The sequence below is a fragment of the Aliterella atlantica CENA595 genome (assembly GCF_000952155.1).
Taxonomy (GTDB): Bacteria; Cyanobacteriota; Cyanobacteriia; order Cyanobacteriales; family Chroococcidiopsidaceae; genus Aliterella; species Aliterella atlantica.
The window spans coordinates 57,672-115,342 of record NZ_JYON01000001.1; the positions used below are offsets into that span (position 1 = coordinate 57,672).

General features: G+C 42.1%; 55 protein-coding genes, 2 tRNA genes and 1 pseudogene (2 of these 58 cut by a window edge). 24 read left to right on the plus strand and 34 right to left on the minus strand.

All coding sequences use genetic code 11. The features are described from left to right. The 3 genes from crtO to UH38_RS00300 form a co-directional block, all read right to left on the minus strand. On the minus strand, window positions 1–955 hold the 5' portion of the coding sequence (gene crtO, locus UH38_RS00290) for a beta-carotene ketolase CrtO (protein WP_045053009.1). It extends 740 nt beyond the left edge of the window; the window shows 955 of its 1,695 coding nt (coding positions 1–955); it begins with the start codon at window positions 953–955; the stop codon falls past the left edge of the window. A gap of 104 nt (window positions 956–1,059) precedes the next feature. Further along, a complete protein-coding gene (locus UH38_RS00295) occupies window positions 1,060–1,797 on the minus strand; it encodes an LmeA family phospholipid-binding protein (protein ID WP_045052614.1) in 738 nt (245 codons plus the stop codon). Window positions 1,798–1,968: 171 nt separating this feature from the next. After that, window positions 1,969–2,235: a hypothetical protein gene (locus UH38_RS00300; RefSeq protein WP_045052615.1), complete on the minus strand. Its 267-nt coding sequence runs from the start codon at window positions 2,233–2,235 to the stop codon at window positions 1,969–1,971. Window positions 2,236–2,519: 284 nt separating this feature from the next. On the opposite strand from UH38_RS00300, the gene UH38_RS00305 reads away from it, so the two are divergent. The 4 genes from UH38_RS00305 to UH38_RS00320 all read left to right on the plus strand — a co-directional run bounded on the left by UH38_RS00305 (window position 2,520) and on the right by UH38_RS00320 (window position 6,363). Further along, window positions 2,520–4,733 (plus strand): phosphoketolase family protein, encoded by a 2,214-nt coding sequence (locus UH38_RS00305; protein WP_045052616.1) that lies wholly within the window; start codon window positions 2,520–2,522, stop codon window positions 4,731–4,733. A gap of 84 nt (window positions 4,734–4,817) precedes the next feature. Continuing rightward, window positions 4,818–5,354 (plus strand): pentapeptide repeat-containing protein, encoded by a 537-nt coding sequence (locus tag UH38_RS00310; RefSeq protein ID WP_052672201.1) that lies wholly within the window; start codon window positions 4,818–4,820, stop codon window positions 5,352–5,354. Between the two features lie 272 nt (window positions 5,355–5,626). After that, window positions 5,627–6,040, plus strand: a complete 414-nt coding sequence (locus tag UH38_RS00315) for an element excision factor XisH family protein (protein ID WP_045052617.1) — start codon at window positions 5,627–5,629, stop codon at window positions 6,038–6,040. Next, entirely contained in the window at window positions 6,028–6,363 is a 336-nt protein-coding gene (locus tag UH38_RS00320; RefSeq protein WP_045052618.1) for a XisI protein, read from the plus strand. The genes UH38_RS00315 and UH38_RS00320 overlap by 13 nt, the downstream gene beginning before the upstream one ends. Window positions 6,364–6,425: 62 nt before the next feature. Here UH38_RS00320 and UH38_RS25190 read toward each other — a convergent pair. Next, window positions 6,426–6,622, minus strand: a pseudogene (locus UH38_RS25190) (IS701 family transposase); the annotation flags it as partial. Window positions 6,623–6,748: 126 nt separating this feature from the next. On the opposite strand from UH38_RS25190, the gene UH38_RS00325 reads away from it, so the two are divergent. Further along, window positions 6,749–7,561 (plus strand): TlyA family RNA methyltransferase, encoded by an 813-nt coding sequence (locus UH38_RS00325; RefSeq protein ID WP_045052619.1) that lies wholly within the window; start codon window positions 6,749–6,751, stop codon window positions 7,559–7,561. Between the two features lie 202 nt (window positions 7,562–7,763). Here the strand turns inward: UH38_RS00325 and UH38_RS00330 are convergent, their stop codons facing one another. Continuing rightward, window positions 7,764–9,131 (minus strand): GTP-binding protein, encoded by a 1,368-nt coding sequence (locus UH38_RS00330; RefSeq protein WP_235354979.1) that lies wholly within the window; start codon window positions 9,129–9,131, stop codon window positions 7,764–7,766. Between the two features lie 209 nt (window positions 9,132–9,340). Continuing rightward, window positions 9,341–9,748 (minus strand): hypothetical protein, encoded by a 408-nt coding sequence (locus tag UH38_RS00335; protein ID WP_045052620.1) that lies wholly within the window; start codon window positions 9,746–9,748, stop codon window positions 9,341–9,343. A gap of 187 nt (window positions 9,749–9,935) precedes the next feature. Between UH38_RS00335 and UH38_RS00340 the strand changes: the two genes are divergently transcribed. Both UH38_RS00340 and UH38_RS00345 read left to right on the plus strand, forming a co-directional pair. Beyond that, on the plus strand, window positions 9,936–11,705 hold the full coding sequence (locus tag UH38_RS00340; protein WP_045052621.1) for a S8 family peptidase: 1,770 nt from the start codon (window positions 9,936–9,938) through the stop codon (window positions 11,703–11,705). Then, window positions 11,702–11,935 carry a DUF5818 domain-containing protein gene (locus tag UH38_RS00345; RefSeq protein WP_045052622.1) on the plus strand — a complete coding sequence of 78 codons (234 nt, stop codon included), beginning with the start codon at window positions 11,702–11,704 and terminating at the stop codon, window positions 11,933–11,935. Before UH38_RS00340 ends, UH38_RS00345 begins: the two co-directional genes overlap by 4 nt. Here UH38_RS00345 and UH38_RS00350 read toward each other — a convergent pair. From UH38_RS00350 to UH38_RS00385, 8 genes are all read right to left on the minus strand, one after another. Next, a complete protein-coding gene (locus tag UH38_RS00350; protein ID WP_045052623.1) occupies window positions 11,922–12,251 on the minus strand; it encodes a hypothetical protein in 330 nt (109 codons plus the stop codon). The genes UH38_RS00345 and UH38_RS00350 overlap by 14 nt on opposite strands. A 58-nt stretch (window positions 12,252–12,309) precedes the next feature. Continuing rightward, complete coding sequence (locus UH38_RS00355; protein ID WP_045052624.1) at window positions 12,310–13,026, minus strand: rhomboid family intramembrane serine protease; 717 nt, start codon at window positions 13,024–13,026, stop codon at window positions 12,310–12,312. A gap of 188 nt (window positions 13,027–13,214) precedes the next feature. Next, entirely contained in the window at window positions 13,215–13,472 is a 258-nt protein-coding gene (locus UH38_RS00360) for a hypothetical protein (protein ID WP_045052625.1), read from the minus strand. 88 nt (window positions 13,473–13,560) lie between these two features. Further along, on the minus strand, window positions 13,561–15,003 hold the full coding sequence (locus tag UH38_RS00365; RefSeq protein ID WP_045052626.1) for an APC family permease: 1,443 nt from the start codon (window positions 15,001–15,003) through the stop codon (window positions 13,561–13,563). Window positions 15,004–15,093: 90 nt separating this feature from the next. After that, a complete protein-coding gene (locus tag UH38_RS00370) occupies window positions 15,094–17,046 on the minus strand; it encodes a primary-amine oxidase (RefSeq protein ID WP_045052627.1) in 1,953 nt (650 codons plus the stop codon). Window positions 17,047–17,301: 255 nt separating this feature from the next. Beyond that, the gene (locus UH38_RS00375; RefSeq protein ID WP_045052628.1) at window positions 17,302–18,489 is read right to left on the minus strand and encodes a M20 family metallopeptidase; all 1,188 of its coding nucleotides are present in this window, start codon (window positions 18,487–18,489) and stop codon (window positions 17,302–17,304) included. Between the two features lie 81 nt (window positions 18,490–18,570). Continuing rightward, a complete protein-coding gene (locus tag UH38_RS00380) occupies window positions 18,571–19,029 on the minus strand; it encodes a DUF732 domain-containing protein (RefSeq protein ID WP_045052629.1) in 459 nt (152 codons plus the stop codon). 83 nt (window positions 19,030–19,112) lie between these two features. Further along, entirely contained in the window at window positions 19,113–19,598 is a 486-nt protein-coding gene (locus UH38_RS00385; protein WP_045052630.1) for a pentapeptide repeat-containing protein, read from the minus strand. 157 nt (window positions 19,599–19,755) lie between these two features. Between UH38_RS00385 and UH38_RS00390 the strand changes: the two genes are divergently transcribed. Further along, window positions 19,756–20,049 carry an urease subunit beta gene (locus tag UH38_RS00390; protein ID WP_045053012.1) on the plus strand — a complete coding sequence of 98 codons (294 nt, stop codon included), beginning with the start codon at window positions 19,756–19,758 and terminating at the stop codon, window positions 20,047–20,049. A gap of 513 nt (window positions 20,050–20,562) precedes the next feature. On the opposite strand, the gene UH38_RS00395 is transcribed toward UH38_RS00390, so the two are convergent. The 5 genes from UH38_RS00395 to UH38_RS00410 form a co-directional block, all read right to left on the minus strand. Beyond that, complete coding sequence (locus UH38_RS00395) at window positions 20,563–20,922, minus strand: hypothetical protein (protein ID WP_045052631.1); 360 nt, start codon at window positions 20,920–20,922, stop codon at window positions 20,563–20,565. Between the two features lie 253 nt (window positions 20,923–21,175). After that, window positions 21,176–21,319: a hypothetical protein gene (locus tag UH38_RS26585; RefSeq protein ID WP_160295915.1), complete on the minus strand. Its 144-nt coding sequence runs from the start codon at window positions 21,317–21,319 to the stop codon at window positions 21,176–21,178. 101 nt (window positions 21,320–21,420) lie between these two features. Next, window positions 21,421–23,775, minus strand: a complete 2,355-nt coding sequence (locus tag UH38_RS00400; protein ID WP_045052632.1) for a hybrid sensor histidine kinase/response regulator — start codon at window positions 23,773–23,775, stop codon at window positions 21,421–21,423. Window positions 23,776–23,801: 26 nt separating this feature from the next. After that, window positions 23,802–24,251 (minus strand): response regulator, encoded by a 450-nt coding sequence (locus UH38_RS00405; protein WP_045052633.1) that lies wholly within the window; start codon window positions 24,249–24,251, stop codon window positions 23,802–23,804. Then, window positions 24,248–25,672: a sensor histidine kinase gene (locus UH38_RS00410; RefSeq protein WP_045052634.1), complete on the minus strand. Its 1,425-nt coding sequence runs from the start codon at window positions 25,670–25,672 to the stop codon at window positions 24,248–24,250. Before UH38_RS00410 ends, UH38_RS00405 begins: the two co-directional genes overlap by 4 nt. Before the next feature lie 192 nt (window positions 25,673–25,864). On the opposite strand from UH38_RS00410, the gene ureC reads away from it, so the two are divergent. Beyond that, window positions 25,865–27,562, plus strand: coding sequence for an urease subunit alpha (gene ureC / locus UH38_RS00415; protein ID WP_045052635.1), 1,698 nt, complete (start codon window positions 25,865–25,867; stop codon window positions 27,560–27,562). Here the strand turns inward: ureC and UH38_RS00420 are convergent. Next, a complete protein-coding gene (locus UH38_RS00420; protein WP_144405599.1) occupies window positions 27,559–28,005 on the minus strand; it encodes a hypothetical protein in 447 nt (148 codons plus the stop codon). The two genes, ureC and UH38_RS00420, sit on opposite strands and share 4 nt — an antisense overlap. A gap of 355 nt (window positions 28,006–28,360) precedes the next feature. On the opposite strand from UH38_RS00420, the gene UH38_RS00425 reads away from it, so the two are divergent. Beyond that, window positions 28,361–29,506, plus strand: coding sequence for a sensor histidine kinase (locus tag UH38_RS00425; protein WP_045052637.1), 1,146 nt, complete (start codon window positions 28,361–28,363; stop codon window positions 29,504–29,506). A 254-nt stretch (window positions 29,507–29,760) separates the two neighbouring features. Then, on the plus strand, window positions 29,761–31,158 hold the full coding sequence (locus tag UH38_RS00430; RefSeq protein WP_045052638.1) for an aldehyde dehydrogenase: 1,398 nt from the start codon (window positions 29,761–29,763) through the stop codon (window positions 31,156–31,158). 46 nt (window positions 31,159–31,204) lie between these two features. On the opposite strand, the gene frr is transcribed toward UH38_RS00430, so the two are convergent. The 4 genes from frr to murA all read right to left on the minus strand — a co-directional run bounded on the left by frr (window position 31,205) and on the right by murA (window position 35,196). After that, the gene (gene frr, locus UH38_RS00435; protein WP_045052639.1) at window positions 31,205–31,753 is read right to left on the minus strand and encodes a ribosome recycling factor; all 549 of its coding nucleotides are present in this window, start codon (window positions 31,751–31,753) and stop codon (window positions 31,205–31,207) included. Then, the gene (gene pyrH / locus UH38_RS00440; protein WP_045052640.1) at window positions 31,740–32,468 is read right to left on the minus strand and encodes a UMP kinase; all 729 of its coding nucleotides are present in this window, start codon (window positions 32,466–32,468) and stop codon (window positions 31,740–31,742) included. The genes frr and pyrH overlap by 14 nt, the downstream gene beginning before the upstream one ends. A gap of 305 nt (window positions 32,469–32,773) precedes the next feature. Then, entirely contained in the window at window positions 32,774–33,667 is an 894-nt protein-coding gene (gene speB / locus UH38_RS00445) for an agmatinase (protein ID WP_235354983.1), read from the minus strand. Window positions 33,668–33,798: 131 nt separating this feature from the next. Beyond that, the gene (gene murA, locus UH38_RS00450; RefSeq protein WP_082065266.1) at window positions 33,799–35,196 is read right to left on the minus strand and encodes a UDP-N-acetylglucosamine 1-carboxyvinyltransferase; all 1,398 of its coding nucleotides are present in this window, start codon (window positions 35,194–35,196) and stop codon (window positions 33,799–33,801) included. A 362-nt stretch (window positions 35,197–35,558) separates the two neighbouring features. Here murA and UH38_RS00455 point away from each other — a divergent pair. Continuing rightward, a tRNA-Leu gene (locus UH38_RS00455) sits at window positions 35,559–35,640 on the plus strand. A gap of 93 nt (window positions 35,641–35,733) precedes the next feature. Continuing rightward, window positions 35,734–36,510: a TrmH family RNA methyltransferase gene (locus tag UH38_RS00460; protein ID WP_045052643.1), complete on the plus strand. Its 777-nt coding sequence runs from the start codon at window positions 35,734–35,736 to the stop codon at window positions 36,508–36,510. Between the two features lie 116 nt (window positions 36,511–36,626). Here the strand turns inward: UH38_RS00460 and UH38_RS00465 are convergent, their stop codons facing one another. Further along, entirely contained in the window at window positions 36,627–37,037 is a 411-nt protein-coding gene (locus tag UH38_RS00465; protein ID WP_045052644.1) for an acyl-CoA thioesterase, read from the minus strand. Window positions 37,038–37,353: 316 nt separating this feature from the next. Here UH38_RS00465 and UH38_RS00470 point away from each other — a divergent pair, with 316 nt between their 5' ends. The 6 genes from UH38_RS00470 to UH38_RS00495 all read left to right on the plus strand — a co-directional run bounded on the left by UH38_RS00470 (window position 37,354) and on the right by UH38_RS00495 (window position 42,542). Beyond that, complete coding sequence (locus UH38_RS00470) at window positions 37,354–37,656, plus strand: HU family DNA-binding protein (RefSeq protein ID WP_268748856.1); 303 nt, start codon at window positions 37,354–37,356, stop codon at window positions 37,654–37,656. 26 nt (window positions 37,657–37,682) lie between these two features. After that, the gene (cobD, locus tag UH38_RS00475; RefSeq protein ID WP_045052646.1) at window positions 37,683–38,738 is read left to right on the plus strand and encodes a threonine-phosphate decarboxylase CobD; all 1,056 of its coding nucleotides are present in this window, start codon (window positions 37,683–37,685) and stop codon (window positions 38,736–38,738) included. 177 nt (window positions 38,739–38,915) lie between these two features. After that, the gene (locus tag UH38_RS00480) at window positions 38,916–40,271 is read left to right on the plus strand and encodes a dihydrolipoyl dehydrogenase family protein (protein ID WP_045052647.1); all 1,356 of its coding nucleotides are present in this window, start codon (window positions 38,916–38,918) and stop codon (window positions 40,269–40,271) included. A 354-nt stretch (window positions 40,272–40,625) separates the two neighbouring features. After that, window positions 40,626–41,105 carry a DUF4383 domain-containing protein gene (locus UH38_RS00485; protein WP_045052648.1) on the plus strand — a complete coding sequence of 160 codons (480 nt, stop codon included), beginning with the start codon at window positions 40,626–40,628 and terminating at the stop codon, window positions 41,103–41,105. A gap of 370 nt (window positions 41,106–41,475) precedes the next feature. Beyond that, a complete protein-coding gene (locus UH38_RS00490; RefSeq protein WP_045052649.1) occupies window positions 41,476–41,763 on the plus strand; it encodes a hypothetical protein in 288 nt (95 codons plus the stop codon). A gap of 428 nt (window positions 41,764–42,191) precedes the next feature. Further along, on the plus strand, window positions 42,192–42,542 hold the full coding sequence (locus UH38_RS00495; RefSeq protein ID WP_045052650.1) for a hypothetical protein: 351 nt from the start codon (window positions 42,192–42,194) through the stop codon (window positions 42,540–42,542). Between the two features lie 97 nt (window positions 42,543–42,639). Here UH38_RS00495 and UH38_RS00500 read toward each other — a convergent pair whose 3' ends face one another. Continuing rightward, the gene (locus UH38_RS00500) at window positions 42,640–44,328 is read right to left on the minus strand and encodes a DUF3685 domain-containing protein (RefSeq protein ID WP_045052651.1); all 1,689 of its coding nucleotides are present in this window, start codon (window positions 44,326–44,328) and stop codon (window positions 42,640–42,642) included. A gap of 90 nt (window positions 44,329–44,418) precedes the next feature. Next, a complete protein-coding gene (locus UH38_RS00505; protein WP_045052652.1) occupies window positions 44,419–44,865 on the minus strand; it encodes a Fur family transcriptional regulator in 447 nt (148 codons plus the stop codon). A 252-nt stretch (window positions 44,866–45,117) separates the two neighbouring features. Between UH38_RS00505 and UH38_RS25195 the strand changes: the two genes are divergently transcribed. Together UH38_RS25195 and UH38_RS00510 are read left to right on the plus strand one after the other, a co-directional pair. After that, entirely contained in the window at window positions 45,118–45,993 is an 876-nt protein-coding gene (locus UH38_RS25195) for a M48 family metallopeptidase (RefSeq protein WP_072044858.1), read from the plus strand. Beyond that, window positions 45,972–46,053: transfer RNA gene (locus tag UH38_RS00510), tRNA-Leu, on the plus strand. Before UH38_RS25195 ends, UH38_RS00510 begins: the two co-directional genes overlap by 22 nt. Window positions 46,054–46,313: 260 nt before the next feature. On the opposite strand, the gene UH38_RS00520 is transcribed toward UH38_RS00510, so the two are convergent. Next, complete coding sequence (locus tag UH38_RS00520) at window positions 46,314–46,631, minus strand: hypothetical protein (protein WP_052672203.1); 318 nt, start codon at window positions 46,629–46,631, stop codon at window positions 46,314–46,316. Window positions 46,632–46,738: 107 nt separating this feature from the next. Next, window positions 46,739–47,248 carry an allophycocyanin subunit beta gene (gene apcB / locus UH38_RS00525; protein ID WP_045052653.1) on the minus strand — a complete coding sequence of 170 codons (510 nt, stop codon included), beginning with the start codon at window positions 47,246–47,248 and terminating at the stop codon, window positions 46,739–46,741. A 368-nt stretch (window positions 47,249–47,616) separates the two neighbouring features. Between apcB and glnA the strand changes: the two genes are divergently transcribed. Next, window positions 47,617–49,038: a type I glutamate--ammonia ligase gene (glnA, locus tag UH38_RS00530; protein WP_045052654.1), complete on the plus strand. Its 1,422-nt coding sequence runs from the start codon at window positions 47,617–47,619 to the stop codon at window positions 49,036–49,038. A gap of 96 nt (window positions 49,039–49,134) precedes the next feature. On the opposite strand, the gene UH38_RS00535 is transcribed toward glnA, so the two are convergent. After that, window positions 49,135–49,860, minus strand: a complete 726-nt coding sequence (locus UH38_RS00535; RefSeq protein WP_045052655.1) for a glycoside hydrolase family 24 protein — start codon at window positions 49,858–49,860, stop codon at window positions 49,135–49,137. A 32-nt stretch (window positions 49,861–49,892) separates the two neighbouring features. After that, on the minus strand, window positions 49,893–50,552 hold the full coding sequence (locus tag UH38_RS00540; protein ID WP_045052656.1) for an NAD(P)H-binding protein: 660 nt from the start codon (window positions 50,550–50,552) through the stop codon (window positions 49,893–49,895). 182 nt (window positions 50,553–50,734) lie between these two features. On the opposite strand from UH38_RS00540, the gene UH38_RS00545 reads away from it, so the two are divergent. Beyond that, a complete protein-coding gene (locus UH38_RS00545; protein ID WP_045052657.1) occupies window positions 50,735–51,352 on the plus strand; it encodes a DUF1997 domain-containing protein in 618 nt (205 codons plus the stop codon). A 64-nt stretch (window positions 51,353–51,416) separates the two neighbouring features. Here UH38_RS00545 and UH38_RS00550 read toward each other — a convergent pair whose 3' ends face one another. Then, window positions 51,417–51,887 carry a DUF4079 domain-containing protein gene (locus UH38_RS00550; protein ID WP_045052658.1) on the minus strand — a complete coding sequence of 157 codons (471 nt, stop codon included), beginning with the start codon at window positions 51,885–51,887 and terminating at the stop codon, window positions 51,417–51,419. A gap of 284 nt (window positions 51,888–52,171) precedes the next feature. On the opposite strand from UH38_RS00550, the gene UH38_RS00555 reads away from it, so the two are divergent. Continuing rightward, the gene (locus UH38_RS00555; RefSeq protein ID WP_045052659.1) at window positions 52,172–53,641 is read left to right on the plus strand and encodes an ankyrin repeat domain-containing protein; all 1,470 of its coding nucleotides are present in this window, start codon (window positions 52,172–52,174) and stop codon (window positions 53,639–53,641) included. Between the two features lie 217 nt (window positions 53,642–53,858). Here the strand turns inward: UH38_RS00555 and UH38_RS00560 are convergent, their stop codons facing one another. Beyond that, a complete protein-coding gene (locus tag UH38_RS00560; protein WP_045052660.1) occupies window positions 53,859–54,953 on the minus strand; it encodes a hybrid sensor histidine kinase/response regulator in 1,095 nt (364 codons plus the stop codon). Continuing rightward, window positions 54,931–57,671, minus strand: partial view of a PAS domain S-box protein gene (locus tag UH38_RS24570; protein WP_052672204.1) — the 3' portion only. 46 nt of this gene lie beyond the right edge of the window; 2,741 of the gene's 2,787 nt are visible here — the last part of the coding sequence; the start codon falls outside the window, past its right edge; its stop codon occupies window positions 54,931–54,933. Before UH38_RS24570 ends, UH38_RS00560 begins: the two co-directional genes overlap by 23 nt.

Below are 57,671 nucleotides of genomic sequence, written 5' to 3' on the forward strand. Positions count from 1 at the left end.
AATTTGGATCGGCACTATCTACATCGCTAGCATCTACAAGTTGCAAAAATACGCGCCTAGCATCGATATTGGAAATTACACCTTTATTGGCGCGATATTCCGTACCTCCAGCTACCCGCACGCCGACAGCTTTGCCATCATCAATTAAAACTTGCTCTACGTGTTGGTCGGTAAGAACTACACCACCTTTACTTTTAACTAAGTTTAATAAAGCTTGGACGAGCGCACCCGTACCACCGCGAGGTCTTGCCATTCCTGGATCGTGACGCATTGCCATCATGATTGCACCTACAGCATTTGTTTTCTGGGAAGGCGGCGCACCTAGTTCAGCACAAAGTCTTGCTAGGGGTGCTTTGAGAAATTCGCTATCAAACCACTCGTTGAGGATATCTTCGCCGCTAGTAAGCATGGTGCGAATGAAATCTAGGGTTTTAGATGGCGAACCGATCACGGAAAACAAGTCTTTGAGCTTTTTGATGTCGTAGTTACCAGCAATATCAATAATTGACTTGGGTGGAGCGTTGAACATAGGAATCATGGCTCCTAACGCTCTTTGCCAATATTCTGTATAGTCGCGGTATTTTTTGGCATCGCGATCGCTATACCGAGCAATTTCCGCGCAAGTTTTTTCTAATGACTTATGTCCTAAAAAGTATTTACCGTCTGGGTGCGGGCAAAATACGACTGGATCGCACTCTAGATATTCCAAGCCGTACTTCTCTAGTTCTAATTCTTGAACTACTGGTCCTAAATGGATAAATTCATGATCTATAGCGCAGAGGTTGAATTTAAATCCTGGTGCTTCTTTAGGCAGCGATTCTTCTGTAGTGGCTGCACCACCTGGAACTGAACGTTTTTCCAGTAGGAGAACGCTATACCCAGCTTTAAGTAAATAAGCAGCACATACTAAGCCATTATGTCCTGCTCCAATAATAACAACATCATACGCTTGCATATCGGCGACTCCAGTATTCATATTTACAGATCGTAGGGAGAAGTCACGCAATATACAATCAATCGGCAGTTAGAAAAGTGAAGGGAGGAGGGAGACAAGGGGGACTACAGGGGGATCTCTTTGACGCGGGCTTCTGTGTATAGCGTTATTTTTCCGGTTTGGACTTCCATTTCTTTGATGCCGATCGCCATTTTGCCGATTTCAAAGTAGGACAACTGGGTGATTTCTTTCATTTTGCCTAACAATGCTACTGCAAATTCTAGGGAAATGCTCTGTCCGTTTTTGCATTGGAAGCTTTCTACTAATACTGGCTGCTTGCTGGTACGCGGACGTACTACAGCACTAAAATCTAATTGCCGAGAATTACCTGCTGTTTGCACTAAGGCTTTGCCGCTAAATATCATCTTGTCGTCGTCTGGTAGCAACAACTCCATTTGCTGCATTTTTAAGCTTTGGATTTGACCTTCAACATTCAAATCTATTGCTTGCATTTGGTTTTGTACGTAGTCTGAGTTTAGTGCGCGATTGATATCTTGTTCTGTGACGACTAATTTAGCGATCGCATCTACTGGATGTTTCAGTTCGATTTGTCCCAACAATACGCTTAGAGGATCGATATCGATATTATCTAAGTGCAGTTCCATTTCCTGCACTCTGATATCTTTTTCCATAACTAATCCTTGCCCAGAAATATTTATAGCATCTGCTTGTCCCTGGACAACTTTGAATAAATCTGTTTTGACATCGACATCGATTTGTTCGGCTGCATCTAGTTTACTTGCTAGTCCAATTTCTGCTGCTTTGGCGATCGCTTGTTCGTCTAGCCGTTGCTGTTCTGACATAATAGTAGTCTGTTTGAGTTTGTTCTCCTACTGCCTAATCTAGATGCTGCAACTTCGTAATATCTCTGCTAGACGGTGGAGATACCTTAAACTTGGACTGGAAATGATTAGCCCACCATCAGAATCGGGGCTTGCGTTCGCTTTGCGAACAATAAAACTAGAGAACTGTCATTAGTATTTACGTCTTACCTCTTTAATCCGCGAATTACGAATTAGAGCGCAGCTTCCCAGTGAATAATCGCCTACTAAGGGATGTATCATTTGATTCTCTATGTCAAAATCAAATAAATTCGGATCGGCTGTTAATATTTGCTGGATTGCTTGAGAATGACTAAATAATACAAAAGGTCGAAGACCACTTGATTTGGAAATAAAGATATCTCCATATTGTTTGGCATATTCTTCTAGGCGTTGGGTGGGACGGGCGATCGCTTCCATTTATTTAAATAATGGAAGTGCTGTTGGACCTTTGAGTGTTGTTACTGGCATTTAGATAGTTGTTAATATTGTGCTTTTTTCCTTCTAGATGCTGTTTGTTTTGACAAGGCGCGAAGAACGCCAAGGAAGAAGGTTTTTTGGTGATTATGAATAATTTTTGGGGCTTGTATTGTTTGTTTAATTAGGGTAATGAACGGGAAAAGGAAATGTGAAGTGTTTAAGGTTCGCTCCAAATGTAAAATAACTTAAACTAGGTAGTTACTCCGAAATAGAGGAAGATCGGTATGACGGCATCAACAGAAGCAACAAAGCTATCCATTCCAGATTTTTGTCAAGGAATCCAGTATTTTGGAGAAGAATTACCGAAATTTGCCGATTATGGCAAACAAGCAGCGATCGCTCCAGGAGAATTAGCTATTACCGATCCTCACTCTCCTGCTGCTGTATTTCAAACTTTGCTGGCTGCTGATGCTTTGCGATATCTGACTTTGCAAATTACTGCAAGTAAAGCTTCAGGACATCCAGGCGGGTTTGCCAGTCAAGCAGAGGCTTATGCTGCTTTGGTAATGCTAGGACATAAAAATATTATTACGGAAGTAGGACATCACGCACCTGGTTTTTATAGCGCTATGTTCATAGATCGATCGCTGGAAGATATGGGAATTGTTAACGTGCAACAATTGCGCGATCGCTATCGGGAACAACACGGGCTTTTAGGACACTTATCGGGCTTTATTCCTGGTATTCTCGCTCCTGCTGGTCCTTTGGGTCAAGGGCAGCATTTTGCCATGTCAGCAGCTAAGTTACACCGCGATAAGTTGTTTCCTTTTACTGTTGGCGATGGTGGTTTGGGCGAACCTTATATCGTCAGTTCGATGGCGCACTTCCATACTGCTTATCCTGATGTGACAAACTTCTTACCTGTTCTGGTGTGGAATGGTTTTAGTCAAGAACATCACAGTATGGTGTCTACTAAGTCTGATGCAGAGATGATTGCATACTGGCAAGGTAATGGTTTTGAGGAAGTAGTTTTAGTTAACGCTAAGGCTTTTGACGATAAAAATCAACCAGGCGATTATGTTGATAGCACTGCATTCTCGTTTGATAAGCGTTTAGAATTTACTCAAGCTGTACTTGCAGCCGCAGATAAAGCAGCATCGTCAGCGCTAGGCGGCAAGTTGACGGTATTGATTATCAAGCAGCTAAAAGGTGCAGGCGTACACGCTAGAGGGGCAAAATCTCACAACCTCTATGCCATGCATACTTTGGATAATGCAGACATCGTTAATGCCCTAAAAACACGCGCTCTCACGCCCCAAGCTTGGGAGTTGGTGCGAACAAACTTTGAACGCTCTGGAGGCGGTGCAGCGGGGCGAACAGCAGTTACAGAAACGATTTTAGCCCTGCCAGAGTTGGGCGAATTAGGTTTAGAAGAATACCCTGTAGGTGGAGAGCCTAAAGTCGCTACAACTGCAATGGGTAAATTGGTAGGTAAAGTAGGACAAAGCGATCGCAATTTCATCGTCACTAATGCTGATGGTAATGAAGCATCAGGAATTGCCAATATCAACCAAGCGCTAAAAATTATCCACCCCACACCAGACGATTTATACAATCAAAATCCCTCTGGGCAAGTTTACGAACCTTTAAGCGAAGATGCTTGTGCTGGTTTGGCGGTAGGTTTATCTTTGATGGGTAGTAGAACTTTGTGGTGTTCTTACGAATCTTTTGCGATCAACGGTTTGCCAATTATGCAGACTGTTACGCAAGCGATGGCAGAATTGCGCCGTCCTACACCTTCTGTTATTACTTTATTTACAGCCGGAGCTTTGGAACAAGGGCGCAACGGTTGGACTCACCAACGTCCTGAAATTGAAGCTTATTTTGCAGCGATGATGCGAAACGGCAATGTATTTCCGGTATTTCCTCCCGATGCTAATAGCATTCAAACTTGTTACGAGTGGGCGCTAACTACTCAAAATAAGGGAATTGTAATTACTGCTAGCAAGTCGCCTTTACCAATTCGCTTGACATTTGAGCAAAGTCGCAAGGCAATTAAAGATGGTGCGATCGCCTTACAGGAAATTAAGGGTAGTAAAACTGTTGTCTTTGCTGTAGTTGGCGATATGGTGTTGATGCCAGTATTTGAGGCTGCAACTTACTTAGAAGCGCAAGAGGTGGGTGTGAAGATTGTTTCTGTTGTCAATCCTCGTCGCTTATATCGTCCTAGCGATGTTGCGTGGGATAGTTGCAGCGAACCAGATGGTGAGTTTTTGGATGATGCTGGATTTGAAGCGTTGTTTGGCGGTGATGCATTAATTGGCGTAACCGCAGGTGCAAGCGGAATGTTAGAACCAATTATGCTCAGAAGCAATGCTAAACGCGATACTTTTGCTTGGAAGCGAGGAGAAACAACTGCAAGTCCCGCCCAGTTGATGGCATTAAATGGTTTAACTGCGGAGAACTTAGTTAAACGCGCTATGGAATTGATTGGCTAGTAGATTGTAGGGTGCGTTTTCAAAACGCACCCTACGAGAGTAGCGATCGTACTAGATTTGTGTTAGTTAATTGGAGTCTGAGTCATGGTTTGGGAAATTACTACCCACGAATTGCTGGCTCGGTACAGAAACGGGGAGCGAAATTTTGCTGGGGTTGATATCTTGAAAGCCTATCGTCTGGATGGAAGTGACATTATATATGTTCCAGGGTTGGAAGGCGCTTATCTCTCTGGTATTAACCTGCGTGGAGCCAATTTGGAGGATGTTAGTTTTGAAGGAGCCACTTTGGATGAGGCTGATTTGGCTGGGGCTTATTTCCTCGGTAGTTGTTCGCGAAAAGCTGATTTGAGGAATGCTAATTTGAATTTTTCCAATTTGTCTTGTGCCGACTGTAGAGAAGCTAATTTTGGAAAAGCCAGGTTGGAACGTGTTAATGTTGGAAATGCCAATTTCACCAAAGCAATCGATCCTTTGTTTGGACATAGCATTTTGGCTGGTGCCAATTTCAAAGATTCTACTCTTAGAAAAGACCTGATCTGTCGTGAAGGTAATTTTATTTGGGATACTATCATGCCAGATGGAACTGTTGAAAGAGACACCGACTTCAACTGTGCTTGCTAGTGATTCATTTTAGTGAAAATGTCTGCAATATTTTGGTTTTCAATTGCATTTTGAATACCCATGAGAATCTTGGAGAAGAAATTATATCAAGTCAAGCTTTCTAAGTTTCCGATCTCGAGCGTAGAATTGCGCCAGTTATAATCTGGAGCTTTGCCAACATACCCACTAATTTGACCAGTAGATTGTAGGGTGCGTTGATGTGCAAAGTACGTACGAGGGTGGCGATCGCACTATAATGATGTTAGCTGCTAATTGCAATTTTAATTTATAGTATGGCTCGCGATCTATTCCATAATATTGTTAGGACAGCATTAGAAAAAGATGGTTGGACAATTACTGACGATCCTTTAAGTATCCGTTGTGGAGGGGTTGATATTCAGATTGATTTAGGTCTTGAGAAGCTTTTAGCAGCAGAAAAAGGCACAAATAAAATAGCCGTTGAGATTAAAAACTTTGTGAGCGCGTCAAAGATTTCTGAATTTCATACAGCACTTGGACAGTTCATTAATTATCGTACAGCACTACGTATAGAAGAGCCTACAAGAGTTTTATATTTAGCAGTTCCTTCAGCAATTTATAGTGATTTTTTTAGTTTACCGTTTACTCAAACTGTAGTAGACGAAAATTGTCTAAAAATTATTGTTTACGATCTCGATAAGGAGGAGATTGTCGAATGGATAAACTAACTGAATATCGCCAAAAAATTCAGCAAATATTAGTTAAGTATTCCCAGTACAAGCCAAGTTATGGCGAAGTTGAGATTGAAGAGATTTTTGATGTCGAACGCGATCGCTATCAACTTATTAGTGTAGGTTGGAACAAGCAAAAGCGAGTTTACGGTTCTATGATGCATTTGGATATCAAAAATAAAAAAATCTGGATTCAGCAAAATACAACAGAAGTCGATATCGCTACAGAATTAGTTGAGATGGGAGTACCAAAACAAGACATAGTTATCGGTTTTCATACTCCCAAAATGCGCCAACTAACAGATTTTGCCGTATGTTAGTAGATTGTCAGGTGCGTTGATGTGCAACGCACCCTACGAGAGTAGCGATCGCATTGAGGAGCGTGGTGTAATTGGTGGTATGTAACCTCTACAGCATTAGAAGCCATTTGAGACAGGTTTTTTCTCTCACTTTCACCTCATAATCCCCCTAGATAGTGTCTGAACTCTTTTTTTGAGACTTATGAGTAAACACATCATCAAATCTTTGACACCATGCTTTAAAAGATGGTGGCATTGCTGCGGGGGCGATCTCTTTCATAACTCAAACAAGATTGCTATAGCTTACAAGCTGAAAATGCTAGCAGACAAGTCTTGTAGTATATTATATGCGCTACCTATTTTCCCAGTATCCCCAAAACTCATTTAGTTTCAGATTGATAAAGCATTGCCTAAACAACGACTAGACACCCTACTGGTAGAACTTGAATTGTGCTCGTCTCGCGCTTTATCGCAGCGCCTCATTCAGGCGGGAGAAGTTAGTGTAAATGGGCAAATTGTAGACAAAGTTGGTACGGAAGTTGAGACAACAGCGCAGATTCAAATTAAAGCAAAATCGCCTTACGTTTCTAGAGGCGGTGAAAAACTTGCTAAAGCAATAGATGTGTTTGCTATTTCTGTAGCAGACAGAATTTGTTTAGATGGCGGTATTTCGACAGGCGGCTTTACTGACTGCTTGCTGCAACGTGGCGCAAAAAAAGTTTATGGCGTTGATGTTGGCTACGGACAAGTTGACTGGCGCTTGCGTAATGACTCTAGAGTAGTTCTTAAAGAGCGTACTAATTTGCGCCATCTCCAGCCACAGGATTTGTATCTAGATGCAGAGAGCGCAGATTTAGCCGTAGTAGATGTGTCGTTTATCTCTTTAACTAAGGTTTTGCCCGCTTTGTGGCAATTACTGACTTTACCGCGAGAAGCGGTGTTGCTTGTCAAGCCGCAATTTGAAGTCGGAAAGTCACGCGTAGGCAAAAAGGGTGTTGTCCGTGACCCCAAAGACCATGCTGATGCTATCTTTCAAGTTCTGCAAGCTTCAGAGCAAATTGGCTGGCAATATCGCGGTTTAACTTGGTCGCCTTTGCAAGGTCCGGCTGGCAATATTGAGTATCTCTTGTGGTTAAAAGTAGATAGCCAAACACCACCTATAGAGTTAAATGCGATCGCCCAAATTACTCAATCTGCTCACACAGTCTATAATACCTAGTTGCTGTTTTAAGTTAATAAAAATTGAGTTAATTATTGTTATTTAAGGCTTGTTATACTCTTGACTTTTTGTTACTATTTAATATAATCGGATATGTGTTTAAATAATATTTTTGTACGGATTTTTATTATTCTAAAAATAATTGTAAAGTCAATTAGCAAGTTTGTAAAGAGTCTAATAATAAGTTTTTCTCATATAAAGATTAATCTAATTGCCACAATTCTTGACGCAGGCGATAAAGAATAGTATTTGGTTCTACTTGGCTCAAGATTTCTTGAATTACGGTACTAGCGCCAAACTGTCCCCAAGTGCAACCGCGTTCCAAATAGATTTGGGCGGCGCGTCCTACCGCATAAGCACCGTAAGCCGCAACACCACCTTGAGCGATCGCTGCACCTGCATAAGTAGAAATGTTTGTTGGATTTTCGCCGCTAGAAATTGCAGCGGTACTTTTACCCAAACCTAGAAACAAACTACTACCTAATTCGCCTAAGAGTAAGCCGCCAGAACTAAATAAAATTGTTCGCAATAACTTAGCAGCTTCATAGCCAGTCATAGGCAAATTATACAGCCGAGCCAAAGAGCGAATTAAAGCTAAATCGGCAACAAAACCACCAAGTAAATCTAAAAAAGCAATTGGATTGAGGGCGACAGCTAAAGCTTTGTACTTAGTATATTGCCAAATCAATTCTTCCGCTTGTTGTTGGCGGGCAGCAACAGTTTTAGACGCGATCGCATTTTCAGCTTCCCGCGCTTGGACTAAAGCATTGAGTGCTAATAAACTGCGTCCTTCACGATTGAGGATATTGAGAATTTTCTGCTTTAATTGGTCTACTTGCGGTGCTGGCGTTTCCCATTCGTAGCTAACTTCGCCATTAGCCCACTCTACGCGCACCTCTATAGGGGCTGGTTCGGCTGCGGTTGTGACAATTTCATCAGGCAGCATTTCGCCTCTTGTCGCGCCCAATTCGCGCAGATTTTCGTAAATTGCTTGTCTGTCGGTATCTGGGTAGAGGTCAATTTTGTTAAATACTAGAATCAGCGGCTTATGATAGTGGCGTAACTTGCAAAGAGCTTGATATTCTGTTTGCGTGATATCGCCTGCAACTACAAATAAAATTAGATCCGCTTGACGCGCTACATCTTCAGCCATTTGACTTCGCGCTTCGCCGTCGATTTCATCTAATCCTGGCGTATCGATTAATTCTACCTGGACTTTGCTGTTAGGGTTAGCTAACCACTGCACCGAACGACACCACTGAGTTACCCCGTTAAGCGGTCCTGTTTGGAGAATTTTTTGTCCTAACAAAGCATTCAACACTGCTGATTTACCTCGACTCACCAAGCCAAAAGCTGCGATGCGAATTACATTCGAGTCGAGTTTGTTGAGTGTAGAAGTCAAAGACTCAAATTCAGGTTTTAGCAGCCTAAGTAATTCTGGATGAGCAGAGGATTGGTTAGGCTTACGCAAGTTGGAGTACCAAGAGAGTGCTTGACGCAAACTGGCGCGAGCGCGATTAATATGAGATTCAGAGATAGTAGGTGCAGAAGATGTTTGGCGAAAGCTCACAATATGAGGTATTTAAGATAAGCCCTTAGACTTCGATTATAGAACGCCGCTTTTGCAGTGACCAGTGACCAAATTGACAGAGAAACAGCAAACCGTTACCTGACCTGTCAGCTAGTAAATAAACCTATTACTTTCCTTATTACGCATATTTTTATCTGCGTGCATCTGCGTTCTAAAGAAAATTTAGCGTATAAGCCAACGTTACTATTTTATAGCGCTTGTTGCAGGTACTTTGCCCATTTTGCAGCTAAAGGTATTTCTGTAAAAGGAACGCGCACCGCTTGAGTAGTTGGATCTTTAAATACAAACTCTAAAGCACTCTCCCCTTTACTGGGAAGTGCGTCTAGACTGACGACTTTATCGTTAACTACTAGGTGAATATCTCGAACATCTTTGAGGGAGAAGGTCTTTAAATCTACTGGTGCGCTGCGTGCGGGTTTTCCCCAGGTTATATTAGTACCATTTTTAGCTAATACAGAGTAGATATCGTATTTAGCATTTTCAAACTTTTCTGCCCACAGACGATAAGCTTCAACTTTTTGATATTCATTCCAGCCTAGCCAAGCTAGCCAAATAAATACAATTAGCAAAGATGTCCACAAAAGACCGCGTTCCATTCTAGTTCAATCGCTAAGATTTTTAAGTGTATTTCTAGTCTAGAAAAAATAAGCAGACAAATCCCGAAATTCCATCTCCGTATAAATAGGTATTTGTGAACTTGTTGTAAGTATCTACCAAAACTCAACCCAAATATAGAGTTAGTACGTTATTTTGTGATTAAAATAGCCCTACTCCTAAGCTGATATGAGAAGGTTTTTACTGCTGTGCTTGTTTATAGTTGGAATTAGTTTTGCCCTGTTTAATTTTAATGGATTGGCAAATAAAGGAAATTTCGACTCAATTGTGCTAGATTTTCGCGAAGATATTCCTGCTGCTAAAGTTTCCCAGGAAATAAACGCGATCGCAACTAAATTTAGCAATACGCCGCAATTAAATAGCGTATTTTCGGTATCAGATCGATTGTATGTGGTTAAAGGCGATCGTAATACGCTCAAAAGTCTGAAAAAATCTAAGTTCGCCAAAGAAACAGAATACATCGAACCCAACTACATTTATACTGCCTTAGAAGCTCCCAACGATCCTGACTATGGCAAGCAGTGGAACTTGCGTAGTATCAACGTGGAAGCAGCATGGAACGAAACTAAAGGTAAAGATGTTACAGTTGCCGTCATCGATACTGGAGTTAGCCCTGTTCCCGATTTGAAAGATACGACATTCGTTAAAGGCTACGACTTCGTTAACGACAAAGTAGAAGCAGACGATGACAACGGACATGGCACTCACGTTGCTGGTACTGTCGCCCAATCTACAAATAACAACTACGGCGTAGCTGGAATAGCTTACGAAGCCAGCATCATGCCGCTAAAAGTATTAAGTGCATACGGTGGCGGTACAGTTGCCGATATTGCCGAATCAATTAGATTTGCCGCCGATAATGGCGCAGATGTAATTAATATGAGCTTAGGTGGCGGCGGTGAAAGCCAAGTTATGAAAGACGCTATAGACTACGCCCACAACAAAGGTGTAGTAATTATTGCCGCTGCAGGCAATGAATCGCAAAACTCAGCTTCCTACCCAGCGCGTTATCAGCACGTGATTGGCGTAGCAGCAATTGACGCTGCTGGGGAAAAAGCACCTTATTCCAACTTTGGTGCTGGGGTAGATATTTCTGCCCCTGGTGGTAGTCAAGCTGGTTTGATTTTGCAAGATACTATCGACCCAGAAACAGGCGTAGCTGAAATTCGCGGCTTTCAGGGTACGAGTATGGCATCGCCTCACGTTGCGGGTGTAGCTGCCTTGATTCGCGCCTCTGGCGTGACTCAACCAGATGAAGTCCTTGCCGTACTGCAAAAGTCAGCGCGGGTAATTAAGGACGACAACCTCAACTACTTTGGTTCGGGACATTTAGATGCTGCTGCGGCTGTTTTGACAGCGCAAAAAGGACAAATTAGCTTCCAAGATTTCTTCCGTTGGCTGCGGCAAAATGGCTATCTCAATCTCCGTTTCTGGTTTGATGGCGGTGCAATAGCGCTGTTACCTAAACTTGCAATGGTATTGGGTTCTTACTTGCTAGCTTGGTTTTTGCGAGTCTACTTCCCCTTTACCTGGACTTGGTCTTTGGCTAGCGGCTTAGTTGCTGGCAGTTCGGGCTTATTTTTCTTACGCGGCTTTTATATTTTCGACTTACCGCAATGGCCCTTCCGCTTGTTAGGTAGTTCTATTCCCGAATTAGGTAACGCCCTGCAAGGCAATAATATTCTCAATCCTGTCTTTGCTAGCGTTTTGATTCCCTTCGTGCTAATTGCGTTATTTCTAGGTCATCCTAGCTGGAAGTGGTTTGCAGTTGGTTCGTCTTTGGGTGTAGCTAGCTGCTTGTTGGTCAGTGCTGTAGTTACGCCTGATATTTGGTGGTTGGGAGAAGGGTTAGTTGCCCGTTCTTTCCTGATCGGTAACGCTTTACTATGTTATGGACTAGCATGGTTAGCGATGAAAGGAGAAACTCAAACTGCATGAGTATTACAGTAACAGGCACAATTGAACGCAAGCCGATGGGTCCTGGGGCTTGGGCTTTGGTTGCAGATGATGGCACTACCTACGAAATCCAAGGCGGTGCTAGTAAAGACTTACTCAAACCAGGACAAAAGGTAAAAGTAGAAGGACAGGTAAAAAAAGATGTCATGACTTTTGCCATGATTGGACCTGTCCTAGAAGTCAAATCGTTTGAGGTAATTAGTTCTGACTGACTTTTTCGACTGTATCTAACACCGCTTGCAATTTAGTTCTAAATTCGCCTTTGGGATGACCGCCTTTTACTTCGCCAAGAATCTGAAATTCGCCGTCGGGAGAATCGCAGATAAGGTAGGTGGGCCATCCCATTTCGGCTTTATCGGGGTACTGAGAAAGCAGAATTTTGCGATACTTGCGGTAAGTAGCGGTATCTTGCATCTTGACATCGATAAACTGCAAGCCCAGTTCTTCGCTGACTTTTTTATCGTAGAAAGACATTTTATGACAGATCCCGCAGTCCTCAGAAGAAAATTTAATTACTGAGCGCTCCATGTGTGCCGTCCTTGCTTGTTTTTCCACGTTTATTATCGATGAAAACAATTTACTTTTGCTACAAGTAGCTATTCTCTTGCGGCGTAGGCTCAAATAGTCCTAATAATGGTCCTAAAATAGCGCCAAATATAAAGCCGCCAGCGTGCGCCCAGTAAGCAATACCGCCGCTTTCCATGCCAATATTTGTTGGTGCTTCAAAGCTAGCTAAACCGTAGAATGCTTGTTGCAAAAACCAAAATCCCAAAAAGTAAAATGCGGGAATGCGGAAGGCGGGAAAGAATAAACCTAAAGGTACTAAAGTAAGAACTTCAGCACGGGGAAAGCGTAAGATATAAGCGCCCATTACGCCAGCTATAGCCCCACTTGCACCTAAAGATGGAATTCCTGAGTTTTGCGAGAAAAACCACTGCGTTAAGGCAGCTAAGACACCGCAAGTTATATAAAAAATCAAATACTTGACGTGACCTAAACGATCTTCAACGTTATTACCAAAAATCCATAAAAACAGCATATTACCTGCCAAGTGCAGAATACCGCCATGCAAAAATTGGGAGGTAATTAGGGTTGTCCACTCTGGTACGGGTTGATTTACAGATATACCAGCAAAGCTTGCTGTTAGTTCGCGTGGCACTACAGCCGCTAGATGAAAGAATCCATCTAGTTCTTGGGGAGGCAAACTTGCTTCAAATAGGAAGGCTAAAACATTAGCCGCAATTAGCCCAAATGTGACGTATGGGGTAATTGTTGTCGGATTATTGTCTCTAATTGGAACCATACAGGCTTATTTCCAGTTTTTCTACAACTGGCATCACATTAGCTAATTTTTTAGTAGATATCTTCTAGCCTGCGGATGGATTTCATTCAGTGACCAGTGACCAGTTACCAGTTACCAGTGAAAGATTAAAAAATAGTAGGGTGCGTTGCAAGTCAACGCACCCTACCAATTTAATACGATCGCAATACTTACAATTCTGATGCGGTATCTGGCGCAACTATCTCGCCTGTACCCATTTGCAGAATCATCTCTTGGTCGGTAATTAGTTCGCTTAGTTCTTTGACTTGCAAATTCATTTGTTCGCAAGCTGTCTTGAGTTCGCGCGAGAAGGTATTAAGATCGTTACCATAGCCACATTGCAGCGCCGCAGTTTCAATTCCTTGTTTAGCATTAGCTCTTGCACAGTCAACCAGTTCAGTGCCTTGCAATGGTGTAGATGATGCCATACAACAATTTTTCTAAGTTACGATCGCTTGTTAATGTATCAATTACTCGCAGGCGATCGCATCCTTCTTCTGGAAGACGAACTCAGGCTTAGACTTTTTTCATCTCGTTAAACTTGGTATGGATGTCTTCTAGTTCTTGCTCCATATTTTCAACTATTTCTGGAGAATGCAGGCGCAGCATCAAAAACCAACCGCCTCCTACAGCAAGATACATCAAAAATAAGTAAGGAAAAACGTTAAAAGGCGCTGCTGGTACGGGGTAAACGCTGCCTACTACAGGAACTAACATAAATAAAACGGCAATAATAGAAGTCACCACATCTTGCGCCCGTAGGATTCCTTCGCGGTATAGATATACAGGTGCGGCAATGGAAATTAGGATGTATGTAAGCAAAAAACCGTAAGTTGCAATTGTTCCTAAATAACCATAAACATCTAGTATTTTCAAGCCAAACAAGGACATAGATGCTGGTACGAGAAATACAAATAAAGATGCCATTGTCACAGCAATATGCGGCGTACCATTTGTATTATGGGCTTTGCCTATAGATGTGTGAAATATGCCATGTCTTGCCATCGAATACAAGATTCTTGCCCCAGCATTGATACTAGCAAGGGCGCAGCCAAAGAAGCTAACTATAGCTGCAACTGTAATAAATAAGCCAAAAAATCCTACCCCAGCAGTATTTGCAAGTTCATTTAATGGTGCTGCACTTTGGTTAAGCGGCGTACTAGCACCTTGAAACCCTAATACTTCTGCATAGGAAAGAAAGATAAAAAATAAGCCTGACAGGATGGTACTTAAAATTACAGCGCGAGGAATAAATTTCAAGGGTTTTTTGGCTTCATCGCCTAGCGCCGTAGCACTTTCAAACCCCACATAGCTAAATACAGCTAGTACAAGTCCTAATTGCAATCCTTCTGGCTTGACGTTTTGCAACGATAGCTGAGACATATCTACAGCGAAATCTTGCCTAAACAAAATAATTACTGCCAAAAGCAAGATTAAACCTACAGAAAAGCCTTCAATTGCTAGCATCAATATAGTTGATAGTTGAATATCCTTATAAGCACAGTACCAAGCAACTCCCGTACAGATTGCATACAAAAACATTGCCGAAAATTGAATGCCTAAAGGACTAATCAAAACGTTTGTATAATTAGCAAATCCGCACAACACAGCCATTGCTGTAAATAGGTAAGCCAAAACCAGACTCCACCCCGACAAAACGCCTACCGTTGCACCAAGCCCTCTAGCAATATACGCATATAGAGAACCAGGAGAAGCCGAACGGCGGGCAAATTGGTTAATATTTATGCCTACAAATGCTAAGCCAATAGTAGCGATGACATAAGTAAACCACGTACCATTACCTGCACTGGCGTAAACTAAGGCTAAATTTACTGTCGGGGTAGCAGTAGGGGCAATATTAGCAACAGATTGAGCTAAAATTTCGGGAAAAGCAAGACATTGCGATCGCAAACCCGAAATATTTTCACCTTTCGGGCGTACAGCTAGTTCTTTAGCCATGTATTTAAACCTGTAAAATCTATTTGGGCGTATTAGGTGTTGCACGTCTTAGAGACGTTGCATTGCAACGTCTCTACCAACAATTTGCAATTATTCACAAACGTTGCAATGGGATGTTTTTGCTGCTGATGGGGGTACATCAAGGGCGGGGTTAGCATCAAAAAATCCTACAGGCTTCAACATAAAGCCAATATAAGAAGTTGGCATCACTGGCCAATCTTCTGGGCGCGGGATATGATTGTGTCCGAAGGTGTACCAAACTACTACATCTGTGTTTTCTACCGCACGATTGGCTTTAGTCCAATCGGGAAGCCCTTCGCCGCCTGGGTGTTGGTTGGGATAAGCACCTGCGGGGTATTTCTCAGCTTCGTTATAGGGTGTCACCCACAAATGCTTAGTTAAATAGCCAGCGCGTTTGATGACATAGGAATCTGGATGCAGAAAAGGCAAGATATTGTCACCTGGCATTATTTTATAAGCTACAGGCTGACCGAGGCTATTTTGCACTGATGGATTGACTACTTTCCAATAACGCCCTGACATCGGGTTAATGATGCGCTGCGCTGCTAATTCTGTGGGTAAAAGAGTTGATTTGGCATAGAAAGCATTGCCATAAGGATTATCTGCACTAACTTCTTCAGCTTCGGTATTTACTTCGTAAACTGAGTTATTTTCACCATCCAAATTCATATCGAGACGGACGTTAAAAAAGTGCTGGTGATTGGGTGCATTTAATTGCGGTGCAACTAACGTACCGTACTTATTTGTTTCTCCAGGCATGACGGCAGTAGTATTAACAATACCCGTCAGTTTGACTTCGTATTGAATAGTACCATCTTGGTAGAAGTACCAGAAAAACCCATACTCGTAGTTAGCAACAGTAGCAATAAAAGAGACAACTAAACGACGCGATCGCCTAACTTCTACTTCTTCTGTTCGCCAGTCAGTATGCTTCCATAAAATACCATAATCCTCCTCGTGCATACAGACAGCGTTGGGAATCGTTACTACATCCCCTTTACTATTTGTCATTGCTGCATCGAAGTAATGAATATAGCCCAAACAATCGCAACCAAGTTTGAGAGAGTTTGCTAAAAGACCTACACCATATTCACCAACATCAAAGGCATTTTTACGAAAATGAGGCTCTTTTGGATCGCCATAAGGTACAACCATTTCTACCAAAGAAGCGCGGTAAATAATTGGTCGCAATTTCCCTTTGTCTTCGTAGCCAATTGTATATAAAATTAGCCCTTCTCTGGGCGTAAATCCAATCCTAAATTGCCACTTTTGCCAAGTTACTTTATATCCTTCAACTTGAAAACTAGGTCCATCAGGTTGAATAATATCTAATGGCTTCAAATCTTGACGGTAATCTTGCACAAATTCTCTGCTGTAGTTTCCCGCTTGCGGTGGAAGTGGTACTACGCCGTAGTCTTCTACTGCAAGGACTTCCATTTTATTTAAGTCAACTACAGGTACTACACCTTCAATTGGTCTAGCATAACCGTTATCATTGAGGCTGGCTTTTACCCAACAAAGAGCGCGAACAACTCTTTGTCCTTCTTCCTCTTTTATCCCAAAATTACCAGCAGACCAAGGATCGACAATTACAAGTTCTGTATCGGTTATTCCTCTTTTTTTAATTACTTCTTGAAATTCAATGCTAGCTTTTACTGCTGCTTCGCATTCAACAAATTCATCTAGCATAACTGGCGGCTGGACTTCAGGAATTTCTTTCCACGCCTTTATAGATTTTTTAGTTAGCGATACTACAACTTCGCAAACTATTCCAGTTGCATTATCAAGCAGAATGACAAAAGCTTCTCGATTAATTGTATCGCCTACTTTATAGTTAATTACTTCTTGTTTGGGCGGTTCGTTGAGGACAACGGTTGCAAATCTAATACTTTTGGCAATGTTGTGTTCTTTTTGAATAATGGTAACAGTTTCAGCAATTTCTCGTGTAGTTAATGGCTCAAGTGGATGTTGAATTTTGTCTGTTTTGCTAGATATCTTGGCTATGTCTTGAGTAGCAGTCATAGTTATTTATCAGGATTTTATGACACAACACGATCCGTTTGCTGAGTGAAAATATTCAGCAAATTAAATTTAGTTGTTGGATAGCAAGGCTTGTTTGTTAGACTACTTATTTTGATAGAGCTAGTTCGTTGTCTTTGCTACAAATAAGCAGTCTATTGAAAAAAATATGTGATGTGCGTATTTTTATGTATTTAAATTCTCAAAAAGAAAACGGGTTGTTGCCCGTTTTCAAAGTTTAAAAGCGTATTCAATTTATTAACTATGATTTTGCTGCCAATACTTATAAGCGCTGTATGCCATAGTAACAACACCTGTAACAATCGCCGATTCATCGACATCAAATAAAGGATGGTGCAAAGGGTAGTTAATCGATCGCTCTTTATAACCTACACCCAGACGAAACATACTCCCAGGCGCTTTTTCCAGGTACAAAGAAAAGTCTTCAGCACCTAAAGATGGTTCGGTTAAAACTAAAACGCGATCGCTTCCCCAAGCTTCTTCTGCGGCAGTCTGAATAACCTGAGACAAAGCTAAGTCATTTTGGACTGATGGTACGCCACGACGATAATTGATGTGATAGCGCGCTCCGTAGCTATCGCAAACGCTACCAACTATCTTAGTTATCCAATCGGGTAAGTTAGCGCGAGTTTCAGGGTGGAGACTGCGTACAGTTCCCAATAATTTTACGCGATCGGCGATCACATTCGGCGCTCTACCGCCATTGATTTGCCCGATACTTAGCACTACAGGACGTAAAGGGTTCTGCGTGCGGCTAATTGCTTGCTGAAGAGTGGTAATCACTTGCGAAGCAATCCAAATCGCATCGATAGCTTCGTGAGGTCTAGCACCGTGTCCAGACTCGCCAAGAATAATAATTTCTAGCTCATCTGCTGCTGCTGTTAATGCTCCGTAGCGCACGCCAACACAACCTGCCGGAATTGAAGGGAAAACGTGCAGGGATAGTATTGCCGATACATCGTCCATTGCGCCATCAGCAACAAGCCAATTAGCACCTTGAGAAATTTCTTCGGCTGGCTGAAATAAAAAGCGAATATCACCAGGTAGTTCGCTAGCCAGTTGAGCGAGGATCATTGCAGTTCCCAAACCAACTGTTGTATGTACGTCATGTCCGCAAGCGTGCATAACTCCTGATTCGCGCGAAGCAAACTCTAAGCCTGTGCGTTCTTGAATTGGCAAAGCATCCATATCTGTACGAATTGCTAGCAAGCGCTTGTCGGTTCCTTTGCCTTGCACTTCTCCAATTACACCAGTTTTGCCTACCCCTTCTTGCACGCGCACGCCGCTAGAAGATAAAACACCAGCAACGAAAGCAGCAGTCTTATGCTCTTTGGCACTTAATTCAGGATGAGAGTGGATATGGCGGCGAATTTCAATCAGGCGAGGTGCTAGCTGTGCCGCCAAGTCTTGGATACGAGTTAACATCAATAATTTAACTAATCGGCTTATACCCCATCTTAAAGAATTGTTAAATAAGAATTACATATTAATTAAAAGCGATCGCACTTATTTGGCTAAGTTGGGGCAATAATATTTGCTAGCCAAGTTGGTCACAATTTGGGCATTAACTATACTCGATTGTTCTACTGTTTCTCTAGACTGTTTTTGCTTAATTTCATCTAGAGATAGTCCCGATTGGAGGTCGCTACAAACTTGTTTTGCTTGCATGCTGCTGATTTCTGGCGATTGGGTAGCGCTAGCTAGCAAGCTATCGCGTACTTCTGCATATTGCATGGCATTACGTTTGTATTCTGCCAAGAATGCTTCGTCGGTATTGAGCGGTACTGCGGCTGTTTTTTGAGCGCCACATAATAAACCTTGAGAAAAGTCTACAGTTTTGCCCGATGAGGTAGTTAAAAAGCAAGCATAATCTGGTTGTGTTTGGGAGATCGCTCTATGGCGCTCCATTCCTGGCACTAAGCAAATAGCAACAGACACAACCGCACCCAAATATGTGAATTTCATTTTCTTACCAACGAGTAATGTTCCGTATTAGTAATCCCAAAAAAAGAGGAAAACTAACAACCGGAACAAAAATTCGTCAGTAATTACCAGTAGCGACGGTTGGAGGTAACTAAGCCATTAGGCAATGTTGTCAGCCGGAACTTAGCGCCGCGAAAGTTAGTAAACAAAGTTTTAGCGCCTTTGAAGTTGGCTCCATCTAAGTTAGTAGCAATCAAGCCAGCACCAGTAAGATCGGCATTTTCAAAATTTGCTGACTTGAAGTTGACACCAGTAAAGACGGCGTTAGTTAAATTAGCGCCTGTCATATTTGCTACTTCCATGTTTGCTTCGCTCAAATCTGCACCTGTAAGATTAGAGCCAGAAAAGTTAGCTTGAGTTAAGTTGGCATTACGCAAGTTGACACCGCTAAGATTAATGTTATTAAGAGCAGCGCCACTTAGATCGCATCTGGGACAATAGCCTGTTTGTTTTAACTGTTCCAAGTCTTGAGGGCTGTATGCTTTAGCTGGAGCTAACAACCACAAAGGAGCGGATAATGTGACGGCGGTAGCAAGAAGACTTAGTTTCATGTTTTTAACTTGGGCGATCGCTTATAGTTTGATTCAAGAGTGTCTGGTTAAATTTATCACCTTTATCTCCGCCTGGGGAGATTCTCCAGTTATAGACGCGAAATTTGAGCAGATGTTTCGTACTATTGAGCTAATAATTGCTGTAGAGAGTAATGCCATGATTCCAGGTGAAATTATCGTTCAACCAGGAGAAATTGAACTAAATGCAGCGCACCAAGCCATCAAGCTGCAAGTAGCAAATACTGGCGATCGCCCGATTCAAGTTGGTTCTCATTTTCACTTTTACGCAGCGAACGCGGCTTTAGAGTTTGACAGAGAGCGATCGCGTGGTATGCGTTTAGATATTCCCGCTGGAACTGCTGTACGCTTTGAACCAGGAGATGAAAAAGAAGTTAGCGTAATACCGCTTGTTGGTAGCCGTCAAGCGCCTAAAGCGCAGATTACAGATTAGTAAATAACGAACGCAGATGCAATTGCCCTTACTAGCCAGAAAACTACTTATAGTTCGGGAATAATCCGAAGTAGAAAGCTGCAACAGTTATGGTGATTAATATTACGCCGATCGCAACGCTGAATCCGTATTGAGCTATGGCATCTTTTTTGCTATCAGTCTGTTGGAGATCTGGTTTGTTTTTGTTAGTAGTCATTTGTAAGCAAGATAAACTAATTTATAGGAATACTCCTAGTTATTTCAATCTACATCTAGCTGAAGAGATATCCCTCTTTCTTGCTCTAAAACCAGAGAAATCTGTATGGAGAAGTGCGATCTCTACTTCTGTATAACTTTGAAAATTGCTTTTGCGCTGCTTACTTCTAGTTAAAGTATATTTGCTAAAATTTGCTAGTTATTAAGTCATAGCATTTATTTTCACTAATTTGTAATTAAGCAATACTAAAAACCCGCGTGTAGTCAGAAGACAATAGCGGGTTTTAGAAGTTTTTGTTAAATTATTCCAGCTAAACTCTAAAAAATTCCTACTAAAATCGGTACAGTTAGCACTAATAATCCACCGAGCAAAATCATCCCAGTCCAATTAATAAAATGTGCTTGTTTTGCAGATTTAGACTCAATGTAACTTTCGTTTAATGCCATTTGCTGAATTAGAGAAGAAATCTTTTTTGCATCTTTGACATGATGTAATGCTTGTTTTTCTCCATCGGGATATTCAATAATAAAATAAGTTGGAACTGTAATTCTATCTCCAGTAATGTCGGGTGCATCTACAGCAAGCTGGTTTGCTTTTTCTTCTAACGTTTGGTTGGGTAGAATGCGATCGCCTGGGTTGCACGAACGGTACGCGATATTATCTGTAGTTCTAGTCATCAGAACCTCCAGTGCCTCAACAGATAATCAACTAAACCAATTCTATAGGTTTGCCCGCTAAATTGAGCTTTATTATTAAATAATTTAGCTAATCTTTAAAACACTTTATCTATGAGATAGAAAATCAAGTTCTTAATTTTTACTACTTTGCTAGCTTGACAATAACTAAATTATTACAGGCAAAATTAGGGCAACTGCTTGTGCCTTTTAGCTAGTAAATAAGTTGGGAAGAAAGCGATCGCCAAAGCAATAATTAGCCGTAACGGTAGGAAAAAACTACCATCATCATTAGCACTAACCCTAGACCAAAGATCAAAATTGCAAGCGATCCCCAGCTAGTCGAGTCAGCCACTATCTTCTGGGTAAAATCGTGCGTTAATTTACTGAGTGGAGCCATTATTTAGCCCTCCTTAGCATCTGTTTCTAATCTATATCCAAGGGGTTGAGAAAATTTAAATAGAAACAAAATTTAGCGAAGGTTAAGCGCCATAAAAATCGCTAATTACTTAAAACTCTTTGTAAAGTATCCAATAACTCTTTTGCCGTGTAGGGTTTAGATAAAAAAGCTTTGACACTACTACCTATGTCTTGAGCAAGTTGCTTATTGGACGCAAGCCCGCTAGTAGCAATAATCTTAATGTGTGGATTTAGTTCTTGCAGCGTGTGGATTGCCGTCAAACCATCGATTGTCGGCATCATGATATCCATAAGCACCGCATCGATTTCACGGGCGCGTTCGACATAAAGAGCGATCGCCTCATAGCCATCGCTAGCAACTAAAGCTTGGTAATTGTAGGCTTCTAGTGTAGTTTGAGTCACCTGGCAAATTAATGGTTCGTCATCTACAACCAAAATCAACTCATGCTGTCCTTGCAACAGCGCTAACTTTTCATCTTGCGCTCTTGCAGCATCGGCGATCGCCGCTAGATATATGCTAAACTCTGTGCCGCGTCCCACCTCGCTATCAACTTTAATAAAACCGCCATGATTTTTGACAATCCCCAAAACAGTAGATAGCCCCAACCCCGTTCCTTTACCTGGTTCTTTGGTAGTAAAAAAAGGGTCGAAAATTCGCTCTAGGACTTCAGGCGGCATTCCCGTTCCCGTATCTGTAACCTTAATGACTACGTAGGAACCGACGCAAGCCTCTAAATTCATGCGAGCATAAGCTGCATCTATCTGTTGATTTTCTAGGAAAAGAGTCAGATTACCACCACTCGGCATAGCATCGCGGGCGTTAACGCAGAGATTGAGTAGCACTTGATGCAATTGGTTGGCATCAGCAGCAACCGTCCACAAATTTGCTGAGGAAATATCGCTACTAATTTTGATATTTTTGGGAAAAGTCTGGCGAACGACTTGGATCGCCTCTGACAATATATGCCTAACTTGCAAAGGAACTTTTTTGCCTTCTGCACCGCGAGCAAAAGCCAGAATTTGCTTGACTAGCGCCGCTCCCCTTTTTGTACTGTCTTCGATTAGCGTTAGCAGTCCAAGACTTTGCTCGTCAAGAGAGCTAACTTTCATCGGTAGTAACTGCACCGCCGCCAAGATCGGCGTGAGAATGTTGTTAAAGTCGTGAGCAATACCGCTTGCTAGAGTGCCAAGGCTTTCTAAGCGTTGAACGCGCAAAAATTGCCTCTCTAGTTGCTTTTTCTCCGTAATATCAGTATTAACTGTGAGAATTGATTTGGGATTGCCCGCTTCATCGCGCACCAACGTCCACCGACTAGCAACAACAATTGTTTTACCGCTAAATGTGAGTTGCTGAAGTTCTCCCTGCCATTGTTCTTGTTGAAGTAGTGTTATTTCTATATCGGCAAATTGCGATCGCGTTTCCCCCGCTTGATATAGCAATTCAATGGCATTTTTGCCCAAAACTGCTGCTGATTCCCTTTCATACAAGCGTTCCGCGCCTTTATTCCAGAAGAGAATGCGATATTTGAGGTCTTGGACAAAAATTGCATCAGTAGTGATATCGAGCAAGGCAGCTTGTTCGCGGTTTTTCTCTTCTGCCCGCTTGCGATCGCTAATATCAATGACGACAAATCGACTTCTTAAGAAGTTGCCTTGACTGGTGAGGGCAGTAGCGCTCACGCTTACAGGTATGATTTTACCATCAGAGCGAATCATTTGGAACTCTAGATTCCGCACCCAACCTTGTTGCTGAAGTAGAGGAAAGTTTGCATGGAATGTGGGCAAGCTATCAGCCGTTAGTAAGTCAGCAAATGTTTTTTTACCGATAATTTCATCGCGCTCGTACCCCAGCATCTTCAGTTCGGTATCGTTGATGCGAACGAAAACCCCATGTTTGTCTAAAGAGTGATAGCCGCAGGGAGCGTAGTTGTAGAGTTCTTCTAACTCCAGTGCATACTCGCGCAAAGCATTATTAGCATCAGATAGTTCCCTCGCTTGCATCTGAATGCGTTCTTGACTTGCTCTTAAAGCTTGTTCGGCGCTCCGCCTTTGCTGTCGTTCCTTTGCCTCTCTTAACTCCCGTTCTACCGCAGGTAACAAGCGAGTTAAATTACCTTTAATAATGTAATCGTGCGCTCCGGCTTTCATCGCTGCAACGGCAATCTCTTCGCCAATCGTACCGGAGACAATAATAAAGGGTAGATCTAATTCTTGAGTTTGCAGCAACTTAAGCGCTTCTGGAGCGCTGAAGGTTGGTAGAGTGTAATCGGCGATCGCTACATCCCAAGTTTTGCTATCTAAAGCCGCCTGCATAGCAGAGGGAGTATCAACCCTGATGTAGTCTAAAGTATAGCCACCGCGCTTTAACTCCCGCAGCATCAGGAGCATATCGTCTTCCAAGTCTTCAATAATCAAAACCCGCAGATGAAGGTTCATTTTGCTACCTTCTCAATTTTGTTGTGCTAATGGGGTGGTGGTTCGTTCATTAATAGCCAATACATCCCTAATTGTCGAATTGCCTCAGAAAATTGGATAAAATCTACAGGTTTGCGGATATAGCTGTTGCAACCAAGGCTGTAACTACTGAGCATATCTTGTTCTTCATTAGAAGTTGTCAAAACTACTATAGGCAATAGTTTCGTGCGCTCATCTCCCCGCAGGCGACGCAAAACTTCTAGTCCATCAACGCGGGGTAACTTGAGGTCTAGCAAAACTACAGTCGGCTTGATGCTAATATCTCGCCCCGCATACATACCCGTACCAAATAAGTATTCTAAGGCTTCGACTCCATCACGGGCAACTACAACCTCATTGCTGATGTGATGGCGCTTGAGGGCGCGGATTGCCAGCGCTTCGTCATCAGGATTATCTTCGACTAGCAAAATTATTTTGTCACTGGCGATCGCGTTCATGCCTCAACTTCCTCTGCTACTAAGGTAAAGTAAAATGTCGCTCCCCTCTCAACTGCTGCTTCTGCCCACACTCGTCCGCCATGCCGATATACAATCCGCTGTACAGTAGCAAGCCCAATGCCGTTACCAGGAAATTCCCCAATGGCGTGCAATCGCTGAAAGGGGCTAAATAACTTGTCGCCATAAGCCATATCGAACCCTGCTCCATCATCCCGCACAAAGTAGGCAAAAATTCCGCTATCTTGAGCTTTCGCACCAAATTCAATTTTTGCTTGCAGGTGTTTGGAGGTAAATTTCCAAGCATTATTGAGTAAGTTTTCCAAGACTACTTGCAGCAAATGGCTGTCTCCTTGGACAACTAAGTTCGGTTGAATCGCAAACTCTACTTGTCGTTCTGGCTGAGTCTGCTGCAAATCAGTACAGATTTGACTAGCTATTCTACTTAGATCCACCGTTTCCAAGTGCATATCGCTGCGCGTCACCCGCGAGAGGGTAAGCAGATCGTCGATCAAATATCCCATGCGTTGCGTAGCAGATCGAATCCGCCGCAGGTAGTCTTGTCCCATTGGCTCTAATTGGGCGGAGCAATCTTCTAATAGCGCTTGGCTAAAGCCGTCAATACTGCGTAAGGGCGCACGCAGATCGTGAGAGACAGAGTAACTAAAGGCTTCTAACTCTTTGTTTACCGCTTTCAGTTCCACGATCGCTTGCCGCAATCCTTGATTCAACGCCTGCTCTCTTTGTTCTGCTTGCTGGCGTTCGGCAATTTCCGCACGCAATTCTGCCATTAGTTCTGCGTGTTTCAGGGCAACTCCTAAGTGGTTAGCTAGTTGGCAGGCAAACTCGATTTCGATGTCCTGCCACTGCCGAGGAGCGCTACATTGATGGATGCACAGCAGTCCCCAGAGTTTTTCACCTTGCAACAACGGCACGACTAAATTAGCTCTAACTTGAAATTGCGCCAATATACTGATGTGGCAATCGCTCAATCCAGCCTGATAAACATCGGCTACTACCTGCATTCTACCTTGTTGGTAGTGAATAGCATAGCGATCGCCAAAGCAATCGTCATGAACCTTTTGTGCCATAGCTGAAGAAAACGCCTCATCGACATCTTCAGAGACAAATTCGCCATCATTCCAGCCGGAATCTGGGTAAAAACGAAACATTCCTACTCGATCTGCGTGGAGTAGTTGGCGGACTTCGCTGGCTGTAACTCGAAACAATGTCTCTAAGTCTATAGGTTCTCGCAGCCGCGCGATCGCCCGAAACAAGGCTTTTTGCTGTTCTAGCTGGAAATGTGCCTGAACGCTGGCTTGTTCTAGAGGTTGCATTTCATCGCGCAGAATTTGTTTGAGTTGCTCAAAGGCTGCTTCATCAGTGCAGAAGCTACGTAATTTTGCCAATGTCTCTGGGTTCATAAGTAGCAGGGGGAGCAGGGGTGGCAGGGAAAAATAAATTACTTTAGTTGCGTATCTTCAACTCAAAACTTAAAATTACTTCTGTTCAACTCAAAACTTAGAACTCAAAACTCAAAACTACTTTCAACCAGCAATATACAATGCCAAGAAGGACAAAATTAGCATTTTTTGAGTAAATTTATGAGCTATCGCATGGATCGCCGCGCCTACGCTGAAACTTATGGTCCGACAGTGGGCGATCGCATCCGCCTTGCCGATACAGAGTTATTTATTGAAGTAGAACAAGACTTAACTACCTACGGCGATGAAGTCAAGTTTGGCGGCGGTAAGGTAATCCGCGACGGGATGGGACAATCGCCGATATCTAATGCTGATGGAGCAGTAGATTTAGTTATTACCAATGCCTTAATTCTCGACTGGTGGGGAATTGTCAAAGCAGATATTGGTGTCAAAGAAGGGCGAATTTTTAAAATTGGTAAAGCAGGCAATCCATATATTCAAGATAACGTCGATATTATTATCGGTCCTGGTACAGAAGTAGTAGCTGGGGAAGGCTCGATTGTTACACCAGGCGGTATTGACAGTCACATTCACTTTATTTGTCCGCAGCAAATAGAAGTAGCGATCGCATCTGGGATTACGACGATGATTGGCGGCGGTACGGGACCTGCTACAGGTACAAATGCGACAACTTGTACTCCTGGTCCTTGGTACATTCATCGGATGCTGCAAGCTGCTGATGCTTTTCCCGTCAATTTGGGCTTTTTGGGTAAAGGTAATAGCAGCCAACCTCAAGGACTAATCGAACAAGTCACAGCCGGAGCAATGGGGTTAAAATTGCACGAGGATTGGGGTACTACTCCCGCAGCTATTGATACTTGTTTGAGTGTTGCTGATGACTATGACGTACAAGTAGCTATCCACACAGATACCCTCAACGAAGCTGGTTTTGTGGAAACAACGATCGCTGCTTTCAAAAATCGCGTTATCCATACTTACCATACTGAAGGCGCAGGCGGCGGTCATGCCCCAGATATTATCAAAGTCTGCGGCGAAAGTAATGTTTTACCTTCTTCTACCAACCCTACACGCCCTTATACGCTCAATACCTTAGACGAACACTTAGATATGCTGATGGTATGCCATCACCTCGATCCGGCGATAGCTGAAGATGTTGCTTTTGCTGAGTCGCGCATCCGCCGCGAAACGATCGCGGCTGAAGATATCCTGCACGATTTGGGCGCTTTTAGCATGATTTCTTCTGATTCTCAGGCGATGGGTAGAGTTGGCGAAGTAATTATCCGTACTTGGCAAACCGCGCATAAAATGAAGGTGCAGCGCGGACATTTAGCTGAAGATAGCGATCGCAACGATAACTTTCGGGCAAAGCGGTATATAGCGAAATATGCAATTAATCCGGCGATCGCTCACGGCATTTCTCAGTATGTAGGTTCAATTGAAGTTGGCAAGCTAGCAGATTTATGTCTGTGGCGACCTGCTTTTTTTGGCGTGAAGCCAGATATAGTCATCAAAGGCGGCGCGATCGCTTGGGCGCAAATGGGCGATGCTAATGCTAGTATTCCTACGCCTCAACCAGTACATATGCGCCCGATGTTTGCTAGTTTTGGCGGTGCTAAGTCTGCTACTTCTTTGACATTTATTTCTCAAGCTGGTCTAGATAATCATATTCCCAGTCAGCTAGGCTTGCGAAAAACTGCTGTTGCGGTGGCAAATACTAGGAACATTAGCAAGCAAGATATGAAATTAAATGCTGCTTTGCCTCGCATTGAGGTAGATCCTGAAACTTATGAAGTCAAAGCTGACGGAGTGCTACTTACTTGCGAACCAGCTACTATATTACCGCTAGCTCAGAGGTACTTTTTGTTCTAGTTTTTCGCTTCAAGTTTCTTGAGAACTAAAATTCCTTGGGAATTAACTTGGTAGGCGGAGCTTATATATCCTGTGCGATCGTACAAAATTTGGTTAACGTGTTGGTCTAATTTTGTCTCGTCCTCAATTTGCGATCGCAAGTAAATTTTCATTTTTGCTTCTATATCCATTTGCTGCATTTGTGCGTGTAGCGTTTGGTTATCGCCATCAAAATAAGCTTTTCTTGCTGTTTCATTTTCTAACAAGGCGATCGCTACTGGTGCTGGAATCCCACCAATCGCAAAATGACCATCTGATAATAACGATAGCCAGATCCAACCCAAACCTGCTAAAAATAAGCTACTAATCGTTGCTTTCAATACTGAACTGAGGCGTAATGGACGTTTTCTTACTGGGTAACGACTGTTTCTTCGCCTTGATGCCTGGAAAATAGGTATCCTCATAGTAATTACCTGGAAAAAGCGCTTTTAAATATAACTTGCGATCGCACAATCATCTTAAACTTAGAGCTAGTCGAGTCTACAATTTTTATCAACAATTTCTAGATAAAATCTATACTAGATTTGACAAAAATACTCACAGCTTTGATTCATCCGCTAGATCTTACTAAACTTATCAATTTGTTCGGTATCAATTGTTACTAATTTCCCGATTGCGTGTCAGTCAACCGCAATCGGAAGTATATAGCAGCATAAATAATCCTTCGCAAGTATGAGGTTAATTGCCACCTCAAAGGAAAAAATGATACAGATAGAAGATATGTTAAAAAACTTAACCTTATAGCAAACGTTTCCTTCCATGAGTTCGCCAATAGCTAATACTGACCGCATACTTGTTGTAGATGACTCTCCTGATAACGTATTCCTGATTCAAACTATTTTGGAAGAAGAAGGATATGCGATCGCCACTGCGGAAGATGGTGCTTCGGCTCTTGCCCAAATCGAACAATCGCCTCCCGATCTGGTTTTGCTAGATGTAATGATGCCAGGAATGGATGGTTTTGAGGTAACAAAGCGGATTCGGCAAAATACCAAATTATCTTTTATTCCCATTCTGTTAATCACCGCCCACGATAAGCCTAGCGTGGCACAAGGGTTAGATATGGGAGCAGATGATTTTATCCGCAAACCTGTAGAAGTAGACGAATTGATGGCACGAGTCCGCAGTTTATTGCGTCTCAAGCATAGTGTAGACGAGCGCGACCAAATTGCTCGGCAAAGAGAAGATTATGTCTCTCGTCTCACCCACGATTTACGCACGCCGCTAGTTGCCGCAGACAGAATGTTGGCGCTGTTTAGTCAGGGAGCTTTAGGCGAAATGTCTGCGACTATGCAAGAAGCAATTGTGACAATGGCTCGCAGCAACCAAAATTTGCTGCAAATGGTAAATACACTGCTTGAAGTCTATCGCTTTGAAGCAGGGCGTAAAACTTTAAGCTTTATGCCTGTCGATTTGCGTCAGTTGTTGCCAGAAGTGATTAAAGAACTTACTCCTTTAGCTTTGGAGAAAAAACTATCACTGCAAGCAGAATTTGATGACAAGATGCAAATAGGTAAAGTTATGGGCGATCGCTTAGAACTCCATCGCTTGTTTACTAATTTGATTGGCAATGCTATTAAATTTACCGATGCTGGTGAGGTTACAGTTCGCCTGCATTCCTCCTTAGCGCCAGCAAATCTAGCTGCCAAGCAGCAATCGAGTTCTAGTTATGTTGCCATAGAAGTCGCCGATACAGGTCAGGGAGTTGCCCCAGACGAACAAGCAGTTTTGTTCGAGCGCTTCCGTCAAGGCAGCCACAAGCGATCGGGCAGTGGTTTAGGTTTGTATCTATCTCGCCGCATTGCTGAGGCTCATCAAGGTACGATTCAACTTAAATCTGAGCTAGGTAAAGGTAGCGTGTTTACTGTGTATTTGCCTATGCAGTCCTCAGACAAATCATCCTAAAATTAGCAAGCGCTGCTTGAGGTAATCTAATCTATTTAAATTAGATACATTACTTAACAAAAAAAGGCAAGGAATTGAGTCTTTTAGCTGTACAAGGAACAAATTTTTTGTTAGAATGCTATAATGGAAATATTAACTTTTATGATATTTTTGCACAGATTTCAACTATAACTATAGTATCATAAAAGTCAATGTATTTGCGCGTAAAGACATAATACTTTATCAAAATTTCACTTTCAGCGGAGGTTGCTTTGATGCATCTACAAAATAAAGAAATTAGCTCAACCTCTAGCAATCTTATCGACAGTCAACGCGAATTTTTTACTAGCGGTAAAACTAAAAACATAGATTTTAGGATCGAGCAGCTAAAAATATTAAAGCAAGCAGTTATTGAAAACGAAACAAAAATAGTAGCAGCACTAAAAGCAGATTTAAACAAGCCACAGTTTGAGACTTACGCTGCAGAAATTTCCGTAACCAAAGAAATCGACTACGCCCTCAAGCATCTTAAATCTTGGGCAAAACCGCAAAAAGTAGCAATACCTTTAGAGCAAATGCCTGGTTCTGGTAGTATTTGCGCGGAACCATTAGGAGTAGTATTAATAATTGGGGCGTGGAATTATCCATTTCAATTAAATATATCGCCATTAATAGGTGCGATCGCTGCTGGAAATTGTGCAATTATTAAGCCTTCAGAATATGCGCCTAATACGTCAAAATGCCTAGCAGATTTAATTGCCAAATACTTCGATCCAGCTTATCTAGCAGTAGTAGAAGGGGATGTAGAAGTTAGTCAAGAACTACTGCAACAAAAGTTCGATCGCATCTTTTTTACGGGTAGCACAGCCATAGGCAAAATTGTCATGGCAGCGGCAGCAAAACATCTAACGCCAGTTACTCTAGAACTTGGCGGAAAAAGTCCTTGTATTGTTGATACTGATATAGATATTGAAGTTGCGGCAAGACGAATAGTTTGGGGCAAATTTATCAATGCAGGGCAAACTTGCATCGCTCCCGACTATATTTTAGTAAATCGCAAAATTAAACAAGATTTATTAGCCAATATCAAAAGATACATTCAAGAATTTTACGGCGATAATCCAGCTACAAGCCCAGATTATGCCAGAATTATCAACCAAAAACAATTTTTCCGTTTAACAAACCTGTTGCAAGCTGGAGAAATTATCATTGGCGGTGAAACTAATGCTACAGAACGTTATATTGCCCCTACAGTCATCGATCGCATATCGCCAGAAGATGCAATTATGCAAGAGGAAATTTTTGGTCCAATTTTACCTGTTATTGCCTACGACAATTTAACCGATGCGATCGCAATTATCAACCAAAAGCCTAAACCATTAGCTTTATATATCTTCTCGCGCGATCGCAACTTCCAGCAACAAATCTGTCAATCAACCTCATCTGGCGGAGTTTGTATCAACGACACTGTAATGCAGTGTGGGGTTTCAACTTTACCCTTTGGGGGTGTAGGCGATAGCGGGATGGGTAGCTATCATGGCAAAGCTAGTTTTGATACATTTTCTCATTTCAAAAGCATCCTAAATAAATCTTTCCGCCTCGACTTTAATTGGCGCTATGCTCCTTATGCAGAAAAATTATCACTGCTAAAGCAAGTAATTGGACTTAAATAATTGGGTACAGACATTGCCTGTACCCGATTAACCAAAAGGGATGCAACTAAACAGTTGTAATGTCTTTTTCCTTTTCAGCTAACAAATCGTCAATCTTAGCAATGTACTTATTTGTCAGCTTTTGCAGATCGTCTTGACGATCGCGCGATTCATCTTCTGATAGTTCGCCATTTTTTTCCTGCTTGCGAATCGAATCGATCGCATCGCGGCGGATGCTGCGAATAGCTACGCGCCCTTCTTCTGCGTATTTTGCAGCTAATTTAACAAATTCCTTACGGCGATCGCTTGTCAACGGCGGAATATTGAGACGAATTAGCGAACCATCATTATTAGGAGTTAAACCTACATCTGACAAGGAAATAGACTTTTCGATCAAATTCAACGTATTGCGATCGTATGGTTGAACGGTAATCGTACTAGAATCGGGTGTATTAATATTCGCCAATGACTTTAAGGGAGTAGGCGAACCATAATAGTCCACCATCACTTTATCTAATAGACTCGCATTAGCGCGACCTGTGCGAATCGTGTTAAAAGAGCGTAAAGTCGCCTCTACAGTCTTTTGCATCGTACTTTCAGCTTCAGCTAACTTCACAAAAACCTCCGACAATAGTACCTATCGATTCTCCCATTACTGCCCGTTGGATATTACCCCTTACAGACAGATCGAAGATCAAAATCGGGATATTATTTTCTTTGCACAAAGCGATCGCCGTACTATCCATAACTCGCAGATCTTGAGTTAGGACGTGGACGTAGTTTAAAGTTTGATAGCGTTTAGCTTGGGGGTTAACGTGCGGATCGCTGTCGTAGACTCCATCAACCTTAGTAGCTTTAAAAATCACTTCAGCATCAATTTCTGCTGCCCGTAAAGCTGCCGTAGTATCAGTAGTAAAGAAAGGATTACCCGAACCCGCGCCAAAAATTACTACACGTCCTTTTTCCAGATGGCGAATAGCCCGCCGCCGGATGTAAGGTTCTGCGACTTCTTGCATAGCGATCGCTGTTTGGACTCGCGTCTGCACTTCTAACCTTTCCAAGCAGTCTTGGAGTGTTAAAGCATTCATTACCGTAGCAATCATCCCAATATAGTCACCTGTTGCCCGATCCATGCCTGCCGCCGACGCTTTGACCCCACGAAATATATTCCCACCACCTACTACAATAGCGACTTGAGTACCACTTTTTACAATTTCTGCTACCTCTGCGGCAATTTCTTGTACCACTTTAGGATCGATACCATAACCCAAATTGCCCATCAGAGCTTCACCACTCAATTTTAGTAGAATGCGTCCGTAAGGTTTACCCATGCAACACCGCTTGATTTCAGTTCTCGCTTCCAATTAAAGATAGCAGTAGCGCGTAGCGTTCGGGAAGGCTGTTTAATTCGTAATTCGTAATTCGTAATTCGTAATTAAAATAATGGTGCAGAGAGCAGGGAAATAATTCGTAATTCGTAATTCGTAATTCGTAATTAAAATAATGGTGCAGAGAGCAGGGAAATAATTCGTACTTCGTAATTAAAATAATGGTGCAGAGAGCAGGGAAAAGAGGACTACAGGGGGAGCGAGATAACAATTCTTCCATGTTCCCGATCCCCCTAACCCCCTTGTCCTTAAATATGTTGATAGCCGATTAGTTTGTAAACCAACTTGGCTGCTGTAAATTCTGAAACTACTGAATCTACTATTGGTGCTAACTCCATTACGTCGCAGCCAATTACTTGATGCTTGGTAAATACTTGATGCAAAAATGTAGTTATAGCGTACCAACTCAATCCTCCAGGTTCGGGCGTACCTACACCAGGGATTAAGGTCGGATCGATACCATCTAAATCTATGGTGAGAAATACTTTTTGCGTGTGAATACTTGCAACTGCTTTTTCAATCCAATTTGTGTTTGCGGCAATTTCTCGCGCCCGAAATACAGTTAAGTTTTTCTCTTTAATTAAGTCTGCTTCTTCCTTACAAATTGCTCTAATACCAATTTGTACTGTAGGTAAACCCATATCGACAACTCGCCGCATGATGCAAGCATGATTGTGAATTGATCCTTCGTATTCATGGCGCAAATCACCGTGAGCGTCTATTTGTACTACTGTAAAAGCTTCATTCGGATGTGCTTGACGGTACGCTGCAACAACGCCTGTAGTGATGCTGTGTTCGCCGCCTAAAGCAATAACGAATTTATCATCGCAAATTAGCTTGTGAACTGTTTCTTGAGTAACTTGCAACATTTGTTCTGCCGTTACTTGAGCGGAGCGCGTATCGGCGATCGCTTCATGGGTATATATGCCCACTTCGCAGCAAGTTTCTTTGTCTAATTCTTCGTCGTAATATTCTACTTGTTGCGATGCCTCCAAAATTGCGTCTGGTCCATGTTCGCAACCTCGGCGATAGGTAGTTGTTGCCTCATAGGGAATAGGCAAAATAACCACCTTTGCCTCTTGATAATCTGCTGCTACATCTGGTCCCATAAATGGCAGCGCTAAAGTAGAAGTTTGGCTCATCACAATATATTAAATAAATTCTCTAATAATCTTAGCAACAGGACTTTGACGTAGTTTAAAAGCAAAAGTTATAAATTGTTTTAATAAAAAACAGAGTGAGGAAGAGCAACTAATCCCCACTCCCCACACCACTAAGACGAAATTAAAGCATCAGAATTAATTGGACTAAAAGCATCATTTGCTATTGCAACTGATTGAGGTACGCGCTCTAACTTAGCACCTAATCCTAAGAACTTCGCTTCTAAATTTTCGTAGCCGCGATCTAAATGATGCAAGCCTTGAATTGTAGTTTTACCTTGGGCTGCTAAACCAGCCAAAACCAAAGCAGCAGACGCTCTTAAATCTGTAGCTACAACTGGTGCGCCAGTTAATAGCGGTACGCCACGAATAATTGCATGATTGTTTTTGACGCGAATATCTGCGCCCATGCGGTTTAACTCTGGTACGTGACGCAAGCGATTTTCAAACACCGTTTCTGAAACTAAACTGTTGCCTTCACTTAGCGCCAGCAATGCCATAAACTGAGCTTGCATATCTGTAGGAAAGCCAGGATAAGGTAAAGTTTCGATATCTGTTGCTACTAGATTGTGACTGGGAATAACCCGCAAGCAATCCGAGCCTTCGGTAACTACTTGTACGCCAATATCTTGTAACTTGGCGATCGCTGCTGTCAAATGTTCGGGAACTACAGGCGACATACTTATTTCCGAGTAAGTAATTGCCCCAGCAACTAAAAATGTTGCTGCTTCTACGCGATCGGGAATAATTGAGTAATCGGTAGAGTGCAAGCGCGAAACGCCAGAAATTACAATTGTATTAGTGCCTGCGCCGCGAATTTTTGCTCCCATTGAATTACAGAAATTTGCTAAATCGACAACTTCTGGTTCTTGAGCAGCATTTTCGATAATTGTCTCCCCTTGGGCTAAAGTAGCCGCCATCATCAACGTTTCCGTTGCGCCGACGCTGGGGTAGTCTAAGTAAATTTTTGCGCCTTGCAACCTGCCTCTGTTGCCTCTTACATGAGCATTTACCATCCCATGCTCGATCTGCACGTCAGCGCCCATTAGTTGCAAGCCTCGGACGTGTAAAGCAACAGGTCTAGCACCAATCGTACAACCACCTGGTAAGGGAACGCAGGCAGAGCCTAGTCTAGCTAGTAAAGGACCGATCGCAAAGAAACTTGCCCGCAATTGGCTAACTAATTCGTAGGGTGCTTTCGATTTAGAGATCGTACTAGCATTGATATTTAAAATATCGTCTTGTTGTTTTAATTTCACTCCTAACGATACGAGGATTTGACCGATGCGCGTTACGTCTACCAAAGAAGGGACGTTGCGGAGGCGACAATCTTCAGAACATAGTAGGGCAGCAGTAATTAAAACTAAAGCCGAATTTTTTGCGCCGCTAATTTTGACGTGTCCTTGCAAGGAGGAACCACCCCAAACTTGTAATACGGCTGGATCTGCATCAGGAGAGGGTAGAGTAGGAATTAAGGCTTGATGAGTAGTAATAAGTTTATCCTCCGAAATTCATTGAGTATTTTTACATAATTGAATTTGGTCTTGATTCTACATTGATAACTGCCATCCGTAAAACTAGGGGATTCGCGCAACTTTTTTTATTGAGTATATTTGCTATCCCGTATTTACACTGGCAAAAATTGCCCAAGACATGACTAGCGTTAAACAACTTGTCAGTAGTTTTGCACCCGAAACCGTTATACGCAAGCTATCTATAGTTAAAAATTTGCTAATTTTATTCGCGCGATCGCTATTTCTAAAGATTGAAGTATTAGTACATATAAAATACTTAAATTAATCTTTTTTATATTATTGACATTGGCTTTTATTTGAGCGAAGATAATAAATTGTCGTGAAAATCGATATTACAAGCGGAACTGGCGGAATTGGCAGACGCGCTAGATTCAGGTTCTAGTGCCGCAAGGCTTCCGGGTTCAAGTCCCGGGTTCCGCATTAATCAGTGACCAGTGACCAGTGACCAGTGACCAGTTCGCTGAGTTACTTTTGCAGGAAGGGAAAAGACCTAGCTAACCCGCTAGAAGCTAAATGCTAACGAGTTTACAGAATCCTTTAATTAAACAAATACGTAAGCTGCATACTGCTAAGGAGCGGCGATCGCAAAATTTATTTCTGCTTGAAGGTACTCACTTAGTAGAAGCAGCCTGTCAAGTCAATTATCCCTTAAATAGCGCCTGCTGTACTCAGCAATGGCAAGTTACGCACTCCGATTTGTGGCAACAGCTTTGTTTAAAGGCGCAAAGAGCCGAAATCGTTAGTGAAGATGTTTTAAAAGCGATCGCAACTACAGTACAGCCAGATGGTGTTGTAGCAATAGCAAAAAGACAGCCCTCAGCTAAATTACCTCATACTGGATTAATTTTGGCGTTAGAAACAATTCAAGATCCAGGCAATTTAGGCACAATTATCCGCACAGCAGCGGCGGCGGGTGCAACTGGGTTGTGGTTGAGTCAAGATAGTGTAGATATAGATAACCCTAAAGTATTACGAGCAAGTGCTGGGCAATGGTTTCGCTTACCAATGGCTATAAGTTCCGATCTCAAAGGGACTTGCCTGGAGTGTCAACGCGCCGGAATGCAAATAGTCGCTACTTTACCTGATGCTAAGTTGATATATTGGCAAATAAATTGGCAGCAGCCGACAATAATTTTATTAGGCAATGAAGGGGCAGGATTATCAAGCGAATTGTCAGCGATCGCTAACAAGCAAGTTAGCATTCCTCTAAGTGGGGGCGTAGAGTCATTAAATGTAGCGATCGCCGCAGCTTTACTCCTATACGAAGCTCAACGCCAAAAGTCAAAATGAGCGCTATGAAGACAAATTTAGCGACTGTAATATATTCCTGAGAATTCTTGCAAAAGTAGGCATTCTTATCTTTTTCCTCCTTGTCTGATAAATTAAAGACTTATGCAAGAGGTTTCTTAAGTGTTGGCTGCGTTAAAACTTTCTTGAATTAATTTCGGAATTGCTCTAGGGCGCATCGTTGCAGCTTCTACCCATACCCACATAGCCTCAGCAGTAACTAACAGAGGTTCGCTGTCATGCTGGCGGATCTCGTAGCGCCGAATAGCACGAGGACCTCGTAATTGTTGCAGCCAAGTAGCAATATCTAAAGAATCTCCAGCAACAGCCGGACGTAAATAGTCGATTTCTAAGCGCCGCATCACAAAAACACCGCCTAATTGGCGATAGACATCTAACGTCAAGCCTAAATGTTCAGAGTGTTCGATCGCTGCTTGTTCTAAATAACTTTGATAAACAGCGTTATTAACGTGTCCTAAAGCGTCCATTTCGTAGTGTCTGACGCGCAAATTAGTAATAAATGGTTTCATATAGAAAAAATCACCTAGTAATGCGCCTGAAACAGCCAGTTTGTATATTGCCGCTCAAACAAGTAGAAAAAAGCAAATAATAGCTGAATTTGCCCTGATTTAACCAAAATACTCTACAAAACCATCCGAAAAAATCGGCTAAAAGAGCGAATATTAGGAAAAAAATCCCGAAATCCATATATCTTAAAGGTTCTAACGATCCAGATCGGGCGATCGCGCCTTAGAATGATTCAGTGAAATATCCAATTTACGCAAGTTTCAGCCATTGAGAGTTGAATCAACGCTCGACATCTTGGCGGCAGAAATTTTTGTGGTAATTAACAAGGAGACTAAAATGAATAAAGGTGAACTGGTTGATGCCGTAGCTGAAAAGGCTAGCGTAACCAAAAAACAAGCCGACGCAGTTCTAACAGCAGCTTTAGAAACTATCGTCGAAGCTGTATCATCTGGCGACAAAGTAACATTAGTAGGCTTTGGCTCATTTGAGTCGCGCGAACGCAAAGAACGCGAAGGACGCAACCCCAAAACCAACGAAAAAATGAGCATTCCCGCGACAAGAGTACCAGCATTTTCAGCCGGAAAATTGTTTAGGGAAAAAGTCGCACCAGGAGACGACTAAAAGTTACAAGCAAGCGGAACCAACCATTGACACAGCCCGTACATGGAGGAAATTTAGCCTGGGCAGCAGCACTAGCAGGCTGTCCTCCTGATGCAATTTTAGATTTTTCTGCCAGTATTAGCCCTTTGGGACCGCCCAAAAGTGCGATCGCGGCGCTGGTAGATAATCTAGATAACCTCAGCCACTACCCCGATCCCAACTACTGGGAATTGCGAACGGCTTTAGGTAAATTGCATCAATTACCGCCCGATTGGATTCTGCCGAGTAATGGCTCGGCAGAATTACTTACCTGGGCAGGTTGGGACTTAGCCCAATTAGAATCTACAGTTCTAATTACTCCAGCTTTTAGCGACTACTGGCGCAGCCTCAACGCATTTGCGGCAAATGTTGTGCCTTGTCCTCTTGTTTTAGACAAACAGGACTTAAATGTATCTACCCCCGATCGCGCCCATAAATGCGGTTTGCTGCTAAATAACCCCCACAATCCTACTGGTAAGTTATTTAAACGCGAACAAATCCTGCCCTACTTAGAGCAATTTGCTTTGGTAGTCGTAGACGAAGCATTTATGGACTTTTTGCCCCCAGATCGAGAACAAAGCTTAATAACGCAAATTCAAAAGTATCCAAATTTAGTCATACTGCGATCGCTAACCAAATTCTACAGCTTACCTGGCTTGCGTTTGGGCTATGCGATCGCTCATCCTCAAACGCTGCAACGCTGGCAAGCAATGCGCGATCCTTGGGCTGTCAACACTCTAGCCGAAGCTGCTGCCTTAGCCGTCATTCAAGATACAACCTTTCAACAGCAAACTTGGGCATGGCTACCAGAGGCTAGAAACCAATTGTTTGCAGGCTTAAAACAAATCCCCAGATTACAACCATTGGAGAGTGCGGCTAATTTTTTGTTAGTGCATTCCGAGCGTTCTACATCTCATTTGCAACAAAGCTTACTCAAGGAACATCAAATTTTAATCCGCGATTGCTTAAGTTTTCCCGAACTTGGCGATCGCTACTTCCGCGTAGCTGTACGCTTAAATAATCAAAACGAGCGTCTAATTCAAGCAATTCAAGCCCTCTGTTAGCGCCATTTTATGTGCAAACCACAAGGCGACAATTCGCGCACTATTACCCCATGAATAAATTCAGGGCGCGACGTTTCAAGATAGAAAATTCTATCCTAAAAGCTCGCATGGCTTGCAACCTAAATGAATTAATTATTAATTTTGTCTTTAATTACGAATTACGAATTACGAATTATCATGGCGGAATACGATTTAGTAATTATTGGCGGCTCTTTAGAAGGGCGCTATGCGGCTGTTCGCGCCATCCACCAGGGCGCTAAAAAAGTTGCTCTTGTGGAACCTTTGGCAACACAAACAACCCCCTTATTCGACGTGCTAGCGCCTCATGCTGTAAATCGGCTCAAGGCATTAGATTCACAGCAATTTTTGCTACCTGGTGAGTACCCAGTTTCTATAGGAATTACAGAAGTTAGCCAATGGGCTAAAAATGCGATCGCCAATATAGACGAGCAAAATTCCCTAGCTACATTATCCGCTTTAGGAGTAGATGTAATTGCTAGCAATGGAGGATTTACCAATCAAAAACCGTTAGCTTTTAGCGCCGACAACCGTCAGCTTTTAGCCAAAGCATATCTGATAGCCACAGGCAGTCAGCCGACAATTCCAGATATTGAAGGGCTGCAAAATACAGATTACCTCACAGTTAAGACTATTTGGCAACGTCTAGCTGCAAATTCAGCCAAAGATTGGGTGATTATTGGCGGTAATCCCGATAGCGTGATGCTGGCGCAAACTTTAACAAAGTTAGGCTTTAACATTACTCTAATTGTCAAACGTCCCCGTATTGTCGCTGGACTAGATTCAGATATAGCCCAACTATTACAAGCAATTTTAGAAGCTGAGGGCGTGCGCGTGCTAACAGATACGCCTGTGACACAAATTAAGCAAATCGATCGCCAAAAATGGATTCAAGCAGGCGATCGCGCTATTGAAGCTGATGAAGTTATTATTTGTGTTGGCTACCAGCCGAATGTTGCAGATTTAAATCTAGAGTTGGTAGAAGTCAAATGGCATCGTCGAGGTATAGTAGTAAATCCTCAACTCCAAACTACTAACCCCCATATCTACGCTGGCGGCGATGTTATTGGCGGTTATAGGTTTGCTAATATCGCTAACTACGAAGCAAAAGTTGCTGTAAATAATGCCTTATCGTTACCCAGGTTAAAAGTAAATTATCACAGCATTCCCTGGGCAATCTTTTCTCAGCCACCAGTAGCGCAAGTAGGATTAACCCAAACCAAAGCCAAACAGTTTTACAGCGATGTTTTAGTATTGCAACAACATTTCAAAACAATAGCCGCCGCGCATTTGCAGGCTAAAACTACAGGTACGTGTACATTAGTAGTGCGCCGGAATGGGGAAATTTTGGGCGCAACAATTGTAGGTTCTCATTCTATAGAGTTAATTAATGTTATTAGTTTAGCGATCGCCCAAAAAATCAAGTTAAATGCGGTCGCGCAGTTTGCACCTATATATCCTAGCTTTTCGGAAGTTTTTGCCCAAATTGCTAGCGATCGATTACTCTCTACATAAGTCGAAGCTAGCGTATCAATAATTACAATGGATTTTTTGGATTTTAATATATTTCTTGCAAAAGTAAGCAATCTGTAGCTCTTTCTTCCTTGTCCCCCTTATCCATCAATTTAAAGACTTATGCAATTCTAACTTCCTTGTCTTCTTTGTCCCCCTTGTCCATCAATTTAAGAACCTATGCAATTCTAATGTGTGTATTGAGTGACACATTTCTCTGTTAGCTTTAGTAACCTCTTTTGATAGAGTTTCAAAGTTGAAATATCAGTTGAATAAGAAGTGTCAAGTTTTTTAACTGCTGGAAAGTTCAACTAAAGCAGCAAGCTTACTGCCAACATTTTTAGGTTAATAAATAGCATGGATAAAACGAACACAATTGGTATTGTAGAGCGTTACTTTGCGCTAGGCATCGGTATTCTGTTTTTGCTTATAGGTATAGCTGGATTTATTCCAGGGTTAGTTTCCTTACCTGGAACCGATGCATCTTTTGTCCCTTTAGATAAGTCTCATAGCGCTTATTCCGCTGGATTTGGCTATGTATTTGGGTTATTTGCTACCAATTTCTTGCACAACCTCGTACGTTGTGCTGTTGGAATTTTGGGAATTACTTCTTATACCAGCCTAAGTAGCGCCCGTGTATTTAATCGTGCTTTTGCTGTGGGTTATATTGTAATTGCGATTATGGGATTGCTACCATTTGCTAATACAGCATTCGGCTTAATGCCTTTATTTGGTCACAATGTTTGGTTCAATGCTCTTGCAGCAACAGCTACAATTTACTACGGAGTTATTATCCCAGCTAAGGTAACTGATACTGGTGTGGCGCAAAATCTTTAATGGTACTTGAGCTAATAATTCGTAATTAATTTGGATACAAGTCCCTACCACTAATGAGTGATGCATCATCAGCAATCATTTTGTAGCAGTAAAATCGATCGATTTTACTGCTTTTCTTAGTTTGAAAAATCATATATTTACTTTCTACGTATTAATAATAACAAGCAAACTTAATATTAACTTCAGTATTAGGGAGGTAAAATATTGAAGCTTTAGTAATTAATCTAATAAGTAGTATTATACTTTCGTATATTTTCTTCGCTGCTCTTAAGTATAGTAATTAAAGTGCTAGTATTACTTGAGAGTAAATGACAAAAATTGCTTTGTAGCAGTAACATTGTAGTAAAAAAGCATTTACCAATCTAATTTTATGAATCTTAAACGCGAGTTTACTATTTTTCAAGAAATAAAAAATACAGGTAAAACCACTTCCTTTTATAATTCTGTGACTGGAACGACTTGGCAGTTATCTGTTCGAGATGAAAAGCTTGTAGTAGATGTGCCTAATTTCACTTTTCAACTTTCTCCTTCAAGTACATATAAGTTTAGAGCGATAAATCTAGAAATCGACTTAGATTTTGAGTTTGAACAGCGCGATCGCTGCACGATGAACATATATGCTAAAGGTATTAAGCGAGCTACCTTTGAAGCTTACTAATTCCTATTTAATTAAGTTATCCAATAATTAGTTTGTACATGAATTAAAAACTTAGTAACTAGCGCTGTAAAACCGTGCTTTTTTTATTTAGACACAGTGTTTTCAAACCATACAAAGTAATTTTTTATTGTTATACTTACGGTAATTAATGTGTTTTTTTTTACACGAAGCACTAAGAAACTACAGTAGATATTCTGAAAACAACAACTTTGCTATGAACAGCACCTTTTATTTTCAACAGGGAATTGTATTTAAATCATCTCACCAAATTAATATTATCTCTATCATCTAGTAGAAAAGAGTACAGCTAAATATTTGTATTGTGTAAGTGCCACAAACAAATAGCTTGACTTTAGCTACATATACTTGCTTGCTAACTTTTACTAGCAGCTATATTTATGCTTAAGCTCAAAGTGATATAACTAACTATGCAGAGATTTTTCTCAGTTAGAGCATACAGAGCAAAGAGCAATGCACTTACTATCCAAAAACATGGCGAAATGGTAGAAGCAGTAGGCAAGTGGCTACAAAAACATAGCCAGGTTGTACCGAACTACGGTTGTGAAATTGAAGAATATGGCTTACTCATTCAATATCATGCACAACAATCACTAATGTACGCTTCATTATTGCAATGTCAGAGGTTATATTCTACATATCTATATGTGGATGCTTTGCAGACACGCTTGCAAGCATCCAAAGCATACACACAAGCAGTTAATTTATACATACTATCAATTCAAGCTTATCTCGATTGTAGAACTAGCGACGAATGTTAGAAAGTTTGTTAGGTGCAGGCAAATTGGATTGGCGTTTAACTTTCTTTCAAAATTAAAATTTATGTACGGAATTTGATACCGAAAACTCAAGCAAAGTTTACTTAAATCGTTCGCTATCTTTACCGTACTTATTCTGCGGTAAAGAGCCGCCTAAACCTTGTAATATACCACGTCCAATTAAGCCTATAGCTCTACCAACTACTTGCGTAAGCACGTAGACAACGCCACTACCTAAAAATGCCACTGCTGCTCTTAATCTTGGTGCGATCGCATCTCTAAATTCTAACGCTAAAGTTACTATGGCTGGAATACCAGAAAGTTGTTTTAATTCTTGATTGCGAGGAGCATAAATCGGTAGTTTGGCAATCCCTCTTTCGGCAAGTATAAATAACTCATACCGACTTTCAAATATCTTTTTTGGCTCGTCGATATATTCTTTAAAGCGATACTTCCAAGATAAACTATTTCTAAATCGTTCTATTTCGCGATTAGAAATTAGACTGCGATCGTAAAAGTTTTGTTTGACTACTTCTACATCAGCCAATCTATTTAATAACGGCTGTACTACAGCGTTTGCTATTTCAACTATTAAATTTTGCAAGATTATTTCTGCTCTTGCCATTGCTTCAGGACTACCAACAGAATAAGCTACATTATCGACTACTAAAGGAGTATCAAATAATAAGTAAGAAAATAACTGTATAACTAAAGGAATTTTATTCAATATTCCTGTCTGCACAATTAGCACATCTTGAAGTAAGTAGTTAGCAATTTCTATATTTTGTTCGCCTACTAAAATCGTTGAATACTTACCAAAATATTCTACTGTTGATGTTTGCCATAAGTCTTGCACAATTACTGCTTTCATTTTTGGTAATTGTGCGCTTTTGACTTGAGCAAATTGTAGTTGAGCCACAATATTGCTAACTTTTGTTAAAACTGTAGCTAATAATTCTCTTTTTCTATCTTCTCTAAGTAAATCTATTTCTAGCGGTACTCCAGTCAAATTATCTAGGCTAAATTGTAACTTTGCTTGCACAGAAGCAAATATACTAGCTGATATTTGAGTTAGTTGAGAATTGTTGCTAGTTTGAGTAGGTAATAAAGCCAAATCTTGCCGATATGTAAGACTAGAAGTAGTTAAATTTCCTGCAAAGGTACTATTACTAATTTCAACTTGCGACGGTTTCAATAATTGATTGACTAACCAGCGAGAAGCTAACAATTCTCGCCTTTGTCCTGATAAAATAGCCCTTTCTAATACTGTAAGCCCAGGAATTTGTAATTGCGCTGTTACTTGAGTTAAGGTAAAGTCGATTTGTTGCAACCCAGACAAGCGCCAGTTTTCTCTAATTGTGCTAAAAATATTTAACCTAGGAATAGCCGCAATGTCTGTAGTCCAGTAAGATTGTCCTGCTGCTACTTGACGCGCGATCGCTACAACTTCAGAAATTGAGCTACCTTTAGGACAATACCCTTCTACACCGACTGCTTTTGCTGTGGATAATTGGCTTGCGGGTACTGTACCTAGTAGCAATATAGGTAAGTTAGGGTACTGAGCTTTAATTTGCTGAACTATAGCAAAGTTACTACCATCTGCATCTAGCGCCAATACGACTAAATTTATTAAAGAGCGATCGCTTGTTGCTAGTATTTGCAGAACATTACTATCGCTATCGGCTGCAACTACTGCTATATCGCTAAATTCTTCTAAAAGTACCTGTAACCCCGTACAAAAAATCGGGTCATTATCAATTAACAGTAGCCGAAGGGCGCGATCGCTCATACTACCATTAACCGCAAGCTTGTTGGAGCAAAGAAAATTGATACAGTTTCAGCTTGGCGATTTTCAATTATCTCACTCCAACTTGGCTGTTTACGCTGTCTCTGACTGCTTATAACCAAAAAAGTTAACAGTATAGTCAGTAATTTTCACTCCAGTTTGCTCCTCGATTTGCTGGAGCAACTCTTCTGGTAATTTTACCTCAACATCTAGGATCTGATTTGTATCCAAACAGTTCACATGGCTGTGAGAATCGCTAATATTGCCATACAATCGCCCATCAGAGCGTTCGATGCACTCAATAATATTTTGGCTAGAAAGCGCCTCTAGGTTCTGATATACAGAAGTATGACCGATTTCCTTGCCTTGCTGGTTCAAGCGATCGTATATTTCCCTTGCTGATAAGTGTTCTTTCGCTTGCCAAAGTAGCTCTAAAATAAAGCGACGTTGGCGGCTTAAACGCATACCTAGAGTTTGACACCGATCTACAGCATCTTCAAGGGAGCGAATTGGTTTTATAGTTGCCGCCTCTTTTTGCATACTTATAGTTTGTTTCGGTAGCTCGAATGTCTACCTACTAATAGATTAGTTTTCCGAACGTGCTATGCCTACTCTAAATGAACTAGGTATAGCGCCAAGTGTAGTATCAAAAGTAAAGTAAACTCATTACAACTTTATCCTAAAAAGGGGTTAAACGTCTACATCAACCAGGCAGTCCCCACAGATTCGCTATGATTGCAGATAAGGGCGATCGCGCTCGTTTTAATATATTTTTGTACCTTAAGATAGCCAATGTCTTTATCCAAAACCCCGCTGATTGGTTTAAAAGCAGACGAATTTCGTCATCCCTTAGACTTAGAATCAACCAAAGCTATCAAGCAAATACCTGGTATAGACATGATAGTGCGGAATCTGCTAGGACCATTAGCAGAGCAGTTTTTTTATGTGGAAAATATTGCTGCTAGCGTGCTTGTTGGCGAATGCCAGTTACCGCAGTACCACCAATTACTCCTAGAAGCTTGTAAAATTTTGGACTTGGAACCGCCCCAATTATACGTGCGCCAGCATCCAATCCCTAACGCTTACACTTTTGCCATGCGGGGCAAACAGCCGTTTGTAGTATTGCACACTTCTTTGATAGATTTGCTTACACCAGAGGAAATCCAAGCAGTAATTGCCCATGAATTAGGGCATCTAAAGTGCGACCATAGCGTTTACCTGACACCGATTAACTTACTGGTACTAGCAGCAAGCCAAATACCTACCTGGGGCGAAATTGTCGCGCAAAACATTCAAGCACAATTATTACAATGGGTACGCTGTGCTGAGTTTACCTGCGATCGCGCGGCATTGCTAGCAACTCAAAACCCCAAAGTAGTCATGTCCCTACTTATGAAGCTAGCAGGTGGTTCTCCCCAACTTGCGCCGCAACTCAACTTAGATGCATTTATCGCCCAAGCCCGCGCTTATGACGACATCAGCAACACCGAATTAGGGGAAATGCTCAAATCAGCACGCACGTCACAACTAAGCCATCCAGTACCCGTATTGCGGGCTAGAGAAATAGATCGCTGGGCAGCCACAAAAGATTATCAGTCCTTGCTAAAAACTCATACAATAGGTTATACTAGCAAAGCTTCAGATAAGGGCGGATGGCGGAATTGGTAGACGCACTGCACTCAAAATGCAGCGGGGAAACCCGTAGGAGTTCGAGTCTCCTCCTGCCCACTTACAAATCACGTATAGAGGGCAAACTATATGCACCAGCGTTTAAAACGGTGGGAATCGCCTCGTAAAGAAGGCAGAAACAAAAAAGGCAAAGGCGGAACAGCTAGAGCCAGACAACTCAAGAAGCAAACGCAGATGATGCGGCAAAGGCTGAAAGAGGACAATAGCAAAGACAAGAAACGGCGGGAAGATAATTATCTTCCCGCTTTTTTTGTAGGGTGCGTTTTGAAAACGCACCCTGCTATGCGCTTGTGTGTGTATCACGTTCCACTACTTCCTAAGCTAGTTACCAAAGCATTAATTAGGGGAGAGATAGCGCTTAAAGCTGATGGCAATACGGCAACAGTCGCCGCTGCTACGATGATTGTGGTAGCTAGCCTGACAAGGCTATCAGCAGCACTTTGATAAGTATCAAACTTGTAATCGACTTTTTCTAATTTGAGGTCAAATTTTTCTAGTTTGAGCTTGAAATCCTGTGCATCATTCTCTAAATGGTCTAATCTCTGATTAATTTGCCGCAGTTCTGATAAAACTGTGGTTTCAAAATTACTAGGTGTATCTGGCTGATTGGTTGTCATACTTTTATCGTATCTTAGGAAAAGCGATCGCCCTCCCTACTAGATGTGCGATCGCTTTTTATCAATCAGTAACTACTGACAAGTGTTACCTGGTCACTGGTCACTGTCTAGATATCTTCTTCGCTCAACTCGCGTGTCATATAATCAAACGGCTCATCTACAAACGTAGTATCAGCAACACCTGCGCTTGCAACTTGCCCCTTAACAATATTCTTCATAATTTGGATGCCTTGAATTGTCGGACCAATAGGCACGCCCAAAGAATTGTAAGTTTCCCGCAAGCCTTGCAATACGCGCTCATCTAGCACGTCCATACTGCCAGCTACCAAGGCATAAGTAGCATAACGCAAATAGTAGTCCATATCGCGCAAACAAGCAGCATAGCGCCTTGTAGTATAGGCATTACCACCAGGACGAATTAATTCAGGCAACTCGTCAAACAACTGAGAGCCAGACTGCTTGACAATTGCTGCTGCATTACTGTTGATAGCTGCTGCAGCTTGGACTCTAGCTGTACCTGTGGCAAAATAAGACTTGAGATCGTCCATTGCATTGCGGTCAAAATAGCGACCAGCAACATCGTAAGTGCCAATTAAGCTTGTTATTGCATCCCGCATGAATTTTTCTCCAAATTTTCCTATCTAATGTTTGATATTTTTAACTTGCTGCGATCGCCCGTCAGCATCAAATCGGTGTAAAGAAATGACAAACTTTACTCATCCACAGCAGACTAATAGCTCCATAAGGATCTTAAGCTAAACTTGACCACTATGAGACTCACAACTTACTCCTCGGTAGCAAAAAGCTTGTGTAACGTTGATGAAAATAGCTTTTTGTGTAGTAAGCTACAAAATTACCCCCGATTCTATCTCTAGGATGATTCAAAAGGCAGCATAGTTTAGGTTCGGTTCTTACTTGCAAACAGCGGCAAGTTTGATATTAATTTTAGATTTGAGCGAATTGGCAAAACAAGGAGTCATCAATAATGCCTGAAACACCCCAAGAAGTCTTGAAGATGATTCAAGATCGCAACATCGAGCTAATTGATTTAAAATTCGTGGATATGCTAGGTATCTGGCAGCACTGTACTTTCCACCGCAGCCTAATTGATGAAGATTCTTTCACCGACGGCGTTGCTTTCGATGGCTCCAGTATTCGAGGTTGGAAAGCAATTAACAACTCCGACATGGCAATGCGACCCGATCCAACTACAGCTTGGGTCGATCCGTTTATGGAAGTACCGACATTAAGCATGATCTGTACGATTGTCGAACCTCGTACAGGCGAATTATACGATCGCGATCCTCGCTCGATTGCTCAAAAAGCCATTGACTATCTGATTGCTAGTGGCATTGGAGATACAGTTTTTTGCGGTCCAGAACCAGAATTTTTTATCTTTGATGATGCTAGGTTCGATCAAACCGGAAACCAAGGCTATTACTACATCGACTCAGTAGAAGGCGGATGGAACGCAGGTAGAAATGAACCTGGCGGTAACTTGGGCTACAAAATTGCTAATAAAGGCGGGTATTTTCCAGTCGCGCCAACTGACACTCTGCAAGATATTCGCTCGGAAATGCTGCTAACAATGGGCAAGTGCGGCGTACCAATTGAGAAGCATCACCATGAAGTAGCCTCTGGCGGACAGTGCGAATTAGGAATTCGATTTGCGCCATTAGTCAATGCTGCTGACTATGTCATGACTTATAAGTACATTGTCAAAAATGTTGCCAGAAAATACGGCAAAACAGCAACATTTATGCCCAAACCCATGTTTGGCGACAACGGTACGGGGATGCACACCCATATGTCAATTTGGAAAGATGGTCAACCTCTGTTTGGCGGAGACAAATACGCTAAATTGAGTCAATTGGCGTTGCATTTTATTGGCGGATTGATTAAGCACGCGCCTTCAATTCTCGCTTTTACCAACCCCAGCATCAACTCCTACAAGCGATTAGTGCCTGGTTATGAAGCACCAGTAAACCTAGCTTATTCTCAAGGCAACCGCTCCGCTTCAATTCGGATTCCCCTCTCTGGCGACAGTCCCAAAGCAAAGCGCCTAGAGTTCCGCTGTCCCGACCCTAGCTGCAACCCTTATTTAGCCTTCTCGGCGATGTTGTGTGCAGGTCTAAATGGGATCAAAAATCAAATCGATCCTGGCGATCCTTTGGATGTAGATATTTACGAACTCAGTCCTGAAGAATTGAGTAAAGTACCTTCTACTCCTGGCTCATTGGAAGCAGCTTTAGAAAACTTAGAGCATAATCACGATTTCTTGACTGAAAGTGGCGTTTTCTCTGAAGACTTCATTGAAAATTGGATCACCTACAAGTTAGACAAAGAAATCAATCCGATGCGCTTGCGTCCTCACCCCTACGAGTTTTCCTTGTATTACGATTGCTAGGTTAAAACAAATTTATTGCGATCGCCGCCCACAATCGGGCGGCTTTTTTTGTTCGGGATTTTTGGACGGTTTCTATATTTTTTAGACGTAGCACTGCTACGTCTCTACATCATCATTATTGTTGGGGTGCGATGCGTTGCGTTCTTGCTGTAATTCTTCTTGCAACATTTTTTGGTAAATCTGGGGCAATTTTCCGGTGACGGTGTTATCTTCTATGCCATAGCCTAGACTTGTCCACGTACCAGATAACAACCGTCGGACTCGATTTAATTCTCCTTGGCGTAGTAGTTGAGAAATATCTGTTCCCCAGGCTGTGCGATCGCTTAACCATGCATATACTACTTCATCTTGATATTTTGGCTCGAAGCTGTAGGAACGCCAAAACATTAAACCTGGCGGATTGGGATGATACAAGGCTGCTTTTTCATACCAGGTAATATTAATCATCTGATAGCGTCCCGCCGCAGTCGAACAATTGCCGATATTCGGACCAGCGATAATCGTAATGCACTCCTCTGGATGGCGGCTTAAATCTTCAACTCGACTACCACCGTAGAGAATTGAGTATGGCATCGGATCGTTAGCTTCGCTAGCTGAAATTGTCCGCATCAACGCGCGAATGTAAGGATCGCCCCCTTGCATCTCTAATGGTGGCAAATAACCAAAAACAGGGTCATGGCGCGATCGCTTATCCTGCATGGGCTGATTTTGCAGTAACAACGCTAACACTACAACAGCACTAGCACCTGCAATAATCTTTTTAAGTGCATAATTTTTTTTATCTTTGCTTAAATTAGCCTTTAGGAGTGATAATCGCGCCAATTTCCCTATCCTCGCTTAAGAATAACTACTTATCAAGCCACGTTAGTAAATAGCTCTGCAAAGCTTTTTTCTGGTGCTTCTTCCTTAGCCACAATTTCGACAATTTTGTTGCGGGCGGCTGCTTGCGATAGCGCTTCTACGCATACTTGCGCTACTTTAGTACGAGGAATGCTGCCATCAAATAGCGTGTCGGCAGAAGACATCACAATTTTATTGGTGTTGTCTTCATTTTTTAACCCACCAGGGCGCACGATTGTATAAGTCAAGCCACTTTTTTGCAAATACTCCTCTGCTTGCTTCTTCCACACCAAAATCAGCCAAAACAAGTTTAGCGGATGCAACAGTTTAGAAGTACACAAAGAAGAGACAAACACAAAATGCTCAATTCCTTTAGTTTTAGCAACATCAACCAAATGTTTCGTACCTTCAAAATCTACCTTATAAGGACCTGTAGGGTCGAAACTCGGTTTAGCACCAGTAGCACACAAAAGTACAGTGCTATCACCTATAGCCTCGCTCAGAGTATCTGACTTTAATACATCGCCAACTACTAATTCCGCTGACTGGGGCAAAACTGCTCTAGCTTGCTCTAAGTCTCTAACTAAAGCTCGGACAGGAATATTTCGCGCTACCAATTCTTGCACGATTCTCCGTCCCGTTTCGCCTGTTGCTCCTGCTACAAATGCTTTCATATTAATAATTATGCTTTCCCAATCAAGAATTTACTCAAACCTCATATTTCTTCATTGTAGATTCACGCAGAAAAACACTGGAGTATATAGATTTTATAAAGATCCAATTTTTGAGTGAAACATTGACTCGCTAATGGGAATCCTGAATGTAAGAGCCAAGCAGATCGCAAGAGAAGAAGTTTATGTTGTCACAAAACCGCGAATACCAGTCATTAGAAGTCAACGAAGCAGTTTGGAATGTAGGAGGGCATATACCCCACGCAGACGATCGTGTAGGATCTTTCGCCCCAACGCGCTTTTCTGGTCAATTCGCTGACTGTATGGAAATGCGGGCTCCAGTGCAAAAGGTGGCGGAGTATTTAGACGTGCATCAAGAATGGTTTTGTCGTTGCGCCCAACCTATGAAGGTAGAACCAATCAATGAAAATGGTTATGCGTTGGTAATTGGTCGCTTTGGTGCTTTTGGTTATGACGTAGAGCCGAAAGTAGGATTAGAACTTTTGCCCGCTGAAAATAATGTTTATCGCATCAAAACCATCGCTATCCCTAATTACGTTGCTCCTGGCTATGACGTAGATTTTAAAGCCGTTATGGAGCTTGTAGAGCATGGGGAAGTTACAAAAGTCGAGTGGAAGTTAGATTTAAACGTTGACGTGCAGTTTCCCAAGTTTATCCACCGCTTGCCCAAGTCTGTAGTAAAAAATACAGGCGATCGCTTACTCAACCAAATCGTTCGCCAAGTATCGCGCCGCCTGACAGTTAAAGTTCAAGCTGATTTTTACAAATCGTTAGGTGTATAGACTCATGCCTAAGAGACAATGCTTCCTTGTCTCCCCCTACCTCCCCTGCACCCCCTGCCCTCTTCTACAGCTTACTTAGAATATTTTGAATAATCTGTACGCCGCTGACTGCTTGCCAGACAAATACTGCTACAAGACCAGAATTTAGGACGATATGCGTGTATCTTGCCCAGTTTTGACCTTTTTGCATATATGGAGATAAACTAGCTGAAACTGCGATCGCTCCTGTCATGCCTAAGCCTGCTAGCAAATGAGGTCCGAGAAATAGCTTTTGGTTATTGATATAAGTCGCACCCATGCCAATTAACGTTCCTACTACCATTAGACCCAAAAGAATCGAGCCGACTTGATAGTGTCGGACATTATATTTACCTTTGATTAGCTCTTTTTTGGTTTCGCCCTCTGCATATCTAAGCTGGCGCACTTTTACGCCCAAATACAGCGCGTAAAACGAAACGCCCAACAACACAAACATCAACAGTGGGTGAAAAATATTTAACCAAGGCTTAATGGTTGCCGGAATTTCCAGGCTCATAGCGTCTACTCATTTATTAATATTCTTGATAAAACTTAGCATAACTGCTTCAAAAAACTTTGTGCAATAAGGAGGAAAAATCAGCGCAGTGTTTAGCAGGCAGAAGGCAAAATTGAGCAAATTTCAAGAAAATCATGTCTATAAACTCATTGGTAACGGAATTTAGCTATCTACTAAGTCGCTTGATTGTTTAAAAAAAGCTGGATGTTTAAGTAATACAACAGCTTTATAAGTATAATTTTTACCGTTAGACTTGCAGGGTGCAAATCGGGATAGTTTAGAGCATGGCTTCAAATGGCGATCGCTTGTTAATCAAAGCAGCAAAGTTAGGCGACATCAAGCAAGTGCAAGCGCTGCTAATAGCGGGTGCAGACGTAAATGCTAGCGACTCGGATGGCACTACAGCTTTAATGTTCGCAGCTAGTTGTGGCTACAGCGAAATAGTAACTTTGCTACTTAATGGCGGTGCGGATATCAACGCCCGCCGTAAATTCGGCGCAACACCACTAATGTTAGCAGCCGCAAATCATCAAGTTGATGTTGTTCGCATTCTGATAAGTTACGGCGCTGATGTCAATGCCAGAAATGATGATGGTAGTACAGCCCTAATGGTGGCAGCCTTGAAAAACGCTCCTGAGATCGTGCAAACGTTGCTAGGCGCAGGTGCAGATATCAAAATCAAAGATAAAGATGAGGATACTGCCTTAATCGTTGCTACCTTACATGGGCATAGCCAAATAGCCCAAATTTTAGTAGCTGCGGGCGCAGATATAAATCAAGCCAAACGAGGCGAAACAGCTTTAATGCTAGCAGCAGCTAGAGGTTATAGCAAAACAGTTAGAGTCTTGCTAGAGTATGGAGCCAATGTCAATAGTAAAAATGATGATGGCAGAACAGCTTTAATGCAAGCAGCGATCGCTCTTTCAGTATCAGTGACAAGCTTATTGCTAGCTAAAGGAGCCAATGTCAATGAAAAAGATACAGATGGCGATACAGCTTTAATGCTAAGTTGCGATCGCGGCAATTTAGAAATCGTCCAAGCATTGCTAGCTGGCGGAGCAGATATCAACCTCAAAAACCAAACTGGAGAAACAGCCTTAATCGCCGCCGTAGCCAGCGGAGATAATGCGATCGCAAGTATCCTCCTAGATCGCAGGGCAGATGTCAACGCCCAAGACGAAAATGGCGATACAGCCTTGCATATTGCCGCTGTTGAAGGTTATACCGAGATCGTGCAACTTTTGCTAGATCGCGGTGCAAATAGTCAATTGGCTAACAAGCTAGGCGATTTACCGTTAATGCTAGCTGTCATCCAAGGGCATAGTGAAGTTGTCGCCGCCCTAGCAAGTCCCCAAACAGTCAATACTATAAGTTTGGGCGAAACACCTCTAACTACTGCTGTAGCCCAAGGAAATAGCGAAATAGTCCAGTTATTACTTAGTAGCGGAGCCGAGGCAAATATTCCTGCAGCAGATGGCAAAACGCCCTTAATTAAAGCCGCAGAACGCGATCGCCTGGAAATAATCCAGTTATTACTACCAACGGCAGATGTCAACTTACTAGACTCATCGCAAGCTACAGCCTTAATGTGGGCAGCATCGCGGGGCAATCTCCAAGCCGTACAATTATTGTTACATTCTGGCGCAGATCCAACTCTGAAAAATCGTGGTGGTTACACAGCACTAGCGATCGCCGAATTTAACGGTTACACAGATATAGTGCAAGTTCTCCAAGCCGCCGAACTAGGGGAATAACAGCAACCAGCAAAGCAATTATGCAATAGACCTCTTGCATAAGTCCATAATTTCAACGGATTAGGGAGACAAGGAGGACAAGGAAGAAAATAGGATTGCTAATTTACAGAGCATTGCCTACTTTTGCAAGAAGTCTAATCATCAGCTACTCGGACAAGAGTATTTCCCTCTTTCTCTTTTACCTGGTCACTGGTAACTGGTCACTGGTCACTGTTACTCACGCACACTTAAACTCTATACAAACTGTAGTAGTTGGCGCATTTTTGGCAGTTTTAATCGTTAATTGACCATTGTGTAGTTCGCATAAGCGCTTGGCAATAATTAGACCTAAACCCAAGCCTTGTTGTTCGTAAAACTCGCGCTCGAATTGCCTGCAAGCACCAATGCTAGCAATTTGTTCTAAGGTCATCGAACAACCAGAATTAGCAATAGTCAGAAAATAAATATCGTCTTCTATAGTTGCTTTGATATCTACAAATGTACCAGTTTCAGAAAACTTAAAAGCATTATCAACTATCTCTTCGACAATTTTTTTTAAATCGTGTTCGGCAATTTTAACCCCAGCACGAGCAACATTTACCCTTAAGTCTGCTTCTCTGTTGTATTGAGTCGCTTTTTGCCTAGCAACGCTCGCGACAATTTCATTGGGGTTAGATGTACGACAATCGTTTAAAATCTCTACTTCTTGGGAATTGATAGTTAAAGCTTTCAGCTTAGAGTAAATTACAAAGTTTTCCATCAACCGATGCAAATACATGGTTGCACCGTTAATATTTTCTGCTGTTGCTAAAATTTCCTGGGGTTGAATTTCCTCGTGTTCTTCAACCAACTTTTGCGTCAAACTGAAGATTTGATAGACTGGATTGAGCAGTTCTTCCGGCAATACGTCAGTAATGCCTTGCACGAAACCTACTAGCTCCTCTTCAAAGTGTTGGGCGACAACTGCGTGTTTTTCTAGGCGAGTTGCAACTGCTCCTAGCAATTCTGTTTTGGTAAATGGCTTAGTCAAGTAATCATCTGCACCTAATTCCATACCTTGACGCAAAGCAGCTTTATCAGCTTTGGCTGTAAGAAAAATAAAGGGAACTGCTGCTGTATTGGGGTTTTGGCGCAGTGTTTTTAGCACCTCATAGCCATCTACTTCGGGCATCATTACATCGCATATAATCAAATCTGGCTTGTCTGCTATTGCTAGCTTGATGCCATCCGAACCATTCTCTGCGCCTAGAGTATCAAAACCTTCTGCGCCAAGGCGTTCTAACAGGTTTTCTCTAATTAAAAACTCATCTTCAATTACTAAAATCTTGCTCATATATTTCCTTTATTAACGGTATAGAAATTAAAAATGTTGTCCCGACTCCAACTTCACTTTTTACTGTAATTGTTCCTTGATGTAAATCTACAGCTTTTTTGACAATAGCTAGTCCCAATCCCGTACCTGAAATATTGCCAACATTGCTAGCTCTATAAAATGAGTCAAACAAGTGCGCTTGCTCGCTAGCAGGAATCCCAATGCCTCGATCTTGAATTTGAAAATTTATTGCCTTTTCTTGACAATTTAGCTCGAAATGTATGCTACTACCAGCAGGCGAATACTTAATTGCATTTGCAAGTAGATTACTCAAAATCGGGCGCAGTAGTTTGTCATCTAAATAAGCATCCAAGCTATTGGCTGGACTTGTAAAAACAACATCATGACTGTATCCGCAACTAACAAGCATTTCATTGACCAAATCGCGGCAGAACTGAACTACATCCATGAGTAAAGGATGGCAATTTAGTTTACCCATTTCGGCTTTGCCTATTAACATCACGTCCTCTAAAAGCTCAGTCATGTGTTTGACATTTGTTTGAATGCGGTGGAGGTGTTGATGTTGCTTCTGTTGGCTCCAACTTTCGCCAAAATCTTCTAATAATTCCGCCGAAGATAAGATAGTGGTTAAAGGCGTGCGAAACTCGTGGGAAGCCATAGTGATAAAGCGTGACTTAAGTTCGCCTAGATGTTTTTCTGTTGCCAAAGCATTGCGGATTTCGGCTTCGGCAAGTTTACGCGCAGTAATGTCGCGGACAATAACCATAACTTCATCTTCCGCACTGACAGCAATTCGAGCTTCGCAGTAGATGATATTTTTGTCTGCAGGCAGTTGATACTCAAATATTTGCACATCTTTAGTTGCGAGTGCTTGTTGAATGCATTTCATAGCAGTCTGCGCTACTACTTGTGGCATCACTTCATAAATACTTTTGCCCAAAAATTCGCTAGCAGGTAGTAGCAGTTCGTTACCTTTACCCGCTTTATAGTTAATAAAAATGCCCTCACCACTAATGCGAAACATCAAATCCGGTAAAGCATTAATTAAGGCGCGGTTTGTAGCTAGGCTAGATTGCAGTGCTTTTTCTGCTTGTTGGCGCTTGGTAATATCTCGCCCTTCGAGGATAAGTAAGCTAACTTGACCGATTTCGTCTAAAACTGGTTTGATCGAAAAGTCAATACTACTAATAGTGTCACCAGCACCGATTACATCTACTTCGTAGCGAATTAGTTTGCCTGTTGCAGCCTGGAAAATCGCCGCTTTGAGCTTTTCTTGCTCGGCGCTTGAATGCCTCCACCACAGCGTTTCCCAAAATAGCTGTCCGACAACTGATTCTAAGGTAATGCCGCCAAAATCAAGCGCAGTTTGATTTACAGTTGAGATCGCACCATCAGGAGTCAGTAAACCAATAAACTGAAAAGCATTGTCAAAAACGGCTTTAAACAGTCGTTCGCTCTTTTGGAGGGCAACTTGGGCAAGTTTGCGATCGCTAATATCTTGCAGCGTTCCACAACTGCCTAAAATAGCACCCTTTTCATCTAGAAGCGGACAAGCAGATAATTCCAGCCAACGATAGCCGCCATCGCTAGTCAAGTAACGTGCTTCATGACGATAAAATTCTGCTCGATTTTGGAGCAGAGCTTGGAATTGCTGGATACTTTCTTGGCGCTCTTGGGGATGAATATACTCGAAAAAGTCATTGCCAATAGTGTCATCAACAGAAAAACCAGTAATCTGCTGCCAAGCAGGATTGAGAAATCTCCATAAACCTATAGCATCAGTCTCGAAAATAACTTCTTTAGTCCGATTTACGACCAAACGGTATTTTGCCTCACTCTTTTGCAGTGCTTTTTCTGCTAAAAAGCGAGCGGTTATGTCCTGAGCGATAGAAGCAACGCCAACTACTTCTTGGCGATCGTTAATTAATGGCGTGTTGTACCACTCACAAATGATCGCTCTACCATCTTTAGTTAAGTTCGGATTGATGTTATGAGTTCCACCCTTTTGTGCTAGTAACTCAACCATAACTCGGTCTACCTCTTCTCTAGCTGATGGAGGTACGAGTAAGCCTGCGGCGTGACGATTAATCGCTTCATTGCGGCTATAGCCAAAGATTTTTTCTGCTGCTTGGTTCCAATCGACGATCGCAAAATTCAAATCCCATTCAATTACAGCGACGGGCGTTTGCCGAAAATGCAATGCTAACTTTTGCTCTGACTTTTGCCTTGCCTCGTCTGCTTGTTGATATTGCTCTATAGCTTCTTGCAGTTTGACGACATTGCGCCGCAACTCCAATTGCGTCACAACTTGACGCGACACAGTTGCTAGCGCCTGCTGCTGCTCAATGCTAAGGTCGCGGGGTACTTTGTCTATTATGCATAAAGTCCCCAAAGCAAAACCGTCAGCATCGATTAACGGTGCGCCAGCATAAAATCGAATGTAAGGTTCGCCAATAACTAGAGGATTATTGGCGAAACGCTCGTCTTGCAGCGTATCTCGAACAATTAGTATGTCGGACTGTAAAATCCCATGAGCGCAGAAAGAAACATCTCTATGGGTTTGCGATCGCTCTAAGCCGACTTTCGACTTAAACCATTGGCGATCGCAATCTACAAAGCTGATGAGTGCGATCGGAACCCCGCAAATGTAGGCTGCCAAACGGGTAAGGTCGTCAAATGCACTTTCAGCTAAAGTATCAAGAATTTCGTACTTTTCTA

What these genes read in the sequence shown, in the direction of transcription:
- UH38_RS00295 (WP_045052614.1), bottom strand. Translation starts at nt 1,797, where the DNA reads ATGTCAGAACAGCAACGGCTAGACGAACAAGCGATCGCCAAAGCAGCA.
- UH38_RS00300 (WP_045052615.1), bottom strand. Translation starts at nt 2,235, where the DNA reads ATGGAAGCGATCGCCCGTCCCACCCAACGCCTAGAAGAATATGCCAAA.
- UH38_RS00305 (WP_045052616.1), top strand. Translation starts at nt 2,520, where the DNA reads ATGACGGCATCAACAGAAGCAACAAAGCTATCCATTCCAGATTTTTGT.
- UH38_RS00310 (WP_052672201.1), top strand. Translation starts at nt 4,818, where the DNA reads ATGGTTTGGGAAATTACTACCCACGAATTGCTGGCTCGGTACAGAAAC.
- UH38_RS00315 (WP_045052617.1), top strand. Translation starts at nt 5,627, where the DNA reads ATGGCTCGCGATCTATTCCATAATATTGTTAGGACAGCATTAGAAAAA.
- UH38_RS00320 (WP_045052618.1), top strand. Translation starts at nt 6,028, where the DNA reads ATGGATAAACTAACTGAATATCGCCAAAAAATTCAGCAAATATTAGTT.
- UH38_RS00335 (WP_045052620.1), bottom strand. Translation starts at nt 9,748, where the DNA reads ATGGAACGCGGTCTTTTGTGGACATCTTTGCTAATTGTATTTATTTGG.
- UH38_RS00340 (WP_045052621.1), top strand. Translation starts at nt 9,936, where the DNA reads ATGAGAAGGTTTTTACTGCTGTGCTTGTTTATAGTTGGAATTAGTTTT.
- UH38_RS00345 (WP_045052622.1), top strand. Translation starts at nt 11,702, where the DNA reads ATGAGTATTACAGTAACAGGCACAATTGAACGCAAGCCGATGGGTCCT.
- UH38_RS00350 (WP_045052623.1), bottom strand. Translation starts at nt 12,251, where the DNA reads ATGGAGCGCTCAGTAATTAAATTTTCTTCTGAGGACTGCGGGATCTGT.
- UH38_RS00355 (WP_045052624.1), bottom strand. Translation starts at nt 13,026, where the DNA reads ATGGTTCCAATTAGAGACAATAATCCGACAACAATTACCCCATACGTC.
- UH38_RS00360 (WP_045052625.1), bottom strand. Translation starts at nt 13,472, where the DNA reads ATGGCATCATCTACACCATTGCAAGGCACTGAACTGGTTGACTGTGCA.
- UH38_RS00365 (WP_045052626.1), bottom strand. Translation starts at nt 15,003, where the DNA reads ATGGCTAAAGAACTAGCTGTACGCCCGAAAGGTGAAAATATTTCGGGT.
- UH38_RS00370 (WP_045052627.1), bottom strand. Translation starts at nt 17,046, where the DNA reads ATGACTGCTACTCAAGACATAGCCAAGATATCTAGCAAAACAGACAAA.
- UH38_RS00375 (WP_045052628.1), bottom strand. Translation starts at nt 18,489, where the DNA reads ATGTTAACTCGTATCCAAGACTTGGCGGCACAGCTAGCACCTCGCCTG.
- UH38_RS00380 (WP_045052629.1), bottom strand. Translation starts at nt 19,029, where the DNA reads ATGAAATTCACATATTTGGGTGCGGTTGTGTCTGTTGCTATTTGCTTA.
- UH38_RS00385 (WP_045052630.1), bottom strand. Translation starts at nt 19,598, where the DNA reads ATGAAACTAAGTCTTCTTGCTACCGCCGTCACATTATCCGCTCCTTTG.
- UH38_RS00390 (WP_045053012.1), top strand. Translation starts at nt 19,756, where the DNA reads ATGATTCCAGGTGAAATTATCGTTCAACCAGGAGAAATTGAACTAAAT.
- UH38_RS00395 (WP_045052631.1), bottom strand. Translation starts at nt 20,922, where the DNA reads ATGACTAGAACTACAGATAATATCGCGTACCGTTCGTGCAACCCAGGC.
- UH38_RS26585 (WP_160295915.1), bottom strand. Translation starts at nt 21,319, where the DNA reads ATGGCTCCACTCAGTAAATTAACGCACGATTTTACCCAGAAGATAGTG.
- UH38_RS00400 (WP_045052632.1), bottom strand. Translation starts at nt 23,775, where the DNA reads ATGAACCTTCATCTGCGGGTTTTGATTATTGAAGACTTGGAAGACGAT.
- UH38_RS00405 (WP_045052633.1), bottom strand. Translation starts at nt 24,251, where the DNA reads ATGAACGCGATCGCCAGTGACAAAATAATTTTGCTAGTCGAAGATAAT.
- UH38_RS00410 (WP_045052634.1), bottom strand. Translation starts at nt 25,672, where the DNA reads ATGAACCCAGAGACATTGGCAAAATTACGTAGCTTCTGCACTGATGAA.
- ureC (WP_045052635.1), top strand. Translation starts at nt 25,865, where the DNA reads ATGGATCGCCGCGCCTACGCTGAAACTTATGGTCCGACAGTGGGCGAT.
- UH38_RS00420 (WP_144405599.1), bottom strand. Translation starts at nt 28,005, where the DNA reads ATGAGGATACCTATTTTCCAGGCATCAAGGCGAAGAAACAGTCGTTAC.
- UH38_RS00425 (WP_045052637.1), top strand. Translation starts at nt 28,361, where the DNA reads ATGAGTTCGCCAATAGCTAATACTGACCGCATACTTGTTGTAGATGAC.
- UH38_RS00430 (WP_045052638.1), top strand. Translation starts at nt 29,761, where the DNA reads ATGCATCTACAAAATAAAGAAATTAGCTCAACCTCTAGCAATCTTATC.
- pyrH (WP_045052640.1), bottom strand. Translation starts at nt 32,468, where the DNA reads ATGGGTAAACCTTACGGACGCATTCTACTAAAATTGAGTGGTGAAGCT.
- speB (WP_235354983.1), bottom strand. Translation starts at nt 33,667, where the DNA reads ATGAGCCAAACTTCTACTTTAGCGCTGCCATTTATGGGACCAGATGTA.
- UH38_RS00460 (WP_045052643.1), top strand. Translation starts at nt 35,734, where the DNA reads ATGCTAACGAGTTTACAGAATCCTTTAATTAAACAAATACGTAAGCTG.
- UH38_RS00465 (WP_045052644.1), bottom strand. Translation starts at nt 37,037, where the DNA reads ATGAAACCATTTATTACTAATTTGCGCGTCAGACACTACGAAATGGAC.
- UH38_RS00480 (WP_045052647.1), top strand. Translation starts at nt 38,916, where the DNA reads ATGGCGGAATACGATTTAGTAATTATTGGCGGCTCTTTAGAAGGGCGC.
- UH38_RS00485 (WP_045052648.1), top strand. Translation starts at nt 40,626, where the DNA reads ATGGATAAAACGAACACAATTGGTATTGTAGAGCGTTACTTTGCGCTA.
- UH38_RS00490 (WP_045052649.1), top strand. Translation starts at nt 41,476, where the DNA reads ATGAATCTTAAACGCGAGTTTACTATTTTTCAAGAAATAAAAAATACA.
- UH38_RS00495 (WP_045052650.1), top strand. Translation starts at nt 42,192, where the DNA reads ATGCAGAGATTTTTCTCAGTTAGAGCATACAGAGCAAAGAGCAATGCA.
- UH38_RS00500 (WP_045052651.1), bottom strand. Translation starts at nt 44,328, where the DNA reads ATGAGCGATCGCGCCCTTCGGCTACTGTTAATTGATAATGACCCGATT.
- UH38_RS00505 (WP_045052652.1), bottom strand. Translation starts at nt 44,865, where the DNA reads ATGCAAAAAGAGGCGGCAACTATAAAACCAATTCGCTCCCTTGAAGAT.
- UH38_RS25195 (WP_072044858.1), top strand. Translation starts at nt 45,118, where the DNA reads ATGTCTTTATCCAAAACCCCGCTGATTGGTTTAAAAGCAGACGAATTT.
- UH38_RS00520 (WP_052672203.1), bottom strand. Translation starts at nt 46,631, where the DNA reads ATGACAACCAATCAGCCAGATACACCTAGTAATTTTGAAACCACAGTT.
- apcB (WP_045052653.1), bottom strand. Translation starts at nt 47,248, where the DNA reads ATGCGGGATGCAATAACAAGCTTAATTGGCACTTACGATGTTGCTGGT.
- glnA (WP_045052654.1), top strand. Translation starts at nt 47,617, where the DNA reads ATGCCTGAAACACCCCAAGAAGTCTTGAAGATGATTCAAGATCGCAAC.
- UH38_RS00540 (WP_045052656.1), bottom strand. Translation starts at nt 50,552, where the DNA reads ATGAAAGCATTTGTAGCAGGAGCAACAGGCGAAACGGGACGGAGAATC.
- UH38_RS00545 (WP_045052657.1), top strand. Translation starts at nt 50,735, where the DNA reads ATGTTGTCACAAAACCGCGAATACCAGTCATTAGAAGTCAACGAAGCA.
- UH38_RS00550 (WP_045052658.1), bottom strand. Translation starts at nt 51,887, where the DNA reads ATGAGCCTGGAAATTCCGGCAACCATTAAGCCTTGGTTAAATATTTTT.
- UH38_RS00555 (WP_045052659.1), top strand. Translation starts at nt 52,172, where the DNA reads ATGGCTTCAAATGGCGATCGCTTGTTAATCAAAGCAGCAAAGTTAGGC.
- UH38_RS00560 (WP_045052660.1), bottom strand. Translation starts at nt 54,953, where the DNA reads ATGAGCAAGATTTTAGTAATTGAAGATGAGTTTTTAATTAGAGAAAAC.